This is a genomic window from Kitasatospora sp. NPDC002227 (assembly GCF_040296285.1).
Classification (GTDB): Bacteria; Actinomycetota; Actinomycetes; order Streptomycetales; family Streptomycetaceae; genus Kitasatospora.
On record NZ_JBEOWY010000008.1, the window covers coordinates 54,760 to 102,963 of the forward strand.

At 73.0% G+C, this 48,204-nt stretch carries 41 protein-coding genes, 1 tRNA gene and 1 pseudogene (1 of these 43 only partly in view); 21 read left to right on the top strand and 22 right to left on the bottom strand.

All coding sequences use genetic code 11. From position 1 onward, the window contains the following. On the top strand, positions 1-329 hold the 3' end of the coding sequence (gene kynU, locus ABT095_RS09615) for a kynureninase (protein ID WP_350528773.1). Its footprint begins 901 nt before the window's first position; 329 of the gene's 1,230 nt are visible here — the last part of the coding sequence; the start codon falls outside the window, past its left edge; the stop codon is at positions 327-329. A 30-nt stretch (positions 330-359) separates the two neighbouring features. Here the strand turns inward: kynU and ABT095_RS09620 are convergent, their stop codons facing one another. From ABT095_RS09620 to ABT095_RS09645, 6 genes are all read right to left on the bottom strand, one after another. Beyond that, positions 360-839 (bottom strand): hypothetical protein, encoded by a 480-nt coding sequence (locus ABT095_RS09620; RefSeq protein WP_350528774.1) that lies wholly within the window; start codon positions 837-839, stop codon positions 360-362. 45 nt (positions 840-884) lie between these two features. Next, positions 885-3,686: an SAV_2336 N-terminal domain-related protein gene (locus ABT095_RS09625; RefSeq protein ID WP_350528775.1), complete on the bottom strand. Its 2,802-nt coding sequence runs from the start codon at positions 3,684-3,686 to the stop codon at positions 885-887. Next, on the bottom strand, positions 3,676-4,683 hold the full coding sequence (locus ABT095_RS09630; protein WP_350528776.1) for an AAA family ATPase: 1,008 nt from the start codon (positions 4,681-4,683) through the stop codon (positions 3,676-3,678). The genes ABT095_RS09625 and ABT095_RS09630 overlap by 11 nt, the downstream gene beginning before the upstream one ends. Positions 4,684-4,738: 55 nt before the next feature. Further along, positions 4,739-6,535, bottom strand: a complete 1,797-nt coding sequence (locus ABT095_RS09635; protein WP_350528777.1) for a VMAP-C domain-containing protein — start codon at positions 6,533-6,535, stop codon at positions 4,739-4,741. A 12-nt stretch (positions 6,536-6,547) separates the two neighbouring features. Beyond that, the gene (locus ABT095_RS09640) at positions 6,548-6,901 is read right to left on the bottom strand and encodes a CU044_2847 family protein (RefSeq protein WP_350528778.1); all 354 of its coding nucleotides are present in this window, start codon (positions 6,899-6,901) and stop codon (positions 6,548-6,550) included. A 155-nt stretch (positions 6,902-7,056) separates the two neighbouring features. Continuing rightward, positions 7,057-8,433: a choice-of-anchor A family protein gene (locus ABT095_RS09645; protein WP_350528779.1), complete on the bottom strand. Its 1,377-nt coding sequence runs from the start codon at positions 8,431-8,433 to the stop codon at positions 7,057-7,059. A 251-nt stretch (positions 8,434-8,684) separates the two neighbouring features. Here ABT095_RS09645 and ABT095_RS09650 point away from each other — a divergent pair, with 251 nt between their 5' ends. After that, entirely contained in the window at positions 8,685-9,167 is a 483-nt protein-coding gene (locus ABT095_RS09650; RefSeq protein ID WP_350528780.1) for a DUF2269 family protein, read from the top strand. Positions 9,168-9,193: 26 nt separating this feature from the next. Here the strand turns inward: ABT095_RS09650 and ABT095_RS09655 are convergent, their stop codons facing one another. Beyond that, positions 9,194-10,186 carry an Lrp/AsnC family transcriptional regulator gene (locus ABT095_RS09655; RefSeq protein WP_350528781.1) on the bottom strand — a complete coding sequence of 331 codons (993 nt, stop codon included), beginning with the start codon at positions 10,184-10,186 and terminating at the stop codon, positions 9,194-9,196. A gap of 99 nt (positions 10,187-10,285) precedes the next feature. On the opposite strand from ABT095_RS09655, the gene ABT095_RS09660 reads away from it, so the two are divergent. Next, positions 10,286-11,092 (top strand): inositol monophosphatase family protein, encoded by an 807-nt coding sequence (locus tag ABT095_RS09660; RefSeq protein ID WP_350528782.1) that lies wholly within the window; start codon positions 10,286-10,288, stop codon positions 11,090-11,092. A gap of 203 nt (positions 11,093-11,295) precedes the next feature. Here the strand turns inward: ABT095_RS09660 and ABT095_RS09665 are convergent, their stop codons facing one another. The 6 genes from ABT095_RS09665 to ABT095_RS09690 all read right to left on the bottom strand — a co-directional run bounded on the left by ABT095_RS09665 (position 11,296) and on the right by ABT095_RS09690 (position 17,776). Then, positions 11,296-12,174 carry an amidohydrolase family protein gene (locus ABT095_RS09665; RefSeq protein ID WP_350528783.1) on the bottom strand — a complete coding sequence of 293 codons (879 nt, stop codon included), beginning with the start codon at positions 12,172-12,174 and terminating at the stop codon, positions 11,296-11,298. After that, positions 12,167-13,801 (bottom strand): isovaleryl-CoA dehydrogenase, encoded by a 1,635-nt coding sequence (locus tag ABT095_RS09670; RefSeq protein ID WP_350528784.1) that lies wholly within the window; start codon positions 13,799-13,801, stop codon positions 12,167-12,169. The genes ABT095_RS09665 and ABT095_RS09670 overlap by 8 nt, the downstream gene beginning before the upstream one ends. After that, entirely contained in the window at positions 13,785-14,417 is a 633-nt protein-coding gene (locus ABT095_RS09675; protein WP_350528785.1) for a TetR/AcrR family transcriptional regulator, read from the bottom strand. Before ABT095_RS09675 ends, ABT095_RS09670 begins: the two co-directional genes overlap by 17 nt. Positions 14,418-14,501: 84 nt before the next feature. Beyond that, the gene (locus ABT095_RS09680; protein WP_350528786.1) at positions 14,502-15,350 is read right to left on the bottom strand and encodes a S1 family peptidase; all 849 of its coding nucleotides are present in this window, start codon (positions 15,348-15,350) and stop codon (positions 14,502-14,504) included. A 131-nt stretch (positions 15,351-15,481) separates the two neighbouring features. Next, positions 15,482-16,798 carry an aspartate--tRNA(Asn) ligase gene (gene aspS / locus ABT095_RS09685; RefSeq protein ID WP_350528787.1) on the bottom strand — a complete coding sequence of 439 codons (1,317 nt, stop codon included), beginning with the start codon at positions 16,796-16,798 and terminating at the stop codon, positions 15,482-15,484. A 348-nt stretch (positions 16,799-17,146) separates the two neighbouring features. Further along, entirely contained in the window at positions 17,147-17,776 is a 630-nt protein-coding gene (locus ABT095_RS09690; protein WP_350528788.1) for a TetR family transcriptional regulator, read from the bottom strand. A gap of 115 nt (positions 17,777-17,891) precedes the next feature. Between ABT095_RS09690 and ABT095_RS09695 the strand changes: the two genes are divergently transcribed. Together ABT095_RS09695 and ABT095_RS09700 are read left to right on the top strand one after the other, a co-directional pair. Next, positions 17,892-18,044 (top strand): hypothetical protein, encoded by a 153-nt coding sequence (locus ABT095_RS09695; RefSeq protein ID WP_350528789.1) that lies wholly within the window; start codon positions 17,892-17,894, stop codon positions 18,042-18,044. A gap of 14 nt (positions 18,045-18,058) precedes the next feature. Next, positions 18,059-18,325, top strand: coding sequence for a DUF4190 domain-containing protein (locus tag ABT095_RS09700; RefSeq protein ID WP_350528790.1), 267 nt, complete (start codon positions 18,059-18,061; stop codon positions 18,323-18,325). Positions 18,326-18,385: 60 nt separating this feature from the next. Here the strand turns inward: ABT095_RS09700 and gcl are convergent, their stop codons facing one another. Further along, complete coding sequence (gcl, locus tag ABT095_RS09705; protein ID WP_350528791.1) at positions 18,386-20,167, bottom strand: glyoxylate carboligase; 1,782 nt, start codon at positions 20,165-20,167, stop codon at positions 18,386-18,388. Positions 20,168-20,417: 250 nt separating this feature from the next. Then, positions 20,418-21,338 (bottom strand): undecaprenyl-diphosphate phosphatase, encoded by a 921-nt coding sequence (locus ABT095_RS09710; protein ID WP_350528792.1) that lies wholly within the window; start codon positions 21,336-21,338, stop codon positions 20,418-20,420. 211 nt (positions 21,339-21,549) lie between these two features. Here ABT095_RS09710 and ABT095_RS09715 point away from each other — a divergent pair, with 211 nt between their 5' ends. The 5 genes from ABT095_RS09715 (at position 21,550) to ABT095_RS09735 (ending at position 25,013) form a co-directional block, all read left to right on the top strand. Continuing rightward, positions 21,550-22,968, top strand: coding sequence for an FtsW/RodA/SpoVE family cell cycle protein (locus tag ABT095_RS09715; protein ID WP_350528793.1), 1,419 nt, complete (start codon positions 21,550-21,552; stop codon positions 22,966-22,968). Then, positions 22,965-23,627, top strand: coding sequence for a PhzF family phenazine biosynthesis protein (locus tag ABT095_RS09720; RefSeq protein WP_350528794.1), 663 nt, complete (start codon positions 22,965-22,967; stop codon positions 23,625-23,627). Before ABT095_RS09715 ends, ABT095_RS09720 begins: the two co-directional genes overlap by 4 nt. 125 nt (positions 23,628-23,752) lie before the next feature. Beyond that, on the top strand, positions 23,753-24,148 hold the full coding sequence (locus tag ABT095_RS09725; protein ID WP_350528795.1) for a hypothetical protein: 396 nt from the start codon (positions 23,753-23,755) through the stop codon (positions 24,146-24,148). Then, entirely contained in the window at positions 24,145-24,747 is a 603-nt protein-coding gene (locus ABT095_RS09730; RefSeq protein WP_350528796.1) for a hypothetical protein, read from the top strand. Before ABT095_RS09725 ends, ABT095_RS09730 begins: the two co-directional genes overlap by 4 nt. Further along, the gene (locus ABT095_RS09735) at positions 24,744-25,013 is read left to right on the top strand and encodes a hypothetical protein (RefSeq protein WP_350528797.1); all 270 of its coding nucleotides are present in this window, start codon (positions 24,744-24,746) and stop codon (positions 25,011-25,013) included. The genes ABT095_RS09730 and ABT095_RS09735 overlap by 4 nt, the downstream gene beginning before the upstream one ends. Here the strand turns inward: ABT095_RS09735 and ABT095_RS09740 are convergent. Further along, positions 24,967-25,500, bottom strand: coding sequence for a GNAT family N-acetyltransferase (locus ABT095_RS09740; protein ID WP_350528798.1), 534 nt, complete (start codon positions 25,498-25,500; stop codon positions 24,967-24,969). The genes ABT095_RS09735 and ABT095_RS09740 overlap by 47 nt on opposite strands. Positions 25,501-25,561: 61 nt before the next feature. Between ABT095_RS09740 and ABT095_RS09745 the strand changes: the two genes are divergently transcribed. Continuing rightward, a complete protein-coding gene (locus ABT095_RS09745; RefSeq protein WP_350528799.1) occupies positions 25,562-26,128 on the top strand; it encodes a GNAT family N-acetyltransferase in 567 nt (188 codons plus the stop codon). A gap of 206 nt (positions 26,129-26,334) precedes the next feature. After that, the gene (locus ABT095_RS09750) at positions 26,335-27,087 is read left to right on the top strand and encodes a class I SAM-dependent methyltransferase (RefSeq protein ID WP_350528800.1); all 753 of its coding nucleotides are present in this window, start codon (positions 26,335-26,337) and stop codon (positions 27,085-27,087) included. A gap of 117 nt (positions 27,088-27,204) precedes the next feature. Here ABT095_RS09750 and ABT095_RS09755 read toward each other — a convergent pair whose 3' ends face one another. Beyond that, complete coding sequence (locus ABT095_RS09755) at positions 27,205-31,509, bottom strand: galactose-binding domain-containing protein (RefSeq protein ID WP_350528801.1); 4,305 nt, start codon at positions 31,507-31,509, stop codon at positions 27,205-27,207. A 252-nt stretch (positions 31,510-31,761) separates the two neighbouring features. Then, entirely contained in the window at positions 31,762-32,769 is a 1,008-nt protein-coding gene (locus tag ABT095_RS09760) for a LacI family DNA-binding transcriptional regulator (protein ID WP_350528802.1), read from the bottom strand. Between the two features lie 215 nt (positions 32,770-32,984). On the opposite strand from ABT095_RS09760, the gene ABT095_RS09765 reads away from it, so the two are divergent. The 6 genes from ABT095_RS09765 (at position 32,985) to ABT095_RS09790 (ending at position 40,674) form a co-directional block, all read left to right on the top strand. Further along, positions 32,985-34,409, top strand: coding sequence for an extracellular solute-binding protein (locus ABT095_RS09765; RefSeq protein WP_350528803.1), 1,425 nt, complete (start codon positions 32,985-32,987; stop codon positions 34,407-34,409). Beyond that, complete coding sequence (locus ABT095_RS09770; protein ID WP_502884845.1) at positions 34,406-35,347, top strand: carbohydrate ABC transporter permease; 942 nt, start codon at positions 34,406-34,408, stop codon at positions 35,345-35,347. The genes ABT095_RS09765 and ABT095_RS09770 overlap by 4 nt, the downstream gene beginning before the upstream one ends. Position 35,348: 1 nt before the next feature. Then, positions 35,349-36,233 (top strand): carbohydrate ABC transporter permease, encoded by an 885-nt coding sequence (locus ABT095_RS09775; RefSeq protein WP_350528804.1) that lies wholly within the window; start codon positions 35,349-35,351, stop codon positions 36,231-36,233. 131 nt (positions 36,234-36,364) lie between these two features. Continuing rightward, positions 36,365-38,005 carry a glycoside hydrolase family 13 protein gene (locus ABT095_RS09780; RefSeq protein WP_350528805.1) on the top strand — a complete coding sequence of 547 codons (1,641 nt, stop codon included), beginning with the start codon at positions 36,365-36,367 and terminating at the stop codon, positions 38,003-38,005. A 26-nt stretch (positions 38,006-38,031) separates the two neighbouring features. Next, positions 38,032-40,029 carry a glycosyl hydrolase family 28-related protein gene (locus ABT095_RS09785; protein ID WP_350528806.1) on the top strand — a complete coding sequence of 666 codons (1,998 nt, stop codon included), beginning with the start codon at positions 38,032-38,034 and terminating at the stop codon, positions 40,027-40,029. Between the two features lie 93 nt (positions 40,030-40,122). Beyond that, positions 40,123-40,674: a hypothetical protein gene (locus ABT095_RS09790; RefSeq protein ID WP_350528807.1), complete on the top strand. Its 552-nt coding sequence runs from the start codon at positions 40,123-40,125 to the stop codon at positions 40,672-40,674. Between the two features lie 118 nt (positions 40,675-40,792). Here ABT095_RS09790 and ABT095_RS09795 read toward each other — a convergent pair. After that, positions 40,793-40,864, bottom strand: a tRNA-Val gene (locus tag ABT095_RS09795). 180 nt (positions 40,865-41,044) lie between these two features. Between ABT095_RS09795 and ABT095_RS09800 the strand changes: the two genes are divergently transcribed. Further along, complete coding sequence (locus tag ABT095_RS09800; protein WP_350528808.1) at positions 41,045-42,295, top strand: coiled-coil domain-containing protein; 1,251 nt, start codon at positions 41,045-41,047, stop codon at positions 42,293-42,295. A gap of 315 nt (positions 42,296-42,610) precedes the next feature. Then, a complete protein-coding gene (locus tag ABT095_RS09805) occupies positions 42,611-42,832 on the top strand; it encodes an FmdB family zinc ribbon protein (RefSeq protein ID WP_350528809.1) in 222 nt (73 codons plus the stop codon). A gap of 139 nt (positions 42,833-42,971) precedes the next feature. Here ABT095_RS09805 and ABT095_RS09810 read toward each other — a convergent pair whose 3' ends face one another. From ABT095_RS09810 to ABT095_RS09820, 3 genes and pseudogenes are all read right to left on the bottom strand, one after another. Beyond that, positions 42,972-43,853: an HAD family hydrolase gene (locus ABT095_RS09810; protein ID WP_350528810.1), complete on the bottom strand. Its 882-nt coding sequence runs from the start codon at positions 43,851-43,853 to the stop codon at positions 42,972-42,974. A 2-nt stretch (positions 43,854-43,855) separates the two neighbouring features. Then, a pseudogene (locus tag ABT095_RS09815) lies at positions 43,856-46,269 on the bottom strand (phosphoribosyltransferase). A gap of 149 nt (positions 46,270-46,418) precedes the next feature. Next, positions 46,419-47,606: an HpcH/HpaI aldolase/citrate lyase family protein gene (locus ABT095_RS09820; RefSeq protein ID WP_350528811.1), complete on the bottom strand. Its 1,188-nt coding sequence runs from the start codon at positions 47,604-47,606 to the stop codon at positions 46,419-46,421. A 279-nt stretch (positions 47,607-47,885) separates the two neighbouring features. On the opposite strand from ABT095_RS09820, the gene ABT095_RS09825 reads away from it, so the two are divergent. Beyond that, positions 47,886-48,204: TerD family protein (locus ABT095_RS09825; protein WP_350528812.1), on the top strand; the 319-nt coding region annotated here is incomplete at its 3' end.

Below are 48,204 nucleotides of genomic sequence, written 5' to 3' on the forward strand. Positions count from 1 at the left end.
CCGTGCGGGCGAAGAGCCTGGCCCTGACCGACCTGTTCGTCTCCCTGGTCGAGAAGCTGGACGGCGTCGAGGTGGTCACCCCGCGCGAGCACGGGCAGCGCGGCAGCCAGATCGCGCTGCGCCACGCGGACGGCTACCCCGTCGTCCAGGCCCTGATCGCCCGCGGCGTGATCGGCGACTTCCGCGCGCCGGACTTGATGCGCTTCGGCTTCACCCCGCTCTACCTCTCGTACACCGAGGTCTGGGACGCCGCCCACCACCTCGCCGAGGTGCTGGAGTCCGGTGAGTGGCGCGAGGAGCGCTTCAACCGGCGCGGCGAGGTGACCTAGCAGGCCGGAGGCCGCCACCCACGCGGGAGTTCAGTCCCCGGAGTACCCGAAGATTCCCACGTGGGTGGGCAGGCCGTCGGTGTGGAGCAGCACGTACAGGCCCGTCCAGCGGATGTGCGGCTCGTCGAACAGAGTCGGCTCGGCGGCGCGCCGGTCCGTGAAAGGCAGGCGCAGCTTCTCCTCGTACCGCGCCTCGGCCGCCCGGAACTGCTCGACGGTCGGACGGTCGGTGCCCAGGTGGTGCCGGACCCGCTCGAGCGGCACCGGCCGCAGGGTCGAGAAGTCCGAGCCGAACGCCTCCGGGGGCTCGGTGGTCCGGACCACCCGGGTGATGTCCAGGATCGAGTGCGTCCCCTGCTCGCCCATGAACTCCTCGTCGGCCCACAGCTCCGCCAGGCTGTCGTAGTCCTGGGCGTACTCCCGCTCGAACTCCTCCTCGTGCAGGGCGTTCAGCGTCGCCTCCACACTCCCCTGGTACGGGGTGACGTACGTCCAGCCGGATGCGCCCACGGGCCTGCTCCTTCTCGGTCGGTCGGATCGCCCCGCATGCTAGGGCTACGGACCGACAAAGGCGTTCGGCAGGTCCGTCCAGCTGAGGACCGGGCCGACCGGGATGCGGGCCTGTTCGGCGACGTCCACGATCCGGGCGGCCAGGCGGTGGACGGCGAACTCGTAGTCGCCCCGGCGGGCCGGGTCGGCGGCCAGGGCCAGCAGGCCCTCCCGGGCGTACCGCTCGGCGTTGCTGTCGGCGTACAGCAACTGGCCGGCGACCTCCGGGAGTTCGTGCGGCCGGACCGGCTCCCACAGGACGGGCACGACGCCACTGGACCAGCCCGCGCCGCGCGGGCGGCGGCCGAAGGCGGACCATTCCTTGCCGCAGCACTCCTGCTGGAAGTAGCCGGGCGCGTAGAGCGGGACGAACACCCTGCACCCGGCCAGCGCCGCCGTGGCGGCCGGGGAGCCGGCCGCCGCGCCCAGGTGGCCGGCCGCCTCCGGCGACGGCAGGTAGGTGGCCTCGTACACCGCCTCGCACAGGTCCTCGAACAGGCGCCGCACCAACTCGCCGTCACCCGGCGCACGTTCATGGCTGAGGTAGAAGTACGGCGTGGACACCGGCTGCGGGGGCGGGGAGGCCAGCGCGGCGTTGCGCACCAGGGGGAAGGAGTCCCCCGGGGAGCGGGCCCAGATCAGGTGGTCCGGCTCGGCCTGGGCCTTGACCGCGCGCAGCAGGTGGCGGGCGGTCAGCTCGGTGCGGCCGCCCGGTTCGCCCGCGCGCAGCAGTTCGTGCAGCCGGGAGGCGAGCGAGCGGCCGCCGTGCGTGCGAAGGCCGATCAGCTGGTGCACGGGGGCGCCGAGTCCGGCCGGCTCGGCGGGCACTGGACGGCCGAAGCCGAGCCAACCGTCAAGGACCAGAACCCGGTTGGCGGCCCGGCTGCCGGCCACCAGATCCAGCAGATCGGGCCAGCGCACCGAGCCGCGGGCCAGGTGCAGCACCGGCTCACCCGCCGGATCGGCGGAGACCTCGCCGCCCGCGTAGACCACCAGGGTGTCGCGCACCTCCTCGGCGGCGGCCCGCAGCCCGGCCAGGAACCCCTGCGGGCTGTCCTCGCCGATCCAGACCCGGTGCTGGTCGAGGCCGATCAGCGCCTGGTCGGCGAGGGCGGCGAGCAGCAGGTCGAGGTCGTCGTGGGCGATGTGCTCGTCCCGGTCCAGCGGTCCGTACGGGTCACTGGGGGCGAACAGCACCACGGCCCGGGAGTGTTCGGGGTCGGGCAGCCGGTGCTCGGGGCCCGGGACGGGCTGCCGCAGCGGGGAGCGGGGGCCGTCGAGCAGCCGCAGCGCGGCCGGGCTGATCAGCGCGAAGGCGTGCCGCTCGGTGGCCACGGCCGTGCCGGGCTCCTCGACGGCGGCCAGCGCGGCGATCTCGTTCGGCACCCGGCCGGCCCGGGCGGCGATCTGCGCGCCGACCCGGGCCAGCAGGGCGACGGTGCGGTGGGTGGTGGACCGGGGCAGCGTGTGCAGCAGCAACTCCCGTACGCCGGGCCGGAACTCGAAGTGGTCGCGGTGCCCCGTGCGCTCCTTGAGCAGCCCGCTGACCACCACCTCGGCGAGGTGCTGCGGCTGCGGGCGGGCGAAGCTGGCGGCCTGCAGCAGCCGCATCACCGGCAGCGCGGGCGTGGTGAGCGCGGTCAGCCCGGCGAGTGTGAAGGCCTCCCGGGAGGCGACCGACCGGAAGCGCAGCAGCAGCTCCTCGGCGGCCAGTTCGTCCGGCTCCGGGCCCTGCGCCACCCCGGGCCCGGCCTGCGCCGGACCGAGCAGCAGCGCCGCACCGACCACCTGCCCGCCGCCCGGACTGCCCACCAGGCGCGCCCAGTTGGCCAGCCACCCGGCCCCCGGCTCGAGCACCGGCACGGCCAGCTCGCCGGGCCCCGGCTCCTCCTCGGCGAACGGGCTGAACCCGTACGCGGCGCTCGGCGCCCCCGCCTCCGGGGCGGAGAACAGGCCCGGCAGGACGGGCCGGGCGGCGAGGCGCCAGAGCCGCTCGGGCAGCGGCTGGACCACCGCGACCGGCGCCCGGCGGGCCAGCGCGCGCAGGCCCCGCCGCCAGCGCTCCCCCGCCGGACCGGGGCGCCACTGCGGGCCCATGCAGTCGCTCAGCACCAGCACGGCGGTGCGCGGCCCGACCGGCCGCCGGTCGGTCAGGCCGCCCTGCGCCGTCAGGCCGGAGAGCGTCACCTGGCGAAACGCGCCGGTCTGCTGCAGCAGGCTGCGCAGCTCCAGGGCGAGCGGGCGCCACAGCCGCATGGTCGGGCCGCCGTCGAGCACCAGGTGCAGGTCGAGCCAGCGCTCCTGGCCCGGGCGCAGCACCGGCAGCCAGGGCACCTGGGCCGGCTCCCGGGCCGCGCCGCGCAGCGCCTCGGCGAGCCGGTGCGCGGTGGCGGTCTCGTCGAGGAGCGCACGGCGCGGGTCGGGCACCTGGCGCTTGAGCGGGCGCAGCGCGCGCTGCAGGGCCAGCGGGCGGGCGAGCATCGGGGTGCTGGGGGTGGGCACGGGCGCGGCGGCGCCCAGCGCGTCGGCCGGGTCGTCGGAGGGCAGGTGGAGTGCGGTACGGCCGGGCCGCCCGTCCACCCCGGCCCCCTCCGCGGTCTCCTCGGCGCTGTCGGGGGCGCCGAAGCCGCGGCGGCGCCGCCGCCACCGGCGCACCAGATCGACGCCGTCCGGCTCGCCCTCCTCACCGGGCGTGCCGCGCGCGGCGAGCCAGAGCAGCTCGGCCAGCTCGACCGGCTCGGGCGCGGGGCGGCCGAGGGCGGCGAGCAGCGCGGCGAGCCGGTCCAGGCCCGGCGGCTCAGAAGGCATCGTCGTCCTGCCCCCGGGTGAGGTAGGGCATCACCTGGGCGGCCAGGGTGGCGCGGTCGGTGGCCTCGGTGAGTTCGGGCCGGGAGGTGAGGTAGATGGCGTTGAGCAGCTGGTCGGTGGCGAGCTCGCCCTCCTCCCGCCGGGCCAGGAAGACCCGCAGGATCTCGTCCACCAACTCGGCGTCACTGCCCGGCAGATGGGCTTTGACGATGGACTCCAGCTCGGCCCCTTCGGGCCGCCGCAGCTCCAGCACCACGCAGCGCCGCAGGAAGGCGGCGGGGAACTCCCGCTCGGCGTTGCTGGTCAGCACGGTGAACGGGAAGGCCCGGCAGCGCACCCGCCCGCCGCGCACCGGCGCCCGGCCGCGCCCGTCGGCCGTGAGCACCTGCGCCTCCGGCTGCTGCGGGGCGGCCCGCACCAGCTCGTCGATCTCGTACTGCCCGTCCTCGAGGACGTGCAGCAGGTCGTTGGGCAGGTCGAGGTCGCCCTTGTCGATCTCGTCGATCAGGAGCACCCGGGGCCGGCCGTACGGGAGCAGCGCGGTGCCCAGCGGCCCGAGCCGCAGGTGCTCGTCCAGGCCGGCCCCGGCGGCGGACTGGTGGGCGGACTGGTTGGCGGCGTACAGGCGCGAGAGCGGGTCGTACTGGTAGAGGCCGTCGCGCAGGGTGGAGCGGCTGGTGATGTTCCAGCGCAGTACCGGGCCGAGGCCGAGCTCGCGGGCGACGGCGTACGGGAGGCTGGACTTGCCGCTGCCGGGCGGGCCGGTGACCAGCAGCGGGCGGCGCAGGTAGAGGGCGGCGTTGACGAGTTCGACCGTCTCGGCGGTGGGGCGGAAGGTGCCGGCCCGGTGCGCGGAAGGGGCGGTGCAGCCCTCCTCGGCGGCCGGGGTGGGCAGCGCCGGGCCGCCGTCGAAGGTCCGCCAGGGCGGGGGCGCCGGGAGCGCGTCGAGGCCGTCGTGGGGCTCGTCGGTGCCCCGGTAGATCCGGGTCAGGGGCATGGTGCGGCCTCTCCTGCTGCTGGGTGCTCAACTGTTCGGTCGTCGGCGCGGCTGGTCACGGGGGCGGCTGGTCACTCGGCGGGTGGTCACTGTGGCGGGCGGTCGGGACGACCCGGTACGGGCGGTGCGGGCTGGGCAGGACCTCCGGGTCCTCCCAGAGCAGGACGAGGCCGTCGGCCCAGTGCTCGGACGGGCGTTCGCTCTCCTGCGCCTCGTGCCGCAACTCCCGGACCAGTCGCGGCAGATCGTCCGGGGGGACGTCGGACAGCTCCTCCGCCAGTCTGGCAAGGAATCCCGCGCTCCGGCAGGTCTCGGCACGGGTGTGATCGGCGGCGCACGGGCGTTCGGGCCAGAGCACGGCCGGGGCACCGGCCTTGAGCGCGGCGGCCAGCAGCTCTTCGTAGGGCAGACCCTTGGGCGGGCCACCGAGAGCGGGCAGGGCGCGGCGCTCGGGCGGGCGGAGCTGGTGGTAGAAGCGGCGGCTGTCCGGCGGGTCGGTGCAGGGCACCGGATGCAGCTCGGTGCCCGGACTGCCGCGCAGGGCGGACCACTTGAGCTCCAGCTGGCGGCGCTCGGCGGGGGCGGCACGGCGCTGCTGGTCGACCACCACCACGGCGTGGTCGGCGCCCAGCGGGCCGAAGTCGCCCCGGCGGCGGGCCCAGCTGTGCACGGGCTGGGTGAGCCACTTGCGGGGCAGCGCGAAGATGATCAACTCGGTTCCGTCGGAATCCAGTTGCCCGATCTCCCGGTCGATCCGGTCCCGGACGAAGCCGGGCAGCCGGGGCCGGGGCACGGTGCCGGCGTGCGGCTCGCCGAGCACGCCGTCCCGGATGGTCGCCACGGTGACGTGGAACATCCCCGGGCCGGCGCCGCTCGGGGCGATCTCCACCAGCACCGGCCGCCAGCGCGCCACCGGCACCGACGCGCCGCGGTGCACCTGGCCGGCCAGCCAGGAGTGCAGGCCCTGGCGCAGCGCGCCGGGCCCGGCCGCCTCGGCCACCCGGGCGGCGAACTCCAGGACGGGGTGCGGGCCTTCGGGCGGCGCCGGGACTTCGGCGAGCAGGTACCAGGCGGCCGCCCAGAGCGAATCGGGCCGCTGCGGCGGGTCCGGGCAGCCGAGTGCGCCGACCGCGGCCCGGTAGAGCTCCAGCGGATCGGCCGGCAGCCGCGCCCCGGCCAGCAGCCGCCGCAGCTCCCCCACCGCCTCGGGCAGGACGGCCGCGCCGGGCAGCAGCTCGGCCAGCTCCGGCACGTACCGGGCCAGCGCCTCGGCGGGCAGCATGTGGCCGAGCCGCACCGCCGGGCGGCCGCGCTCGCCGGGGCCCCGCCAGAGGGTGTCCTGCGCGGCGGTGACCAGGCCGACCACCTCGCCCGTCGCGGCGATCACCACCGGGCCGCCGCTGAAGCCCGGGGAGAGCGGCATGCCGGTGCCCTCGTGCTCCAGTTGCAGCAGCTCGCCGGCGATCCGGAAGCCGCCCCGGGTGAGCCGGATCTCGCTGCTGAGGCCGCCGTCATGCCCGGCCGGGAAGCCGTAGGCGGCCAGCTGCGGGGCACGCAGGCCGGACCAGCCGTGCAGCGGCGCGAAGCGCGCGGGCTCGACGGACACCGGCTCGTCCAGCGCGAGCACCGCGACGTCCCCGGTGCCCTCGCCCTGCCACGGGCCGCGCCGCAGCACGGTGGCCCCGAGCTCGGGCAGCGCGGGCCGGTTGACCAGGCGGACGGCGGCCCGCTCGGCCCCGGCCACCACATGGGCGCAGGTGAGCACCCAGCGGTCGGTGACGAGCACACCGGCACCGGTGGTCGCGCCGGGCCCGTCGGTGGTGATCCGGGCCAGCCAGGGCACGTCCCGCATCGGCCGCCGCCGTCAGGGCCGGTCGGGGGGTTCGCGGTGCGGGGCCCAGGTGAGTCTGACGGTCAGGTGCGCGTCGGCGGCGGTGCGGGCGATCAACGCGCCCGCCTCGGCGGTGAGTTTGACGCCGAACTCGATCTCCACCTCGTCCGGCGCGAGCGCCCCGCCGCGGAACACCGCCAGCGCCGACTCGGCCGCGGCCCGCGCCCCTTCGAGGGCGCCCTCGAAGCTCTCCGCCGCCCGCTCGACCCCGGCGCCACGGCGGCCGACCGGCTGCATCCCGCCGTACTCCACGGCGCCGGCCCCTTCGACCCGCACCACGGCGCCCTCGGCGGTCAGGAACTCGGCGTACTCCGGCTGCTCCGGCATGACTCCCCCAGCCCTTGCGGTGGACCTGACGAAAGCTCAGCCGATCGTCGCACGCCGATCCGCCCGGCGCACCGGTTCCGGCCAAGTCTGTGTCCGGATTGTCTCCTCGCCGACTTGTCGCTTCTGCTGGTCCGGGCCCGGGCCCCGCCGATCCGTCAGCCGTGCCGGCCCTTGCGGCGGGAGACCCAGAAGATCACGCCGCCCGCAGAGAGCAGCGAGACGGCCACCACGGCGACCGGGAGGGCGAGGTCGCCGCCGGTCGCGGGGAGTTCGGAGCCGGTCTCGGAGGCGGTGGGCGCCGGGGTGGTCCCGGAGCCGGTCGGGGCGGGCGTGGTCCCCGAGCCGGTTGGCGTGGGGGTCGGTGTGGGCGTGGGCGTGGGTGTAGGAGTGGGCGTGGGGGTCGGCGTGGGGGTGGGGGTCGCGCACTCGGGCCAGTCGCCGGTGAATTCGTAGGCGTGCGCCTCGTAGCCGCCCGAGCCCTCCTGGACGAAGTTGCCCGCCAGGTAGATCCGGCCGTTGATTCCGGGCTGGGAGACGGTGATGGTGCCCGCCGGGTTGCCGCTCATCACCATGCCCTGGAACTGGGCCGAGCCCCGGATGGCGCCCGTGCTGGAGGTCGGGAAGTTCCAGGCCAGCTTGGGCCGCATCTCGGTGGTCTGGTCACCCGCCAGGCCGGTGCCGGTGTAGGTGTTGATCAGGGCGTCGTCGGCCAGCATGTTGACGATGACGGTCGCCCCGGCCGGGATGTTGCTGAAGGACAGCCCGATCTGGCCACCGGTGGGGCCGGCCAGGTTGCCCGGGACGTTGAAGATCTGCCGCATGCTGGTGCCGTCACCGACGAAGGTGACATCACTCGCCGTGGCGAGCAGGGTGCCCGTCGCGGTCTGCTTGGCCGCGCAGGCCGAGAGCTCCTCGATCTGCGTCCGCAGCGGCTTGTACTGGTCGGCGGCGGCGGCGTCGTGGATCGCCTGCCCGGTCGGCGCGATGGTCACCGTACCGGTCAGGGTGCCGCCGTAGCGGACGTTGCCCCAGGCCGTGGTCTTGGAGTCGGAGCCGCCGACGTACGCGGTGTTGCCCGGCTGCACGGCGATGTTTCCGCCGACGGTCACGAAGTCGGTGCCGTCCGGCGGGGGCACCCGGGAGCCGACGCCGACCACGCCCATGTTGTAGGAGCCGCCGCCGTTCTTGTCGATGGTGAGGTTGCCGAGCGTGACGATCTTGCCTTCGGCCTCGGCCGCCCGCTGCTGAGCCGTGAAGTCGCCGCCGACGAAGACGTTGATGGTGGCGTCCCGGCCCGGGAAGTCCCCGTTGTTCGGCGGGTTCCAGCCGCTCGGGCAGTCCGGGCCGGAGCAGGCGCCGAGCGGCGGCGGCAGCGGCGCGGCACTCCCGGGCAGGCCGAGCGCGACCGGGGCGAGGGCCAGCGCGGCCACCACCCCCGCGCGGACCAGCCGCCTAGCGGCCGGACGGGCCGGGCGGACCGGGCGGACCGGGCGACAGACGGGGACGGACGGCTGCGGTACGGCGCGTGGCAAGGCAAACCCTCCGAGGCGGAGCGGGATCCGGACAGAACGCCGACGCGAGCCGACCCTGCCATTACCAGCCCCGCTCCCCCGCGCCCGGGAGCCGCCACACCGGATGCCCGGCGGCTTCCACCCGAACAGGCCCAGGAGCACCCGCCGTCCGGCGGATCCGCCGGCGGTGTTAGCGTGCCGGGGGCGCGGGCCACCCGTTCAGCCCTTCCTGCCGTCCCGGTTCCACCCCGTCCGCGAAGGATTCCCTCACCATGGCCAAGCTCCTGTTGAGCCTGCACGTCCTGGCCGCCATCCTGTTCATCGGCCCCGTCGCCGTGGCGGTCAGCATGTTCCCCGCCCGCGCCAAGGCCGCGCTGGCCGGCGGTCCCGAGCAGGCCTCGGCCGCCGCCTCCGTCAAGCTGCTGCACCGGATCACCCAGGTCTACGCGATGCTGGGCATCGCCGTGCCGGTGATGGGCGTGGGCACCGCGCAGGTGATGGGCATCATGAACCAGACCTGGCTGATCGTCGCCACCGTGCTGACGGTGCTCGCGGCGCTGGTGCTGCTCGTCCTGGTCAACCCGGCGCAGCAGAACGTGGTGGACGCGCTGGCCGGCTCCCCCGACCAGGACTTGCTGACCCGCGCCACCGGCGGCCTCAAGCGGCTGCCGATGACGGCCGGGATCTTCAACCTGCTCTGGGCCGTGGTGACGGTCATGATGGTGATCCGCCCGGGCTCCACCACCGGCGCCTGACCCCCCCTCGCAAGCCCCGTCACGGCTCAGCCGCGGCGGGGCTTTCGCGTCCCCAGCTCGGGCAGGATCACCCCGGCCCGCTTGACCGCCCGGGCCACGATGGTGGTCTCCACCCGGGTGACGCCCAGCGGGCCGAGCGTCTCGGTCAGGAAGCGGTACAGCCCCGGCGGGTCGGGGCAGAACACCATCGCCATCAGGTTGGCCGGGCCGCTGGTCGCCAGCACCCCGTGCACCTGCGGGTGCCGGGCCAGCTCGGCGCCCACCTCGGCCAGCCGGCCCGGCGGCACCTCCAGCCAGAGGTTGGCGTCCACCGTCATCCCGAGCAGCCGGGGGTCGACCGTCGCGTGGGTGCGCAGCAGCCCGCCCGCCGCCAGCCGGGCCACCCGGCGGCGTACGGTCGACTCGGGCGCGCCGCAGGCGGTGGCCAGCGCGGCGTTCGACTGCCGGGCGTCGACGGCCAGTTCGGCCAGCAGTGCCTCGTCCAGCGCGTCCAGGGTGGGCGGCTCCTCGTCGCCCGGTGGCAGCGGGGTGAGCGCGGCCGCCTCGTCGGCGGTCAGCCAACCCGCCTGCCACTGGCCCGCGTCGGCGAACAGGTGCAGCGCGGCATGGGCGGTGGTCTCCACCACTGCCTGGGTGGCGGCGAGTTGGCCCTGCAGCAGGCTGCCCCGGGTGTGGTCGTCGGTCAGCACCACGGCGCCGACCTCCTGCCCGCCGAGCATCACGTCCACGAACGGCACCTCCGGCCGGGCCGCGAGCGCCTGCGCGATCGCCTCCACCTTGCCGCGCAGCACCCGGACCCGGAGCAGCAGCGCGCCGTCCCCCGGCTGGCGCGGCCCCGGCATCCGCACCACCCGGAGCACCCCGCTGCCCTGCAGCCGGGCCAGCCGCCTGGTCACCGTCCGCACCGAGACCCCGAGCACCTCCGCCAGCCGGCCCGGTTCGGCCCGGCCGTCGATCTGCAGGGCGCAGACCAGCCGCCGGTCCACCTCGTCCAGATCCGCCGCTGACAGCTCCGCCATGTCCGATCCCCGCCATTCCGCCACTCCGGAGTCCCCTCCCCGGTCGGCCCCACGGTACTTCTTCTCTCGAACACACCGACTCCGAGGGGGCCACCCACCATGCTGACCAGCACCGATCTCGCCACCCTGCTGCCCGCCGTCACCGCCGCCGTCCGCGAGGTGGGCGAGCTGCTCGCCGCCCGGCAGAGCCCCCGGCCCATGCCGGGCGTCACGCTCGAGGACGCCTTCGCCGTCTTCGCCGAGCTGGACGAACCGGCCTCGGCGCTGCTGCGCGAGCGGCTCACCGCGCTGCGCCCGCAAGCGGGTTGGCTGGACGACGAGCTGACCGGGGCGGCGCCCGCCGATGGCGAGTGGTGGAGCTGCGACGCCACCGACGGCGCGGTGCAGTACCTGAGCGGACTGGCGCACTGGGCCGTCACCGCGACCCTGCTGCAGGACGGCGAGCCGGTGCTCGCCGTGATCCACGCCCCGCTGGAGGGCCACACCTACACCGCCGTCCGCGGCGGCGGCGCCCGCCTCAACGGCGAGCCGGTCACCCCGCCGCGCCGCGACCTGCGGGCCGCCGTGGCGGGCACCTCGCACTCCCCGCAGGCCGGCACCGACCCGGTGGCCCGCCGCCGCGCCGGCCAGTCGCTCTCCGCCGTGCTCGCCGACGTCCTTGCCGTCCGCAACCTCGGCCCGACCGCCCTGCAGGTCGCACACGTCGCCTCCGGCGCGCTCAGCCTGTTCTGGCTCTACGGCACCGACCCGGCCAACCTCCTCCCCGGCGCCCTGATCGCCCGCGAGGCCGGCGCCACGGTCACCTGCGCCGACGGCACCCCCTGGGAACCGACGGCGACCAGCTTCGTCGCCGCCGCCCCCAGCCTGCACGCAGACCTGGTCACCACCCTGGCCACCGTCAGCTGATCACCGCCTTGGCACCCGTCACCCCAGCCCCCAACCCCCGCCCGCCGGGCCCCCTGCTCTCACCCCAACCCGAACAGCCGCGCCGCATTGTCGTGACAGACCGCCCGCAACCACCCCTCCCCCAACCCCAACCGCTCCAGCGACCGCACCACCACCGACCCCACTCCCCAGCCCCCAACCCCCGCCCGCCGGGCCCCCTGCTCTCACCCCAACCCGAACAGCCGCGCCCCATTGTCATGACAGACCGCCCGCAACCACCCCTCCCCCAACCCCAACCGCTCCAGCGACCGCAGCGCCTCGACGTACGGGTAGGGGATGTTGGGAAAGTCCGAGCCGAACAGGATCCGCTGCTCCAGCGCGGCCAGCCGGGGCAGTTCGGTCTTCGGGAAGGGGGCGGTCTCCTCGGTGAAGGGGGTGAAGACCATCGTGGTGTCGAGCCGGACTTCCTGGTACCGCTCGGCGAGGTCGAGGAAGTCGGTGTACTCGGGCAGGCCCAGGTGCGCCACCACCAGGCGCAGGCGGGGGTGGCGGGCCAGCACCTCGGCGATCGGGCCGGGGCCGGTGTGCTTGCCGGGGGCGGGGCCGGAGCCGCAGTGGGTGACCACCGGAAGGCCGGCCTCGGCGAGCAGACCCCAGACCCCGTCGAGCAGTCGGTCCGCCGGGTCGTACGCGCCGACCTGGACGTGTGCCTTGAAGACCCGCGCCCCGCGGGTGATCGCCTCGGCCACGTACGCCTCGACGCCGGGCTCGGGGTAGAAGGTCGCGGTGTGCAGGCAGTCGGGGGTGCGGGCGGCGAAGTCCACCGCCCAGGAGTTGAGCCAGGCGGCCATGCCCGGCTTGTGCGGGTAGAGCATCGCGGTGAACGCCCGGACGCCGAACTCCCGCAGCCGGGCGAGCCGTTGGCCCTCCTCCTCGCGGTAGGCGATCGGCCAGGGCCGCCCGGTGAGGGGGCCTGCCGAATCGAAGTACGCCCAGACCTTGTCGAGCACCCGCTCCGGCATGAAGTGGGTGTGCACGTCCACCACGCCGGGCAAGCCCAGCTCCTGCCAGAACGACCGTACTTCGGCGGATTCCTCAGGCATGCCGGGCCCGGGCCAGGATCGGCTCCACGTCGAGCCCGGCCGGCAGGGTGCCGAAGGCGCCGCCGTGGTCGCCGCCCAGGCGGGAGGCGCAGAAGGCGTCGGCCACCGCCTGGTCGCCGTGGCGCACCAGCAGCGAGCCCTGGAAGCAGAGCGCCAGCTGCTCGACCACCCGGCGGGCGCGGTACTCGAGTTCGGTGAGGTCGCCGAGCTGCTTGCGCACCTCGGCCACGGCGGCGTCCAGCCGTCGGTCGGCCCCGGCCGCCGTCTCGATCTCGCCGAGCAGCGCCTCGACGGTGGCGGGCTGCTTGGCCATCGCCCGCAGCGCGTCCAGCGCGGCGACGTTGCCCGAGCCCTCCCAGATCGACACCAGCGGGGCCTCCCGGTAGAGCCGGGGCATTCCGGACTCCTCCGCGTAGCCGTTGCCGCCGAAGCACTCCAGCGCCTCGGCGGCGTGCGCCGGGCCCCGCTTGCACACCCAGTACTTGGCCACCGCGAGGCCGAGCCGCCGGACCAGCGTCTCCTGCTCGTCCCCGGCCTGGGAGAGGTCGGTGGCGACGGCGAGCCGCATCGCGACGGCGGTGGCGGCCTCGGACTCGACCACCAGGTCGGCCAGCACGTTGCGCATCAGCGGCTGGTCGACCAGCGCCTTGCCGAACGCCCGCCGGTGGGTGGTGTGGTGGAGCGCGAGCACCGCACCCGTACGCATCCCGGAGGCGGCGCCGAGCGTGCAGTCCAGGCGGGTCATGTTGACCATCTCGATGATGGTCGGCACCCCGCGGCCCTCCTCGCCGACCAGCCAGCCCACCGCGCCGTCGTACTCCAGCTCGGAGGAGGCGTTGGAGCGGTTGCCCAGCTTCTCCTTGAGCCGCTGGATGTGCAGCCGGTTCCGGCCGCCGTCCGGCAGCACCCGGGGCAGCACGAAACAGCTCAGACCGCCGGGCGCCTGGGCCAGGGTGAGGAACAGGTCGGACATCGGCGCCGAGGTGAACCACTTGTGCCCGACCAGCCGGTAGGTGCCGTCCGGCTGCGGGGTGGCGGTGGTGGTGTTGGTACGGACGTCGGAGCCGCCCTGCTTCTCGGTCATCGACATGCCGGCAATCAGTCCGCGCTTGCCGCTCGGCTCGCGCAGGCCGAAGTCGTACTCCGTCGAGGCGAGCAACGGCTCGAAGCGTTCGGCGAGTTCGGGGGTGGCGCGCAGTGCGGGCACGGCGGCGTAGGTCATCGAGATCGGACAGCTGTGCCCGGCCTCGACCTGGCCCCAGAGGTAGAACTTGGCGGCCCGGGCGGTGTGCGCGCCGGGGCGGGCGTCCCGCCAGGGGGCGGCGTGCAGGCCGTGCGAGACGGCGGTGCGCATCAACTCGTGCCAGGCGGGGTGGAATTCGACCTCGTCGATCCGGTGACCGTAGCGGTCGTGGGTGCGCAGCACCGGCGGGTACTCGTTGGCCAGGCGCCCCCAGTCGGCGGCCTCGGCCGTGCCGGCCCGCCGGCCCAGCTCGTGCAGCTCGGGCTCGACCCACTCGGCGCCGGCCCGGCGCAGCGCGGCGAGCAGCGTCGGATCCTCGGCGAGGTCGTGGCCCTGGCCGTGGAACTCGGGGACCTGGTTGGTGACTTCATGCGTGGGCGGCATCGCGGTCTCCTTCAGTGACGGGGGCGGCTCCGAGGGCGCGCAGCGCGAAGGAGACCATGGCGGGGACGAGATCGCCGGGCGGCGAGCCGGCGGCGAGCGGGCCGACCAGCGCCTCGGCGGTCGCGCCGACCAGCGCGGCGGCGGTCAACTCGGCGCTCTGCTGCGGGAGTCGGCCGGTGCGGATGGCGTCGGTGATCTGGGCGGCGATGAGTTCGTGGAAGGCCCGGCGGAAGACCAGCCGCTCGGCGTCCACCACGGCGTCGGCGGGCTCGGCGAGCAGCGCGTACGCCAGCCGGGGGGCCTTGAGCGCCCGGACGGCGAAGGTCTCGATCACGGCCGCGACCTTGCCCTGCGGGGTGCTCTCCCGCGCGGCGGCCTCGGTGACGGCGGCCACCTCGCGGCCCACCACCAGCCGGAACAGCTCGACGGAGAGCTCGGCCTTGTTGGCGAAGTGCTGGTAGACGGTGCCGGTGGCGACCCCGGCCCGGTGCGCGACGGCCGCCATCGAGCAGCCGCCGTAGCCGCGCTCGCCGAGCAGCGCCACGGCGGCGCGCAGCACGGCCTCGCGCTGGGCGTCCAGCCGGGCTTGGACGGCGGGGGTGCGTCGGTAGGCCACGGAAGAATTGAAGCACTGATTCATCACTTCGGACAGAGGGCACGCGAAAGGCCGCCGGCCCAGGGCCGGCGGCCTCGTCGGGCGTTACGGCTTGGGCAGGGCGCACCCGGCCGCAGTCAGGTCGAGCTTGTTGCCCGCGCCGAAGCAGGCGGGGATGCCGTAGGTCTCCTCGGCGTAGTTGATGCCCTGGTGGATGGTCACGTTGCCGCTCGCGTCCACCTCGCACGGGTTGTCGACGGTGCAGTACTCGCCGTTCTCGTTCCCGGTGTTGTTGACCGCCACCAGCAGCCCGGTGGCAGTGTCGACCACGGGCGAGCCGGAGGTGCCGCCGATGGTGTTGCAGGCGGAGGTGTAGCGGACGGAGTCCTTGAACCACCAGTCGCCCTCGTGCAGCTTGTACACGAAGGCGTCGATGTTGCAGGAGTAGATCTTCTTCCAGTAGCCGGAGACCACCTTGATCGAAGCACCGGCCGCCGGGTGCGTGGTCGAGATGGTCAGCGGGCTGATCCCGTACTTCGACTGGATCGAGGCGTAGGTGGTGCTCAGCTGGTAGATGGTCACATCGGTGTCGGTCATCGTGCTGTACGCGACCTTGGTGGCCCGCAGCGTGCCGAGTCGCCCACCGCTCGCGCTGAGCAGCGTGAAGCTGCGGTTGGACGACTGGTCGACGATCACCTGGCCGGGGTCGGGCATGCCCGTCTCCAGGCAGTGGCCGTTGGTCAGCACCAGGGCCGGGTCGGTGGCGAGCGAGTTCGGCATCCGGACGACGGAGCCGGAGCAGTCGCTGAGCGCCACCGTGCCCGCGAAGTTGACGGTGACGGCGGGCGCGGCCTTGGCGGCCGCGGTGGCGGCCGAGGCGGGGGCGGCGCCGGCCAGGGCGGTGGCCCCGGCGAGCAGCAGCGCGGTGAGCGCGCCGATGAGCGGCTTCTGCATGTGAGTGCCTCTCGGAGTTGTGGGGGTTCCGTGGGGTTCCACCAAAACTGGCGTGGGCATGCCGACCTGTCAAGAGGCCTGCCGCAAATGCCAGTTGGGTACGTCAGACTCCGAGAGGCGATCCGTGCAGATCAGGGCGTCAGCCGGTGCGGCCCCCGGAAGAGGAAGACCGCGTCCCGGATCGAGTCCAGGCCGAGCAACACCATCAGCAGCCGCGCCAGCCCCGCGCCGAAGCCGCCGTGCGGCGGGCAGCCGAAGCGGAAGACGTCCAGGTACTCGCGCATCGGCTCGGCGCTCATGCCCTTCTCCGCCGCCTGCGCGAGCAGCACCTGGGAGCGGTGCTCCCGCTGGGCGCCGGTGGTGACCTCCAGTCCCTGCCAGAGCAGGTCGAAGCTGAGCGTGAGGTCGGGCCGCCCCTCGGGGCGCTTGTGGTAGAACGGCCGGATCGCGGCCGGGTAGTGGGTGACGAAGACGAACTCGTGCCCGAAGCGCTCCCGCACATGGGCGGCCAACCGCCGCTCGCCCTCCGGGTCGAGGTCCTGCTTGCCCCCCTCAGGGTCCCACCCCTCGGCACGGAGCACCGACTGCGCCTCGGCCATCGTCAGCCGCGGGAACGGGAGTTGAGGCACCACGGGCTCGACCCCGAACACCTCCCAGATCCGCTCGCCGTGCACCTCGACCACCTTGCCGATCGCATGGGCGAGCATCCGCTCCTCGAAGGCCATCACCTCCTCGACGTCGTCGATCCAAGACAACTCCACGTCCAGACCGGTGAATTCGGTCATGTGCCGGGAGGTGAACGAGGGCTCGGCCCGGAAGACCGGCCCGATCTCGAAGACCCGGTCGACCCCCGCCGCCACCGCCATCTGCTTGTAGAACTGCGGGGACTGCGCCAGGTAGGCGCTGCGGTCGAAGTACTTGAGCTCGAACACCTCGGCGCCGGACTCCGAGGCGGTGCCCATCAGTTTGGGCGTGTGCATCTCGGTGCAGCCCTGGCCCATCGCGTACTCGCGCAGGGCCTGCTCGAAGGTGGTCTGTACCGCGAAGACCAGCCCGGCGGCCGCCCGGCGGCGGACGTCCAGGAAGCGCCAGTCGGCCCGGCGCTCGGGGCCCGTCCGGTCGTCGATCGGCAGCGGCGTCTCGGCGAGGCTCAGCACCTCGACCGACTCCGGGACGAGCTCCAGGCCGCCCAGCTTCACCTGCGGCGCGGCCACCACCCGGCCGGTGATCCGCACGGCGGACTCGGGGGTGAGGGAGTCGAGCAGCGCTTCGAGCGGGCCGCCGTCACGCCGGTGGGTGATCTGCACCTGGCCGGTGTGGTCGCGCAGGACCACGAACTGCATCGCGCTCATCAGGCGCAGCGCGTGCACCCAACCGGAGACGGACACCGGCCGGTCGAGGTGGGCGGGCAGGTCGGTCGCCAGTACACGGGGAGCGGGGTGGATCATCACAGCCTCCTGGGCCGTCATCATGATCCCTTGGGGGTGCGGGCGAGAAGGGGACTCGCGGTACCACCGCACCTTCGCCGTCACCTGGGCAACGGCCTCGGTCCGCCGCCGCGACGGGCTCGCACCCGGCCGCGATGGCGTCGGCCCGTGACGTGGGCCAACCGGCGGGGCATGGGGCCCGGGGCTCGGGCCGTTCCTCCCCGCACTCGGGAGGGTCTTCGCCTCGGACGCGACTCCGCCTTCCCAGCTACCGGCGGCTCTCTCTGCTCGCGTGAATCCTCGGCTACTCGTCTCCGTCGACGTGTTGCCGACGACCCTAGACAGCCGCCCCACCGCACGCAATCGGGTTTACCCCGCCTCCGCCCGCCAGTGGCGGCGGCCGACGCCGATCAGGCGCAGCTGGGTCTGCGCCGTCCGGGCGATCCGGCGGCGCTCGGCCTCGGTCGGGGCGTCGAGGAGGGCGGCGGCGGTGGAGACCATGTGGTCGACGTACAGTCCGGCCAGCATCGCGATCTCCTCCGGGCTCCAGCCCGCCGAGACCGGCTGGAGGGCCAGGGCCTCGGCCACCTCACCGGCGAAGCGCCGCAGTTCGCCGCCGATCGCCTCCCGGACGGCCCGTACCCCGCCGTGCCGCTCACGGGTCAGGAAGCGTACGTGCGGCTGGTGCTCGCGCACGTGCGCGGCGATCACGGCCACCGTGCGGTCGATCCGCTCCTCGGCCGCGCCCCGCTGGGCCAGCGCCGAGCGGATCATCCCGTGCAGGCTGGCCAGCGACTCCTCCACCAGCTCGACGCCCAGCTCGGCGAGGCCCGGGAAGTGCCGGTAGAACCCGGCCGGCGACATGCCGGCCTCCCTGGTCACCTCGCGGACCCCGAGGCCGCTGAGGTTCTGGTGCTCGAGCAGGCGCAGGCCCGCGTCCAGGAGCGCGCGGCGGCTCTGCTGCTTCTGGGCCTGTCTGACCCCGGCGGTGTGACTCACATCATTCAGTAAACAACTGTTTGCCGACTTTGGCGAGCGTAGAGTGTTCCCCGAGAGTCAGCGAACACTTGTTAGCCGACTCGATCCTGCCGTAGACACCGACAAGGACCGGACCATGCTGCTCCTCGTCATCGCCGCCATGGGCCTGCTCATGGGCGCCGCCGTCCACCTCACCCTCCCCGCCTTCCTCGCCGCCACCGCCGCGATCACCCTCTGGCTGCTCGCCTTCGGCACCCGCGAGGGCCTCGCCCGCGCCCGCCGGCGCTGAAGGAGCCTCCTGCCATGAAGAGCTACCTGACCGCCCGCCAGGCCGTCGAGGACGCCGACCAGATGGCCGTCGCCTCCTTCATCCTCGGCCTGCTCGGCCTGCTCGTCTTCAACCTGGTGCTCGGCCCCTGCGCGCTCGCCCTCGGCGCCTTCGCGCTGGCCCGCCGCACCACCCGCCGCGGCCGTGCCCTGCTCGGCCTGGCCCTCGGCACCGCCGACCTCGCCATCCTCGCCGCCTCCGTGCTGGCCAGCCACCACACCATCTGGCAGCTCGGCGCGTGACCCGGAATGCCTCGGGGCCCGGTACTCGACACTGAGTACCGGGCCCCGAGCGCCTGCAGGTCAGACCGCCAGCGGGCGGATCGCGGTCGGGGCGTCGGCGGCCGAAGTCGCCAGCTCCTCCCACTCGTTGACCTTGTCGATGTCGCCACCGGACATCGAGATGTTGGTGACCCGCTCCAGGATCGCCTCGACCACGACCGGCACCCGGAACTCGGCGGCCAGCTTCTTGGCCTCCTCCAGGGCGGGCAGCAGCGCGTCCGGCTCGGTGACCCGGATCGCCTTGCAGCCCAGGCCCTCGGCGACCTTCACGTGGTCGACGCCGTAGACGCCCAGCTCGGGCGAGTTGACGTTCTCGAACTCCAGCTTGACCTGGAAGTCGATGTCGAAGTTGCGCTGCGCCTGGCGGATCAGGCCCAGGTAGGCGTTGTTCACCAGCACGTGGACGTAGGGGATCTTGTGCTGGGCGCCGACGGCCAGCTCCTCGATCATGAACTGGAAGTCGTAGTCACCGGAGAGCGCGACCACCGGGGTCTCCGGGTCGGCGGTGGCGACACCCAGCGCGGCCGGGATGGTCCAGCCCAGCGGGCCGGCCTGGCCGCAGTTGATCCAGTGGCGCGGCTTGTAGACGTGCAGCATCTGCGCACCGGCGATCTGCGAGAGACCGATGGTGGTGACGTAGCGGGTCTCCGGGCCGAAGGCCTTGTTCATCTCCTCGTACACGCGCTGCGGCTTCATCGGCACGTTGTCGAAGTGCGTCTTGCGCTGCAGCTGCGCCCGGCGCTCCTGGGTCTCGGCGGCCCAGGCGGAGCGGTCCTTCAGGAGACCCGCGGCCTTGAGCTCGCGGGCGACCTCGACGAAGAGGGTCAGCGCGGCCTTGGCGTCGGAGGCGATGCCGAAGTCCGGGGCGAAGATCTTGCCGATCTGGGTCGGCTCGACGTCGACGTGGACGAACTTCCGGCCCTCGGTGTAGACCTCGATGCTGCCGGTGTGGCGGTTGGCCCAGCGGTTGCCGATGCCGAGCACGAAGTCCGAGGCGAGGAAGTTCGCGTTGCCGTAGCGGTGCGAGGTCTGCAGGCCGACCATGCCGGCGTTCAGCTCGTGGTCGTCGGGCAGGATGCCCCAGCCCATCAGGGTCGGGATCACCGGCACGCCGGTCAGCTCGGCGAACTCGACCAGCAGCTCGGGCGCGTCGGCGTTGATGATGCCGCCACCGGCCACGATCAGCGGGCGCTCCGACTCCTGGAGCATCGCGATCGCCTTCTCGATCTGGGCCCGGCTCGCGGCGGGCTTGTAGACCGGCAGCGGCTGGTAGGTCTCCGGGTCGAACTCGATCTCGGTCATCTGCACGTCGATCGGCAGATCGATCAGGACCGGGCCCGGGCGGCCCGAGCGCATCAGGTGGAAGGCCTGCTGGAAAACGCCGGGCACCTGCGCGGCCTCGAGCACGGTGGTGGCCGCCTTGGTGACCGGCTTGGCGATCGAGGCGATGTCGACGGCCTGGAAGTCCTCCTTGTGCAGCTTGGCCACCGGCGCCTGGCCGGTGATGCACAGGATCGGGATCGAGTCGGCGATCGCCGAGTACAGGCCGGTGATCATGTCGGTGCCGGCCGGGCCGGAGGTGCCGATGCAGACACCGATGTTGCCGGCCTTGGCCCGGGTGTAGCCCTCGGCCATGTGGGAGGCGCCCTCGACGTGGCGGGCCAGCGTGTGGCGGATCTCCCCGGAGGCCTTGAGCGCCGCATAGAAGGGGTTGATCGCAGCGCCGGGCACGCCGAACGCGACCTCCACGCCTTCGAGCTTGAGGATCTCAACTGCCGCGCGGGCGGCTGTCATACGAGGCATCGGGTCACTCCTGCGGTCGGCCCGTGGCGTCGCCCCTTCCGGAGCACTTCCACCATGCGGAAAACAAGTTTTGGATTGCGGAAGCAAAGTAAGCCGCTGCCGACACGGCCGTCAAGGGGCGTCCGGCTTACGGGCGAGCGTAGGAACGATGGTTCGTCCACGACGACGGAGGAACCTCCGAACGCGGGCATGCGGAAGCGGCGGTGGAGATGTAGCTCTCCACCGCCGCTTCGTCAGGACCTGCGTACGGTTACGTCAGCGTCAGGTACGCCAGGCTGCCGAGACCGGCCAGGGTGCAGTAGATCGCGAACGGGGTCAGCGTCTTGGTCTCGAAGTACTTGGTCAGGAACTTCACCGCCACGTACCCGGCTACGAAGGCCGCCACGCTGCCGGCCAGCACCTGGCCGCGGATGCCGTCCCCGGCCGGGCCGAGCAGGGCGGGCACCTTGAGCAGGGCCGCCGCGGCGATCACGGGGGTGGCGAGCATGAAGGAGAAGCGGGCCGCGTCCTCGTGCGAGAGGCCGCGGAAGATACCGGCGGAGATGGTCACGCCGGAGCGGCTGATGCCGGGCAGCAGGGCCAGGATCTCGGCCGTGCCGATCTTGAGGGCCTCGCCGAAGGTCAGCTTGGCGATCCGGCGGTCCGAGAGCTCCTCGTGGCTCAGGTGCTCCTCGCCGGGCGCGGGCGCCGCGCCCGCCCGGCGGCGGCCGGTGCCGCCCCGGCGCAGCCGCTCGGTGACGTACAGCACCAGTCCGTTCAGGGTCAGGAAGATCGCGGCGGGCACCGGCTTGCCGAGCGCCGTCCGGAACAGGTGGTCCAGCGCCAGACCGGCCACTCCGACCGGCACCGTGCCGACCACGAGCAGCCAGGCGAGCTTCTGCTCCACCGTCTCTATTCGCCGCTCGCGCGCCGAGCTGACGAAGCCCCGTACCACCCGGACCCAGTCCCGGCGGAAGTAGACGATCAGCGCGAACGCGGTGGCCAGGTGCAGACCGATCAGCACGTTCAGGTACGGCGAGTTCTCGCCCGCCACGTCCAGGTCCTGCTTCCAGTGGCCGCCGAGCAGGGCGGGCACCAGGATGCTGTGCCCGAGGCTGGAGACCGGGAAGAGCTCGGTGACTCCCTGGAGCAGGCCGACGCCGATCGCTTCGGTGTAGGTCAGGACGGACATCGGGGCGCTTCTCCAGACTGGGCGCGGTCAGGGCCCCAGCGAACCTACTACGGCCCTGTAGACAAGGGACCTGCCCGGCCGCACTGTTCACCTGCTGGACCACGACGGTTCACCACCGCCTCACGCAGGTGGGAACCACCGCCACTTCAGGCAGCTCTTACGTGCGAAGATTCTCCGTCCGCCGTAGCCACCCTCGGGAGGGAAAGAGCACATGCGCGAGAGCCAGCGCGCCGAGGGGCGCCGCCGCTCCGGCAACCACCGCAACCTGGAGCTCGGCCTGGTGCTGTTCGCCGTGGCGATCTCGATCGGCGGCTGGGTCGTCACCGAGCTGACCATGAACGGCCACGCCCCCGGCAGCCTGCTCAAGTACGGCGGCTCGCTCACTGCGCTCGCGGTGCTGGCGCACCTGGCCGTCCGCCGGTTCGCCCGGTACGCGGACCCGCTGATCCTGCCGATCGCCGTGCTGCTCAGCGGCTTCGGCCTGGTGCTGCTGCACCGGCTCGACATCAGCTACGCCCTGGTGCACGCGGCCAAGGGCGACTACCAGAAGCTGCCCACGGCGCCCTCCCAGATCATGTGGATCTTCATCGCCGGGGCGGTGGCCATCGGCCTGATCGTCGCCGTCAAGCACCACCGCTTCTTCCAGCGGTACGTCTACGTGCTCATGGTCGGCGCCCTCACCCTGCTCGCCGCCCCCGCCTTCTTCCCCAGCGACAGCTTCGGCGCCAAGCGCTGGATCAAGCTCGGCGGCCTCTCCTTCGAGCCGGACGAGTTCGTCAAGCTCGCCATCACCGTCTTCTTCGCCGGCTACCTGATGGCCAGCCGGGACGCGCTCGCCCTGGTCGGCCGCAAGGTCTGGGGCCTGAGCCTGCCGCGCGGGCGCAACGCCGGGCCGGTCCTGGCGATCTGGGTGATCAGCCTGCTCGTGCTCATCTTCGAGCGCGACCTCGGCACCTCGCTGATCTTCTTCGGTGTCTTCATCGTGATGCTGTACGTGGCCACCGAGCGCACCAGCTGGGTGGTGTTCGGCCTGCTGATGGCCGTCGGCGGCGCCGCGGTGGTCGGCTCGCTCGAGCCGCACGTGCACGGCCGGGTCGAGGCCTGGCTGCACCCGCTGGACATCTACAAGCCCATCCACGACAAGGCCCTGATCTCCGACCAGCCCGCCCAGGCCCTGTTCAGCCTCGGCACCGGCCACCTGCTCGGCACCGGCCTCGGCCTCGGCCGCCCCTGGCTGATCGGCTTCGCCGGGCGCAGCGACTTCATCTTCACCACCATCGGCGAGGAGCTCGGCCTCGGCGGGGTCACCGCGGTACTGCTCCTCTACACCCTGCTCGTCCAGCGCGGCCTGCGCACCGCCGTCGCCCTGACCGACCCGTTCGGCAAGCTGCTCGCCACCGGGCTGGCCGCCGCCGTCGCGCTGCAGGTCTTCGTCGTGGTCGGCGGCGTGACCGGCCTGATCCCGCTCACCGGCAAGGCGCTGCCCTTCCTCGCCGCCGGCGGCTCCTCACTGGTCGCCAACTGGCTGCTGGTCGCACTGCTCATCAAGCTCAGCGACGCCGCGGGCCGCACCGCGCTCGAACCGGCCCCCGCCGAGGCTCCGGTGCAGGTTGGTTCAATCACGGTATGACCGATCATGAGATCCTGCGCGTCTTCACCGGCCCGGACGGCGAGGGCGGCAACCTGCTCGGCGTGGTGCTCGACGGGCCGAGCGTGCCCGGCGAGGCGGCCCGCCAGCGGCTGGCGAACGAACTCGGCTACAGCGAGACGGTGTTCGTCGACGACCCCGGCCGGGGCGTGGTGGACATCTACACCCCCGGCACCCGGCTGCCGTTCGCCGGCCACCCGCTGATCGGCACCGCCTGGCTGCTGCGCGAGCACGGCCACCAGCTCGACACGCTGCGCCCGCCCGCCGGGCCCGTCCCCAGCTGGACGGCCGACGGCCTCACCTGGCTGCGCGCCGACCCGGCCTGGGCCACCGGCCGCCGGACCGAACGCTTCCCCTCCCCCGCCGAGGTCGAGGCGCTGCCCTCCCCGCCGCCCGGCGAGGGATGGCTGTACGCCTGGGCCTGGGCCGACCAGGCGGCCGCCAAGGTCCGTGCCCGGGGCTTCCCGCGCCGCCCGGACGGCGTCATCGCCGAGGACGAAGCCACCGGCGCCGCCGCCATCGCGCTGACCGCCGAACTGCGCCGCGGGCTGGACATCCGCCAGGGCGCGGCCTCCCGGCTCCTCACCCGCTACGAGGACTCCGGCCTGGTCTGCCTCGCCGGCCGGGTGACGCGCGCATGACGCTTCTCGTCTGATCCCACGCTGCTCCCGGTTACCTTCGACTACCATGGGTAAGTCTGAGTGACAGTCAGACCGCCCGGGGGTTAGCCTCGGGTGCGGAGAGGGGAGCGGGAGGAGCGGGCGGCATGGCCCACTGGCGGATGCTTCTGTACGGAGCGATCGGCGGCGGGTTGATCTCCCTGCTCACTCTCTACCGGTTCATCCAGGGCAAGCGCCGCTGGCCCTGGCGGGTGAAGAACGGCCCGACCCTGGGCCTCTACCTCACCGGCGAGGTGATCAGGGTGGTGCTCGGTTCGCTGGTCGCCTGGGGGCTCGCCGCCTCCGGCCAGCTCGGCGCCCTGGGCGCCATGATCGTCGGTGCGGGCGCCCCGGCGATCCTCGACAAGTGGCAGGCCATGGCCCCGCAGCTCCACCAGCCGGACCAGGCCCTGCCCGCTCCTCGCCCCACCGCGGTGCCCCGCGGCCGGGACACGCACGAAGACCTGACGACTGCGAAGATCGAAGGCGGTGCCCCACTATGACCGGTCGATTTGTCGACGTACTCACCCGGAGCGGTCCGGGCTACCAGCTCTGCCCGCCCGGGGCCGCGCCGGTGCCACTTCCGCCGCGTGAGACGGTCTGGGGCCGCATCCTGGACGCCGCCACCCACCGGGGCCCCGGCTACGACCCGGCCACCGCCGAGGAGGTGGCCGACAGCGAGCTGGCCGTGCGCCGGGCCAAGGCCAGACTCGTGGAGTTCCTACACGCCTCCTTCGGCCGCATCCTGGCGGCGCAGGAGGCGCTGGACGCCATGGAGTCCGCCAGCGGCCCCCGCGCCCAGGACTACCGGGTCTCCGCCGAGTACGAACTCCGGGGCTTCCTCGACTACTTCCACGCCGAGTGGCCCCCGGCGCTGACCGCCCTGCGCGAGGCGATCGGCCCGCTGGACTTCCGCGCCCGCCACCTGATCACCCGGCTGAACCGCCTGCAGAACAACTCCGTCAAGCAGATGGAACGCCTCGCCGACGAACTCGCCCACGCCCACACCCCGATCCCGGAGCCCCCGCTCAGCCACGCCGCCCACGTCACGGCCGGCGAGGTCCGCTCCCTCGCCAGCCTGCTGCACGCGGCGGTCCGGTGAGCCTGCTGCCTCCCGGCGGCCTGCTCACGGACGCCGGGATCGCGGTCCACCCGGCGGCCGAGCGTCCCGAGCGCAACGAGACCTACGAAGTCGCCCGGTACGCACCGGGGTTCGTGCTCATCGGGGACGACAGCGGCGGCCGGGGCTTCCTGCTGCGCACCGACGACCCGTACTCGCCGGTCTTCTCCACCGACCTCGGCGACCTCGACCCGGCCGACTTCACCCTCGAAGCCCCTGATCTGCCGGGGTGGCTGGCCTCGCTCTGACGTACGTGTGCACGTGCGCCCGGCTGCCGTCTATCCGCCGCCACCGGGCCAGCCGAGTGCTCACCCGCTGCCAGCCGGTCCGCTCGTACAGCGCGATGGCCTTCGCCGCCCTGGTCTCGACTTCCAACACCGGCTGCAGGCCCCGCAGCTGCGCCTCCTCGGTGACGCGCGCGAGCAACTCCCCTGCCGCCCCGCGCTTCCGGGCCACTGCTCCCACGAACAGCCTTGCGACCGCCGCCAGTTCCTCCTCGGGCATCCCCACCTCCCCGGCCAGCTCCGCCCCGGCCCGGCAGAGCAGCGCCTGCCCCGCCACCACCCCGTCGACCTCGGCCACCCAGGCTCCGATCGTCCCGCCCGGCGTCAGCCACCGCTCCGGCTCGGCCGGCCACACCACGGGGTACCCGTCCGTCTCGTGCACCGACCGCATCGCCGCCACACACCCGGGCAGGTCGGCGTCCCGCCGCTCCCGCACCACCACATCGCCCATGGCCCCATTGTCACCGGAATACGGTTGCCGCCCCCGTGGACACCCTGGTCGAATCGGTCCCGTGGGCAGCTACCTGACGACCGAACGCATGACCCTCCGCCGCTTCACCGAGGGTGACCTCGACGACCTGGCCTCCCTCCACCGCCATCCCGAGGTCATGCGGTACATCGACGACGGCCGCCCGGTGGCACGGGCCGAGGTCGAGCGGCAGCTCGAGCGCCTGCTGGGCGAGTACACCGCCCTCCCCGCCGGGCAGGGCGCCTTCGCCGCCTCCGCACTCTCCTCCGGTGCCTTCCTGGGCTGGTTCGCACTGCGCCCCGCCACCACCCCCGGCCTCACCGGCGGCACCGAACTCGGCTACCGCCTCCTCCCCGCCGCCTGGGGCCGCGGCTACGCCACCGAGGGCGCCCGCGCCCTGGTCGGGTACGCCTTCGCGGAGTTGGGTGTCGACCGCGTCGTGGCCACCACCATGACCGTCAACACCGGCTCCCGCCGCGTCCTGGAGAAGGCCGGCCTGACCCACGTCCGTACCTTCTTCGAGGACTGGCCCGACCCCATCCCGGGCGCCGAACACGGCGACGTCGAGTACGCCCTCACCCGCGAAGCCTGGGCCTCACAGTTCGCGTAGCGCAGCCACCACCGCCCCGGCCGAGAACGGCCCCTTCCCGGCCTTCTTGGGGCCCAGGACGGCTCCGGAACGCCACTCGGGCCCCCTCTTGCCCTCCGGCTCGCCCCGAGCCCGCAGCAGGCCGTCCAGGACATCGCCACATAGCCTCTGACCTGGCCTTTTGTCCTGGAACTCCCTAGAATCGAGGCCTGTCTACAGGGGGGCCGATGGACCGGAACATCCGCACCGTCGAGGACGTACTCACGTTCCTGGACGGCTTCTTCACATCCGACACCGACACCGGCCGCCTCGCCACCGGCGACGGCACCGCGTTCTGGGACCGCTTCTACACCGACCGGTCGAGGCCGGTGCCGTTCTTCTCCCCGAAGCCCGACGCGAGCCTGGCCGGCTACCTCGACCGGGGGTTGATCGCGCCCGGGCGCGCCCTCGACCTCGGCTGCGGCGCCGGCCGCAACACGCTCCACCTCGCCGCGCGCGGCTTCGAGGTGGACGCGGTCGACCTCTCCCCCGTCGCCATCGAGTGGGCGAAGGAACGCGCCGCCGAAGCCTCGGTCGAAGCACGGCTCATCTGCGGCGACGCCTTCACCCTCGACGGCGAGCTGACCGGACCGTACCACCTGATCGTGGACTCCGGCTGCTTCCACCACCTGCCACCGCACCGCCGGATCAGCTATCTCGCCCTCCTCGACCGCGTCCTGGCCCCCGGCGGCCACCTCGCCCTCACCTGCTTCGCCGCCGGGCCGGACGGCATGGGCTCGGAGCTCGACGACGCCGACTTCTACCGGGAGGGCAGCCTGCAGGGCGGCCTCGCCTACACGCCCGAGGCGCTCCGCCGGGCGTTCGCCGGCCTGACCGAGGTGGAGCTGACCCGCATGCGGCAGGAACCGCCCGAGTCAGAGCTCTTCGGCGTCCCCTTCCTCTGGACCGCCCTCTTCCGCCGGGGCGGCGGCCCGAGCTGAGCGCAGCCGTCGCACCTTGGCCCGTCCCCACCGGGTCGGCGGGCGACAGCACGCGGGTCATCCGCGCCGAAGGCCCTCTGCCCGGACGGGCAGAGGGCCTCAAGCTCACACCGGGTACTACGGGTTGACGGTGATGGTGAAGGTCGAGGTGGTGTTCTGCAGGTTGACGTCGTTGTTGTTCTCGACCAGGTGGTTGAACGTCACCGAGCCGACCGCCGGGCCCTGGCCGGCTTCGGGGAGGGGGTTGGCCCAGATGCCGTAGCCGGACTTCCCGGTGCCGTACGGGTCGTTGTAGGCGTGGGCGCCGGTGATGGTGGTGTTGGTGAAGACGGTGTCGGTGACGGGGTTGAGGGCGGTGGAGCCGGAGTAGTCGGTCTGGAACATGATGCCGCTGTAGGTGGGGTCGGTGATAGTGGCGTCGCTGACCCGGATGCCCTGGAAGGGCTGGGTGGCGGAGAAGGCCCAGATCGCGGGGAAGACCTGGCTGCCCCAGAAGTGGCCGCCGTCGCGGGCCAGCGAGAAGTTTCGGATGACGGTCTGCGGGGTGGCTTCGAAACCCTCGAAGGCGAAGCCGAAGTTGAGCGAGGAGATGGTCAGGCCGGAGTAGCAGAGGGTGTCGGAGACCGAGAAGTTCTGGATCGTGTTGCCGCCACCGCCGTAGACCGCCACCCCCGCCGCCCGCCAGGGCGCGATCGCGGTGACGTTCTGGATGGTGTTGTTGGCGAGCTTGCCGCCCGGGTTCTGGTCCTGGGCCGCGAAGAGCGCGAAGCTGTCGTCACCGGTCGAGCGGGCCTCGTCGTTGGAGATCAGGTTGCCCTGGCTGCCGTTGGTGAGGTTGATGCCGTCGGCCATGGTGTCGCGGATCCGCATGTTGGTGAAGGTCGAGTTCTGCACGTTGGAGGAGCCCCACACCCCGACCACGTTGTGCTCGATCCAGACGTTGTCGATGGTGATGTCGGACTGGTTGCGCAAGTCCCAGGTGTGGCCGGGGCCGTCCTGGCGGGTGTTGTAGTTGCCGAACCAGGCGAAGCCGGTGAAGGAGGAGCCGCTCGCACCGGACTGCAGGTCCCACCCGGTGTCGGTGTCGGTCATCGTCTGCGGGGCGGAGAACTGGGTGTACCAGACGCCCGCGCCGACCACCTTCACGGCCTTGCCGTAGACGGTGAGGCGGCTGGAGATCGCGTACTGCCCGGCCGGGAGGTAGACGCCGGTCCACGTACCGGTGGAGTCCATCCGCACCTTGTCCAGGGCGTTCTGCACGTCCTGCTGCCCGAAGCCGGCCGGCACGAGCAGGTGGGCCGGGTCCGGGTTGGCGGACGGCGCGGTCTGCTCCAGGTTCATGAAGTCGATCGCGTACTGGGACGTGTTGGCGGCGTCCTTCTTCAGCGTGAAGACGGTGCCGGTCGGGTACGACTGGCCGAGCAGGAAGCTGGACTCGTCGTAGATGTGCCGCGGCGCGCCCGCGCCCGGACTCTTGCCGGGGCTGGTCTCGGAGCCGTACAGCCAGGCGTAGTGGGAGCTGAGGCCGAGCGGCTGCACCAACTGGCCGTTGGCGTAGAGGTTCAGGGTGGCGTTGGTGCCGCCACCGCCCGGCGCGTCCGGGATGGAGTACCGCAGGACGAAGGTGTTGGTGGCCTCGCGTGAGGTCCAACTCACCGAGTCGCCGGTGTTGTTGAGCGTGACGGCCCGGCGCTGGGTGGCCTCGCCCGCGAGGTCGCCGATGGTCCGGTTCGGACCGACGACCGCGGCCGAGCCGCCGAGTACGCCGTCGGTGGACTTGTACGAGTCGTAGGGCATGTTGGCGCCCTGGCCGACGAAGAGCGCGGTGTCGCTGGTCAGGTGCGGCTGCTTGATGGGCAGTTCATTTGCATCGGCCGCCAGCACCAGGTGCGCGGTGTACTTGCCGTTGACGGCCGTCCAACTGCCGAGCGTCACCGGGGCCGCCGTGGCACCGGCCGCCACGGTGCCGTTGACGGCGCCGGTCAGCGTGGTCACGGTGGCGCCGGTGGAGTCGAGCAGCCCCAGCGTGATGCCGTGGCTGCCGGCGGTGGTGGCGATGGTGCCCTGGTTCTTGACGCTCACGGTGAAGGCGACGGCGTTGCCGGCGGCCGGTGTGCTCGGGGTCCAGCTGACCGTGCCCACGAGGTCGGCGGACTGGACGGGCGCGACCACCAGTGCGGTCGGGTTGGTCACCGACTGGTCGGCGGTGAGGTTGAAGTTCTTCTTCGACTCGTCGACCTTCGTGGTGAGCTGGTACGACGCGGCGCTCTGGGTGCCGATCGCGGCCGAGACGGCCTGGGTGGCGCCGGGAGCGAGCGCGCCCACCGTGGTGGAGCCGACCTTGGTGGTGCCGAGGTAGAAGTTGACGTCGGTGGCGACGGAGGCGGCGCTGCCGCCGTTCTTCACCACGGCGGAGGCGGTGATGCTGTCGGTCTCGACCGGGGCGGTGGGCGTCCAGGAGCTGCTCGCCACGGTGAGGTCGGGGTTGGGCGCCGGGGTGCCGTAGACCTCGAACTCGGCGACCTGCCCGCCGGGGGCGCCGCTGTTGCTGGTGATCGAGAGCTCGACGTCGGCCGCCCGGCCGCTCACCGGGATGGTGACGGTGTTACCGGTCGCCGGGTCGAAGCCGTACGAGGCGGCGCCCACCAGGGTGGTGAAGGAGCCGGAGCTCTGCTCGCGGCCGAGCACGGTGATGGTCTGGGTGCGGGCGGACCAAGCGGCGGCCGGGTTCAACTTGACCTTGACGGAGTTGAGATCGGCGTTCGCGCCGAGGCGCACGGTCAGCTGCGAGGGGTAGGAAGCGCCCTCGAAGTACGTGGTCGCGTCACCGTCGACCGCGTTGGCCGGGGTGTAGACGTAGGTGTTGGCGGTGCCGTCAACGGGCTTGTGCACCGCCAGGTTGGTGGCGGTGCCACCGGAGCCGGTGCGGGTGACGGTGTTGGAGGCAGCGGATTCGAGGCCGGCCGCGTCGGAGGCCGTCACGTAGTAGGAGACGGTGAGCGAGTCAGCCACCGAGTCGGTGTAGGTGAGGGTCGAGCCGCCGACGGTGGCGAGCTTGGCGCCGTTCCGGTAGACGGTGTACCCGGTGACACCCACCTGGTCCGAGGCCGCCGACCAGGTCAGCGTGAGCTTGCCCGAACTCGGCTGCGTGTAAGCCAGGTTGCTCGGCGCGGTGGGCGGGGTGGCACTCGAGCCCTTGCGCGTGACGGTGTTGCTGTTCGCCGACTGGTCGCCCGCCGCGTCCCGGGCCCGGACGAAGTAGCTGACCGTCTCGGTGGCGGCGGGGTGGTCGGTCCAACTGGTCGCCGTCGCGGGCACCGAGGTCAGCAGCGCGTTGTCGGCGTACACGTCGTACCCGGCCACGCCGGAGCTGGTGGAGGCGGTCCAGGTCAGGTTGACCGCGCCGCCCGCGCTCTGGGTGTACGCGAGGTTGGTCGGCGCGGCCGGGGGCTGGCCGGCGCCGGTGGGGCCGTAGACCTCGAACTCGGAGACCTGGGCGGCCGGCCAGCCGGTGTTGGCGGTCACGTACAGGCGGACGTACCGGGTGGTGGCCTGGCCGAAGGTGATGGTCACGGCGTTGCCGGTGGCCGGGTCGAAGACGCGCCCGGCCGCCGGGGAGAGGTCGGTGAAGGAGCTGCCGTCGGTGCTGCCTTGGACGGCCAGCGTCTGGGTCCGCGCTCCCCACCCGGCCGGGAGCCGCAGCACCACCTGGCTGACCGCGACGGATGCGCCGAGGTCGACCTGGAGCCACTGCGGGAGGGCGTTGTCGGTGCTCTCCCAGTAGGAGTCGGCGTCACCGTCCACGGCGTTGCCGGACACGTAGGTCTGACTGTGGCCGCTCTCCGACGTCGCCTTCCCGGCCGCCAGGTCGGTGGTCGGGGCGGTGGGGCCGTAGGCCTCCAGCTCGGCGAGCTGGGCGGCGGACCAGCCCGAGTTGGCCGTGATGTTGATCCGCAGGTAACGCGTGCTGACGGCACCGAAGTTGACGGAGACCGTGTTGGCCGAGGCCGGGTCGAAGGTGTAGGCGGCCGAGGCGGTAACGGTGGCGAAGGTGCTGCCGTCGGTGCTGCCCTGGACGGCGAGGGTCTCGGTCCGCGCTCCCCAGCCGGCCGGGAGCTTGAGTACCACCCGGGCGACGGACACCGCCGAGCCGAGGTCCACCTGGGCCCACTGGGGGAAGGTACCGTTGGCGCTCTCCCAGTAGCTCGACTGCGAGCCGTCGTCGAGATTCCCGGCCGTGTACTGGCCGTTGGCGCTGGAGACGGTGACGGGCCGCCCGAGTGCGAGGTCGGCGGCAGCGGCGGCCGCCGGCTGGGCGAGCACCGCGCCGAGCCCCGGGAGACAGAGCGCCAGTGCGGTGGTGAGCGCGGTGAGGGCGGATCGGATCCGCCCGGTTCGTCTTGCGGACAGCAGTGACTTCATCGTCCCTCGGTTCCTGTGACACGGATTGACACGGATGCCGAGGCGAGCCGCCCCTGACCCGGGCTCCCTCGCTGGTGGCCGATGGTGGTCCACGCGCGCCGGCTGACAGTCGACTAGCGGGGATTTCCACATCTTTGCCAGGAAGTTACAAGCGAGATTTCACGGAGTCAATGCTTCCGACGGCGAGAGTGACCGGAACACGTCGGCTCCCCGCCGCCGCGCGGCAGGGAGCCGGAGGAGGAGGACGGCCCGTCAGCCGCGGGCCGGCCCGGTGGAGCCGCGGACCACCAGCTCGGGCTCGAAGAGCAACTCCTCGGCGGCGACGCTGGCCCCCTCGACCTGGCTCATCAGCAGCGCGACGGCCGCCCGGCCGAGCGCCTCGATCGGCTGGCGCACCGTGGTGAGCGGCGGCTCGGTGCAGTTCATGAACGCGGAGTCGTCGAAGCCGACCACCGAGACGTCACCCGGCACGGACAGCCCGGCCCGGCGGGCGGCCCGGATCGCGCCGAGGGCCAGCGGGTCGCTGCCGCAGATGATGCCGGTGACCCCGTTCTTGATCATCCGGCTGGCCGCGGCGTGGCCGCCCTCCAGGGCGAACAGCGCGTGGGCGATCCAGTCCGGCTCGGGGGTGCGGCCGGCCCGCTCGTACTGCCGGGCGAAGGAGGCGAGCTTGCGCCGTGAGGGGATGTGGTCGGCCGGGCCGACGATCATGCCGATCCGCTCGTGGCCCAGCGCCGCCAGGTGGTTGAAGGCCTGCTCGACGGCGACGGTGTCGTCGGTGGAGACCTGCGGGAAGCCCAGGTGGTCGACGGCCGCGTTGAACACCACCACCGGGATGCCGCGCTCGCGCAGCCGGTCGTAGTGCTCGTGCGGCGCGTCCGCCTCGGCGAAGTGCCCGCCCGCGAACACCACGCCGGAGACCTGCTGTTCGAGCAGCATGCTGACGTAGTCCGCCTCCGAGAGGCCGCCCGCCGTGCGGGTGCAGAGCACCGGGGTGAAACCGCGCTGGGCGAGCGCGCCGCCGACCACCTCGGCGAGCGCGGGGAAGATCGGGTTCTGCAGTTCGGGCAGCACCAGGCCGATCAGCCGGGCCCGCTCCCCGCGCAGCTGGGTGGGCCGCTCGTAGCCGAGCACGTCCAGCGCCGCGAGCACCGCGTTCCGGGTGCTCTCCGAGACTCCGGGCCGGCCGTTGAGCACCCGGCTCACGGTGGCCTCGCTGACGCCGACCTTCTGTGCCACCAAGGCGAGTCTGCTCTTCATGGCGCAAGAGTAGAGCAGCGGACTGCAAGCGGTTGCAAAGATCCGGCACCTGGTTGTCGCCGCCCAGGTCAGAGGCATCGGAGCCTGGGTCGACTTGAGCCACCCTTACAGTCCATGTTTTGCGAATCCCTGTCGCTCTCTTGCAATCACCCGTCCGGCGCCCTACGTTCTCCCCACCTCCTCCAACTGGCTCCACCGACCATGGGGTTGCTCGAATGAAGATCGACAGATCGCGCAAGATCGCCGCCATCGCGCTCGCGGCCGGGATGTGTCTCACCACGGCCGCCTGCTCCAGCACCACTGCCAGCAACACCGGCGCCTCCGGCGGGGCGTCGGACGGCAAGCCGCTCGACCCGGCCACCGCCGTGACCGTCTCGATCGACTGCGCCCCCGGCGCCGACCAGGCCGCCGGCAAGGCCGACTACGCCGACGACCTGGCGCTGTTCAAGGTCAAGTACCCGAACGTCACGGTCAACGCCAAGCCCTACGTCGGCCAGTGCGAGGCGCCCGCCCAGCAGACCGCCCAGTACAAGGCGCACGACGAGACCGGCGCATTCCACGCCTACTTCACCGACCGCGAGCAGACGCTCAACTCCGGTGACGCCGTGGACATCAGCGCCTACGTCAACGACTCGACCGTGCCCGGCTTCTCGACCATGCTGCCCAGCGTCAAGCAGAACATCACCGTGGACAACAAGATCTACGCGCTGCCGGTCAACTACTACAGCACCGGCCTGATCTACAACCGCGACCTGTTCAAGCAGGCCGGTCTCGACCCCGACAAGCCGCCCACCACCTGGGACGAAGTCCAGGCCGACGCCAAGAGGATCGCGGCCCTCGGCAACGGCATCAGCGGCTACGAGGACTACAGCGGCGGCAACACCGGCGGCTGGCACTTCACCTCCGAGCTGTACAGCCTCGGCGGGAGGATGGTCACCGGGGACGGCGGCAAGGCCGCCTTCAACTCCGCCCAGGGCAAGCAGGTGCTCCAGCGGCTGCACGACATGCGCTGGACGGACCACAGCATCGGCTCCACCCAACTCACCCAGTGGGCCGACGCGTTCCCGCCGCTGGCCACCGGCAAGGTCGGCATGTTCATCGGCGCCCCCGACGTCGTCAAGCACCTGATCGAGGTGCTCGGCGCCGACCGGAAGGCCTTCGGACTCGGCCCGATGCCCGGTGCCACCGGCCCCGGCTCCAGCCTCGGCGGCGGCGACCTCTACTACTTCAAGAAGGGCCAGACCCCGGACCAGATCAAGGCCGAGATCGCCTGGATCGACTTCCAGTACCTGACCCCCGACGCCGGCCAGTTCAACTTCGCCCGCGCCGCCACCCTGGCGGGATCGAGCAAGGACCCGGTGGCGATCTCCGTCCCGCAGCCGTACTTCTGGGCCGCCGCCTCCCCGCAGATGTCGGCCATCACCGACTCGCTGAAGAAGAACGGCAACCTGCCGCTCGACAACTACGCGCCGTACGTGGCCAGTCCGACCACCACGCTGAACGAGCCCCCGGCCGCCCAGCAGCTCTACAAGGTGCTGGACACGGCGATGTCCGCCGTCCTGACCGACCAGAACGCCAACGTCGACAGCCTGCTCGCCACCGCCGAGGCCCAGGCGAACAAGATCCTGGCGAACCAGTGACCTTCCCCTCGGCCCGCGCGGCGGCCGGCCCCGGCGCGGCCTGGCGGCTCGCCGCCCGGCGCAGCGCCTGGCAGCTCGCCGTCCGGCGCAACCTGCGGGCGCACGCCTTCCTGGCCGGGGCGCTGCTCTGCTTCGCGCTCTTCACCTGGTACCCCATGGTCCGCGAGGTGGTGATGAGCTTCCAGCGGGTACGCCACGGCAGCACCAGCTGGGTCGGCCTGGCCAACTACCGTCAGATCACGGCCGATCCGGAGTTCTGGACGGCCTGGCGCAACACCCTGGAGTTCACCGGCCTCGCGCTGGTGGCCGGCTTCGTCGTCCCGTTCGTCGCCGCGATCGTCATCAACGAGCTGCGGCACGCCCAGAGTTACCTCCGGGTGCTGGTCTACCTGCCCGTGATGCTGCCGCCGGTGGCCGGGATCCTGCTCTTCAAGTACTTCATGGATCCCGGCTTCGGCCTCTTCAACCAAGTCCTGCACGCCCTCCACCTGCCCGGCTCGGCCTGGCTGGCCGCCAGGGGGACCGCCCTGCCCTCGCTCGTCCTGGTCTCCACCTGGGGCAACATGGGCAGCGCGACCCTGGTCTACCTCGCCGCTCTGCAGGGCATCCCCGGCGAACTGTACGAGGCCGCCGAACTCGACGGCGCGGGCCTGCTCCGGCGGATCTGGCACGTCACCGTGCCGCAGACCAGGCTGATCCTCTCCCTGATGCTGATGCTCCAAGTGGTCGCCACCATGCAGATGTTCACCGAGTCCTTCGTGCTGACCGGCGGCGGCCCGCAGGGCTCGACCACCACCGTGGTCTACCTGCTCTACGACTACGCCTTCAGCTACGACAAGTTCAACACCGCCGCCGCGCTCGGGGTCGTCATGCTGCTGGTGCTCGGCTGCTTCTCGGCCCTGTACCTGCGGATCGAACGCCGCGGCCAGGAGGACTGAGATGGCCCACTCCGACCGCGGCCCCCGCACGCTGATCTCCCCGGTCGCCCTGGCCCGCCCGCGCGGCCGCCGGACCTACCGCGCCGTGCTGGCCGCCGTCCTCCTCGCCGCGACCGTGGTCTTCCTCGGCCCGCTCTACTGGATGGCCACCGGCGGCTTCAAATCCGCCCAGGAGCTGGTGCGCACCCCGCCCACCCTGGTGCCCGAGCACCCCGGCACCCACGCCTTCGCCGAGGCGTGGACCAGGCTCGGCATGGGCCGACTGCTGCTCAACACCGTGGTGTACGCGGGCGGCGCGCTGCTGCTGCAGCTGGTGTTCTGCGTCGCGGCCGCGTACTCGCTCTCCAAACTCCGGCCCGTCCTCGGCCGGTTGATCCTCGGCCTGATGCTGGCCTCGATGATGGTCCCGGCCGCCGCGCTGGTCATCCCGCAGTACCTCACCGTGCTCGACCTGCCGCTGGTGCACTGGAACCTGCAGGACACCCCGTGGGTGATCTGGCTGCCCACGGTGGCCAACGCCTTCAACGTCTTCCTGCTCAAGCGGTTCTTCGACTCCATCCCGGACGAGCTGCTCGACGCGGCGGCGATCGACGGCGCCGGCCCGCTGCGGACCCTGTGGTCCGTGGTGCTGCCGGTCTCCCGGCCGATCCTCGGTGTGGTGGCCATCTTCGGGCTGGTCGCGGTCTGGAAGGACTTCCTCTGGCCGCTGATCACCGTGCCGAGCCACGAGACGCTCAACGTCGGCGTCAACACCGCCGCCACCTCGATGCCGCAGAACACCCTGATCGCGGGCCTGTTCCTGGCCTCGCTGCCCAGCATCGCGCTGTTCCTGGTCTTCCAGCGCAACATCATGGCCGGCCTGACCGCAGGCAGCCTCAAGGGCTGACCGCGCGGCGCCCCACAGCCGCCGTCGCCTCGGCCCAGCCGCCCTGACCGGTGCGGGCCGGGGCGGCGGCCCCTCCCACCCAGCCACGTGCCCACGTGCCCACGTGCCCACGTGCAGAAAGCAGGTCCGCCGTGCCCGACTCCGGAGCGCGCGAACTCCCCTGGTGGCGCTCCGCCGCCATCTACCAGATCTACCCCCGCAGCTTCGCGGACGCCGACGGCGACGGGGTCGGCGACCTGGCCGGTGTGCTCGCCCGGCTGCCCTACCTGGCCGAACTCGGCGTCGACGCCATCTGGTTCAACCCCTGGTACGCCTCCCCGCAGGCCGACGCCGGGTACGACGTCGCCGACTACCGCGGGATCGACCCGCTGTTCGGCACCCTGACCGAGGCGGAGGAGCTCATCCGGCAGGCCCACACCCTCGGCATCCGGGTCGTGATCGACGTCGTCCCCAACCACACCTCCGACCAGCACCCCTGGTTCCAGGCCGCGTTGGCCGCCGCTCCCGGCTCCCCCGAACGGGCCAGGTTCTGGTTCCGCCCCGGCCGGGGGCCCGCCGGCACACTGCCGCCCACCGACTGGCAGGGCTTCTTCGGCGGCCCGGCCTGGACCAGGATCACCGAACCCGACGGCACCCCGGGCGAGTGGTACCTGCACCTGTTCGCCCCCGAGCAGCCCGACTTCCACTGGGAACACCCCGGTGTCCGCGCCGAGTTCGAGTCCGTGCTGCGGTTCTGGTTCGACCGGGGCGCCGACGGCTTCCGGATCGACTCGGCCGCCCTGCTGGTCAAGGACCCCGCCCTCCCGGTCAGCGACCCGGACGAGCGCGCCTACACCGACCGCGAGGAGGTGCACGAGGTCTACCGCAGCTGGCGGAGCCTCGCCGACTCCTACCCCGGCGGCCGGGTGCTGATCGGCGAGGTCTGGCTCCCCGACCCCGAACGCCTCGCCCGCTACCTGCGCCCGGGCGAGATGCACACCGTCTTCAACTTCCCCTACCTGGAGTGCCCTTGGGAGGCCGGGCCACTGCGCACCGTCATCGACGACACCCTGCGCCTGCACGAGGCGGCCGGCGCCCCGGCCACCTGGGTGCTCTCCAACCACGACGTGGACCGGGTGGTCACCCGCTACGGCCGCGCCGACACCTCCTTCGCCATCTACGCCCGCCACCACGGCCGCCCGGTCGACCTCGCCCTCGGCACCCGCCGGGCCCGCGCCGCCGCCCTGCTCACCCAGGCCCTGCCCGGCTCCGTCTACATCTACCAGGGCGAGGAGCTCGGCCTCTGGGAGGTCGAGGCCATCCCCGACGAACTCCGGCAGGACCCGATGTGGGAGCGCAGCGGCCGCAACCCCGCCAACCCCGGCCGGGACGGCTGCCGCGTCCCACTGCCCTGGCACGGCGACACCACCCCGTTCGGCTTCAGCCCCGAACAGGCCACCGCCGCACCCTGGCTGCCCCAGCCCGAGAGTTGGAAGGAGTGCACCGTCGCCGCCCAGGCCGCCGACCCCGACTCCATGCTCACCCTCTACCGCACCGCCCTCCGGCTACGCCGCACCCTCCCCGACCTGCGCACCGAGCAGCTCGACTGGCTCGAAGCCGCCCCCACCGGAGTCCTGGCCTTCCGCCGCGGCGCCGCCTTCACCTGCGTGGTCAACCTCTCCGGCCACGCCGTCCCGCTCCCCGTGGCCGGCACCCCCCTGCTCGCCAGCGGCCCATTGGCCCCCGACGCCGCTGGGCTCCCGCCCGACACCGCCGTCTGGCTGCGGTCCTGACCCCCTGCACACGGACGGAGAGCACCATGCACCGACTCGCCCTCGCCCTCACTCTCTTGCTCGCCACCGCTCCGCTCGCCACGGGCAGCGCCCAGGCCGCGGCCCCGCCGCCCGCCGTCACCCGGGCCGGGCTCGACCCCGGCCTGCTCGGCGGGCGCGGCGCCGCCGTCCCCTTCCAGGAGCAGAACGCTTTCGCCGCCCGGACCGACGGCACCGTAACCGGGCCCGACACCACCCCGTACACACTCGCCTCCGAGGCCACCGGCCGCCGGGCGGTGACGCTCGCGCCGGGCCAGTACCTGGAGTTCACCCTCCCGGCCGCCGCGAACGCGATCACCGTCCGGTACAGCATCCCGGACGCCCCGGGCGGCGGCGGCCGCACCGAGCCGCTGGAGGTGAGCATCGGCGGCCACCGGCAGACCATGACGCTGAGCTCGCAGTACGCCTGGCTCTACAACGAGTACCCGTTCAGCAACGACCCCACCGCCGGGCCGCTGCACCCCGACTGGTGGACCACCGAGTGCTCCTGCGTCCCGGCGCAGACCACCCCGGCGCCGGTCTTCCCGGAGCCCTTCCGGCCCAGCCACTTCTACGACGAGCAGCGCCTCCGGCTGGGCCGCAGCTACCCGGCCGGGTCCGTGCTCCGCCTCCAAGTCCCGCGCAGAGCGGGAGCGGTGGCGACCACGGTGGACGTGCTGGACTCCGAGCAGGTGCCCGAACCGGTCCGCCCCTCCCCCGGCTCGCTCGACCTGCTCGCCTTCGGCGCCGACCCGACCGGGCACCGGGACGCCGCACCCGCCTTCGACGCGGCGCTCGCCGTCGCGCAGCGCACGGGCCGCCCGCTGTACGTCCCGCCGGGCACCTTCCGGGTCGACCGCCACCTCCTGGTCGACCACGTCACCGTCCAGGGCGCGGGCAGCTGGTACACCGTGCTCAAGGGCCGCCAAGTCAGCCTGCCCTCCCCCGCACCCGACGGTTCGGTGCACACCGGAGTCGGCCTCTACGGCAGGCCGGCCACGGAGGGCGGCAGCCACGACGTGCACCTCGCCGGGCTCGCGATCGAGGGGGACGTCCGGGAGCGGATCGACACCGACCAGGTCAACGGGATCGGCGGCGCCTTCAGCCACTCCAGCTTCGACGGCCTCTACCTGCACCACACCAAGGCCGGCATCTGGCTGGACGGGCCGATGACCGGCCTGCGGATCACCGGCAACCGGATCGCCGACCAGATCGCGGACGGCATCAACTTCCACGGCGGGTTGACGGATTCGGTGATCAGCGGCAACTTCGTCCGCAACACCGGTGACGACGGCATCGCCCTGTGGTCCCAACCATCGGCCGACGAACGCGACTTGATCTCCCACAACACCGTCCAGACGCCGGTGCTGGCCAACGGCATCGCCCTGTACGGAGGTTCGGACCTCACCGTCGCGGACAACCTGGTTGCCGACCCCGTCCGCGAGGGCAGCGCCCTGCACCTCGGCACCCGCTTCGGCGCGGTCCCGTTCACCGGGCGGATCGCCGTCACCGACAACACCACCGTGCGGGCCGGCACCTTCGAGCTCAACTGGAAGATCGGCCTGGGCGCCCTGTGGTTCTACGCCCTCGAGCACAGCCTCGACGCCGACGTCGAAGTCACCGGCGACGACTTCCTCGACAACACCTACGCGGCGCTGATGACCGTCGCCGACTGGCCGGTGAAGGACCTCTACTCCATCACCAACCTGCACTTCAAGGACCTGCGCATCGACGGCACCGGCACCGACGTACTGAGCGCCCGCTCGGCCGGCAACGCCACCTTCGAGCACGTCACCGCCCGCAACGTCGGCGCCGTCGGCATCAACAACTGCGGCTCCTTCCACTTCACCCCCGCCGGCTCCGAGTTCACCGTCACCGACCTCGGCCACAACACCGGCAGCGGCACCACCGGCCCCTGGCTAGCCCCCTGGGAACTCCCCAACACCCTCACCTGCGACGACCACCCACCCGTCCTCCCTCCACCGGCCCCCACCCCCTGGCCATGACGGCACCTGACACCAAGGCGCTCAAGGGCCCGGTGGTAGCTTCGCCTTGGCCGACAGCAACCCTGGAAGCCCGCCGGGCAGTACGGAGGCAGCGTGAGAAACCGATGTGTCCTGATTCCGCCTGTCGCCGCCGCGCTCACGCTCGCCGGGTGCGGGTGGCACGTCGGCGCCCCAGGAGACGAACCCCTCCCGGCACGCTGTCAGCACGCTCCCGTCCGCGTCGACCTGACGCATCGGCCGTCCCGGGGTGACCTGTGCTTCAGCCGGGGCGAGACTCTGGCCAACGTCACCTATCCGGACGGCAGCTACGAGGTGCTGAAGGTCGTCCTGGTGACGCCCGGCGGCATCCTCGATCACGAGTTCTCCAACGTCTGGTCGTCAGGGACCCCCTTCGCGGCACCTTCCACCACCTGGGCGAGTTACCACGTGAACACCCGCCCCGCCGCGCGGGCAGCCCTGGCGGCAGACGCTCAGGTCCTGGGGCTCGACCCTGGCGCCGTCAGCCGGGCTCTCGCCGACACCCGCTCCGAGTCGGTGCACCGCATACCCGGCCGAGGTACGCCGCACTGGGTCGTCGCCGTCAGCGTCGGGATTCCGTTCACCGGCGGGGGCTTCGACATCTCCTACGACTTCGCCTACCGGTAGCCCCGCCGACCGGCGGACGTTTCATGACCGCCTGGAGTGGGCGGAGAAAACAGCCGGCCCAGGTCGGACGCAGTGCGTCCAACCTGGGCCGGTGCAGCGTTTCCGCTGATCACTTCGGTGGGCGCAGACGGTTTCGAACCGCCGACATCTGCTTTGTAAGAGCAGCGCTCTACCGCTGAGCTATGCACCCCTGCCGTGGTGCGACGGCGGGCCGGCGCGTACGGCGAAAGGTAAGAGTACCTGGTCCGGCGGGCGATGTGGTGCAGGTTTCGCGGTGGAGGGCGGTGCGGGGGTGCCGGGGGAGGGTGGTGATCGGTGAGAATGGGCGTGGCCCGGTGGGTCGGGAGTGGAGCTGAGCAGGGAGCGTGGCGTGAGAGTGGCCGGCGGCGGTGGCGGGCGGGGCAGCTGGTGGCGGCGGGGTGAGGCGCAGCGGGCGGACGCGAAGGCGGCCCGGGACGCCGCCCAGGAGGCCTTCTACCAGCTGGACTCGACCCAGCGGGACGTGCAGCTCGCGGTGGAGACGGTCCGCTCCGGCGGGGACAGTCCGGCCTTGCGGCAGGCGCTGAACGACTTCCAGGACATCTCCGGCCGGATCGACCAGGTCACCGTGGCCTACCTGGCGGCGCTGGACGGCACCGATCTGGACGCCCCCGAGCTCGACCCCGGGCTGGTGGCCCGGGCCCAGCAGCAGTTGGAGCAGGCCACCCGCGAGCTGGGCGCGAAGCAGATCGAGCTGGAGCGCTTCCTGGAGCGGCTGCAGCCGCTGCTGCAGCAGGCGGAGGCGCAGCTGGTGCGGGTGGTGCCCGCCGTGGAGCGGGCCAAGCGGGCACTGCTCGGGGCGACCACGGCGCTGGAGGGCGTGCGCTCGGCGGGGCTGAAGGCGGACGACCTGGCGGGCCGGCTGGCCCAGCTGGCGCCGGAGCTCGGCAAGCTGAACGAGGGCGTGGCGCGGCACGGGGTGGCCGAGACGCTGCGGCGGGCCGACGACGTGGCGCAGCGGGCCGAGACGATCCGGGTGGCCGCCGAGCAACTGCCCGAGCGCGCCCAGGAGATCGACCGGCGGCTGGCCAGCCTGCGGACCAGGGTGCAGGCGCTGGAGACCAGGGCGAGCAGTGTCGAGCCGGCGCTCAGCGAGCTGCGGCGGCGGTTCAGTTCGGAGTGCTGGCAGGACCTCCAGCGGGTGCCCACGCAGACCGTGGAGGCGGGGCGGACGGCCCAGCAGCAGCTCACCCTGGCCGCCCGTGCCCGGGACGAGCAGCGCTGGGCGGACGCCACGGCCGCGATCGGCACCGTCCGGGCCCTGCTCGAGACGGCGGACGGTTCGGTGGCCGCCGTGAGCGACCGGCTGCGGCTGCTCAACGAGGTCGAGCACGACCCGCACGGCGAGATCGAGCGCACCCGCTTCGCCCTGCGCGACGCCCAGCGCCTCGCGATGGCCGGCCGCCAGGCGCCCGACCCCCGGCACGCCGGACCGCTGGACGCCGCCGTGGGCCGCCTGGACCGCGCCGTCGCCTCGCTGGAGTCGGCCGGCCGCCACCCCGACTACTGGCACTTCCTGACCGAGCTGGCCGCCGTGCGGGACACCGCCGCCCAGGTCATCACGATGATCCGCGGCCACTGAGGCGGCGCGGCACGGCAGCCGGCCCCACGGAGCAGCCACGCATCCGTGCAGCGCGGCACGACAGCCGCCACGCGGAAAAGCCGCGAGCCCGGGCACCGCAGCAGCGGCGGGCTCGTCGGCCCCGGCGACGGACCGGCCCCAAGGGTTGCCGTCTCCCCCGCCACGTCGGGCGGTCCGGTCGGGGTCGGCTTTCTTCCCGACCACGCCGGGGAGGCCCAGGGCCTGCCCCCTCCCGGGCCGCACCGGGCCGCCTGCCCAGGCGCAGTCCTGGGCCGGCAGCACCGGTGCGGGCCAGGGAGTGGGTACGCTGCGGACATGCCTCGCTACGACTTCCGCTGCCGCTCCTGCGGTGCGACCTTCGAACTGCGCCGCACCATGGCGCAGGCCAACGACCCGGCCGTCTGCCCCCAGGGGCACCCGGACACCGTCAAGCTGCTCTCCACCGTCGCCGTGACCGGCGCGGCATCAGGCAGTGCCGCCCCGCAGCCCCCGTCCGGCGGTGGCGGCGGCTGCTGCGGTGGCGGCTGCTGCGGCTGACCGACCGGGCCGGGGCGGGCCCTGCGACGCCCGCCCCGCCCCGCCCATTTACCGCCTCACCCGGTACCGCTCCCCGAGCCACCGCCCCGACAAGCCGTGCGGCGCCCCGCCCCGCCCCGCCCCGCCCCGCCCCGAGCGGCTACCCCCGCTCCGACAGCCGCACCTGCCGCTCCGCCGCGGCACCCGCACGGACGTGGGTGAGCATCTGCCGCAGGATCTCCTCCCCCGCCGTCACCCCGGCCTGGGCGAGGGCGGTGACGGCCGGGGCGGTCCAGCCGCCGTCGGCGAGTTCGCCGTGGCCCGGTCGCCAGGCGTGGTCGGCGGCGAGGAGGAGGTCGGTGTCGAGCAGGGAGTCGCCGGCCGCGAGGATCGTGGCGGCACCGACCCGGCGCTCGACCTCCGCCAGCGCGGCGCTCTTGCTGAGCGGCGCGGGCACGGCGTAGACCTTGCGGCCCTGCAGCGAGACGGACCAGCCGCGTTCGCCGCACCACCCGGTCAGCTCCGCCACCCACCCCTCGGGCAGGGCGTCCCGCTCCACCACCAGGTAGGCGAAGAGCTGGTCGGCCACCCGCCGCTTGTGGGTCCACTCGGGGTCGGCGGTGAGCGCCAGGTGCTCGACCACCTCGGCCAGCGGCGCGCTGCCCGAGTCGAGCCGGGCGGCGACCTCGGCCCGCCAGTCCCCGTCCGGCACGCCGTCGACCAGCAGGTGGCCGCCGTTGGCGCAGATCGCGTACCTGGGCAGCCAACCGGGCGTCGGCCCAGGCAGGTTGACCCGCTCGTACTGGGCCTTGGTCCGGGTGGTGGCCGGGACGAACAGAGCCTCCCCGGCCAGTTCGGCGAGCAGCCCGGCGGCCCGCTCGGTCATGAAGGAGAGCGCCTTGCCGTCGTGCACCTCCACCGAGAGCAGCCGGGGCGCGAGCCGGTCGGGCATGTCCAGGGCCAGCGCCCGGTTGGAGTAGATCATCGTCCGGTCCAGGTCGCTGGCGACCAGGTACTGCTGCTTCACCACGTTGTCCCCCATCTTCACGTCAACAGGCCCGAAACGGCCGTACCGTCGGCCCCGGTCGCTCCCCGGCTGTACCGGGGGTGGATCAACCCCACGCAGGAGTAGGGCAGTTCGTCGACCTCCTCGACCGGTACGCCGCGCTGCTCGGCGAGCAGCCGGACGTGGTCCAGGTCGGCCCCCGTGCCCCGCCGGGCCAGCACCCGCCAGGGCACCCGCCGCAGCATCACCCGGGTGGTCTCGCCGACCCCGGGCTTGACCAGGTTGACGTTGTCGATGCCGTACTCGGCACTGATCCGCTCCACCGCGGCCCAGCCGGCCCAGTCGGGCGTCCGGTCGGCCGCCACGAGCCGGGCGGCCTCGGCCTCCGCCTCCGGCCGCACCGAGGCGAACTCGGCCTGCACCGCCCGCAGGAACTCCACCGAGACGTCCGCCCCGGCCAGCTCCCGGTAGTACTTGGCGCCGTGGAAGTCGCCCGGACCGATCAGGTCGGCGCGCAGCACGGTGCGCGAAACCAGGCCGGAGACGGTGGAGTTGAGGCAGGCGGACGGAATCAGGAAGTCGTCCCGGGTGCCGTAGGTGCTGACGCAGCGGCCCGGGTCGGCGAGTACGGCGAGCGCCGGGTCGAAGGCGGTGCCCGCCAGCGCGGCGGCCAGTTCGCGGGTGATCGCGCCCTTGCCCGTCCAGCCGTCCACGAAGACCACCCGGGCCGGGTCGTGGTGGGCGGCCAGGTAGGCCGTGGCGACCTGGTCGATACCCCGGCCCCGGACGATCGAGAGGGCGTAGTGCGGAGTGTCGACACCGTGGGCGAAGGCGTACCAGTGGCGCAGCAGCACGCCGACCGGGGTGCCGGCCCGGGCCAGCGAGGCGAAGACCGGCTCCGGGCCGCGCTCGAGGCGCAGCAGCTCGGCCACCGTGCCGACGGCGAGCGCGATCCGGCGGGCCGAGGCGGTCAGCGCGGTGCGGTACAACTCCTGGTACTCGGCGCTCGGTTGGTACTCGATCGGCAGTGACTCGGCGTAGTGGGCGCCGCCCTGCTGGACGGCCTCCTCCCGCTCCTCGGTCGGGGCCTCCAGCTGGACGCCGGAGAGATCGGTGAGCAGCCAGCGGACGTCCTCGGCCGGGTAGGAGGAGAACTCCGGGCCGGTCAGCGGCCGGGGGTTGAGGACGGTCACGGTGCGAGCTCCAGGGGGCGGTGGGCGGGCAGTACGGCGAGGACCACCCGGTCCGCGCAGCGGCGGAGTTGGGCGAGCAGGGAGTCGGGGCCCTGGTGCAGGGCGGGGGTGTCGGCGGGCGCGTCTACCACCAGCAGGACGGTGCCGAAGCGGCGCCGCGCGTCCTCGCCGGGGGCGACGTTGTAGGCGTAGCGCTCGCCGGGGCCGTCGGCCGGGTCGTCGTGGGCCGGGAAGGCCAGCCGGGTACGGATCGCGTACCCGGGGTGGTCCACGGCCAGCACCGGCGAGCGGGTGGTGGTGGAGAAGTACACCCGCTCCTCACCGATCTGCGCGGCCAGTGCCCCGGCGATCCGCAGCGGCGCGTACATCAGCTCCTCGAAGCCGAGCACCAGCACCCGGCCCGAGCCGTCCACCAGGTCTGCCAGCGCAGCGCCCACCGACGGCAGCAGCGCCTCCAGCCTGGCCCGGTCCACCGCCGTGAAGCCGTGCCGCCCGCCCTCGGGCAGCCCGGCCGGCCAGTCGAGGTCCACCCGGACCACCGGACCCGAGGGCCCGTCCAGCGGCACCGGCTCCGGCTGGGCCGCGATCAGCTCCTCGGCCCGGGCCAGGACGTCGGCGGGCAGCTCGACGGCCCCCTCCGCCGCGGCGACCAGGTCGATCCTGGCCCCGAGCGCTGCGGCGGCCTCGGCCAGCCGGGCCCGGTCCTCGGCCGTGCGCAGATCGACCAGCGCGACCACCACGTAGTGCTCGCGGGGGTACGCGGCGTGCAGCGCGCGGACGGTGTTGAGCACCGTCCGCCCGGTGGAGAACTCGTCGTCCACCAGCACCAGCGGCCCGCCCCCGGCCAGGAACCCCGGGTCGGCAGGCAGCAGCAGGTGCGAGGTCGCGTGCGAGTGCTCCTCCTCGAAACCGCCGACCGGCGCGACCCCCGCCACCGGCCGCCGGGTGGAGTGCAGGTACGGCGCGCCGAGCCCGTCGGCCACGCTGTGCCCGAGCGCGGTGGCCGTCTCGGCGTACCCGAGCACCACCGCCCGGTCGGCCTCGGCGCCGAGCAACTTGCCTACCCGCAGGCCGAGTTCGAGCCCGGCTCCGTGCACCACGGCCGGGCGCTGCGGCACGTGCTTGCCGAGCACCCGGGAGACCAGCAGATGGGCCCGCCGCGGGTTGCGCCGCACCGCCAGTCCGATCAGCCCGGGCAGCTCGGGCGAGCCGCTCAGCCGCACCCCCAGCCTGTCCCGCACCCACTCACCGCTCCACACCTCACCACCGAGCACCTCACCACCGAGCACCTCACCACCGAGCACCTCACCACCGAGCACCTCACCACCGAGCACCTCACCACCGAGCACCTCACCGCTCCACGCCGAAGCACCGACGCCAACGCCAACACCGACACCAACACCGCTGCTCACCGCGCGCCTCCGAACTCCGCGCCCAGGCAGGCCCCGAGCAGCTCCACGAAACTGACCCCCTCGCGGGCCACCCCGAACACCTCGGCCCGCCGCCGCACCCGCTCGGCCCAGGCCCGGTGCGGCTTGGCCTCGTTCATCTTGTTGGTGTACGCCGAGCGCAGCACCCCGCCGCCGTCCTGCTGCAGGATGTCCCGCGCGTCGGACCACTCCTCGTGCGTGACCACCGAGAGCGCGTGCACGGCCGGCACATGGCTCGGGTGGATGCAGGTCTTGCCCAACAGGCCGTTGGCGCGGTCGAGTTCGATCTCGCGGATCAGGCCGTCCAGGTCGTGCTCGATGATCCGCTGGCGCACCCCGTCGGCCGGCGGCCCGGCCTCCACGAAGGGGGTGCGGCGCAGCTGCGGCTTGAACATCCGCTCCTGTACCGGGAAGTACTCCCAGACCGGCCCGGTCACGGTGTACCCGGTGCCGTCGGCCCGGCCGAGCACGTTGACCACATCCCCGATCACCCCGGCCACCAGCGCCACGTCGTAGGCCGTCAAGTCCGGCGAGCGGCGCATTCCGTATGCGGAGCACAGGTCGGTGACGCCCAGCCGGACGGCCAGCACCCTGTCCCGATACTTCTCCAACAGCCTGGCTATGCCGAAGAGTTGGTCCCGCCTGGTCTCCAGGTGGGCCAACTCGGGGGATTCGAGCACCGGCATCACGTACAGCCGCTGCCCGGCGCCGAGTTCGGCCTCGGCCAGCGCCTCCAGGAAGGCGGCGCCGCTCTCCTCGGTGAACTTGGGCACCACGAAGCCGGTCAGCAGCCCGGCGGCCGGGCCGAGCCGGCGGACGAGATCGGTGATCTGCCACGGGTGGCGGACCCGGACGAAGAGCAGCGGCAGCTCCGCCTGGCCCGGGCCGGTGACGGCCAGCCGCAGCTGGGTGACCAGATTGGCCTCCGCCTCGGCCACCTCGTGGTCGGCGATCGCGTCCTCCAGGCAGAGCACCATCGAGACCACCCCGCGCGCGGCCTGCTTGCGGATGTCCGAGCGCAGGGTGAGCCGGGTGGCGGGGCTGTAGAGGGTGGCCCCCAGCGCGGTGGAGAGGACAGCGGCCTCGCTGTGCCGGTCGAACGGGGTCGGCTGCTCCAGGAAGAGGCGGGCGCGGACGTCGTCGGCGAGGTGGCCGAAATGGCGCAAGATGCTCTCCCCAGAGGGTCGGTCGGAAGGGCGGAATTCCCGCTGACTGGCTGCTCATCGTACGGATCGATCAGCCCGCGTCGAGCCGTGCAACAGCGAATTCCCGGAAGATTACCGCCCGCTTCACAACTCATCACGCCCCGACCGGCGAAACCGTTCCCAGCGGGCTCGCAGAAACCGTTCCGACCCCCGCGCCGAAGCGCTTCCGACCCGCGCCCCCGAGATCGTTCCGGACCGCCGCATTGAAGGCGGAACAACGAACAGGCAGGATGGTGAGTCATGACGCACGTGATGGCCAAAGGCGCCAATATCTCGCTGACGGCCGCCGCAGTGCGCGCCGTGCTCTGCTGGCAGACCGGCCCCGGCTCCCCGGAGGTCGACGCCTCCGCCCTGCTGCTCGGCCCGGACGGCCGGGTCCGTTCGGACGCGGACTTCGTCTTCTACAACCAGCCGAGCCACCCCTCCGGCCTGGTCCGGCACCAGCCCGGCGGCCAACTGCCCGACGGCTGCGCGGCGGACGTGGGGGGGGGGGGGGGCCCCCCCCGGCCCCCCCCGCGGGACCAGCGGGGGGGGGCGCGGGGCGGGGCCGGGGGCGCCG

Excerpts from the sequence above, each read along its gene's own strand:
- ABT095_RS09715 (WP_350528793.1), top strand. The coding sequence starts at position 21,550 with ATGCGCGAGAGCCAGCGCGCCGAGGGGCGCCGCCGCTCCGGCAACCAC.
- ABT095_RS09665 (WP_350528783.1), bottom strand. The coding sequence starts at position 12,174 with ATGCCTGAGGAATCCGCCGAAGTACGGTCGTTCTGGCAGGAGCTGGGC.
- ABT095_RS09660 (WP_350528782.1), top strand. The coding sequence starts at position 10,286 with ATGCTGACCAGCACCGATCTCGCCACCCTGCTGCCCGCCGTCACCGCC.
- ABT095_RS09755 (WP_350528801.1), bottom strand. The coding sequence starts at position 31,509 with ATGAAGTCACTGCTGTCCGCAAGACGAACCGGGCGGATCCGATCCGCC.
- ABT095_RS09730 (WP_350528796.1), top strand. The coding sequence starts at position 24,145 with ATGACCGGTCGATTTGTCGACGTACTCACCCGGAGCGGTCCGGGCTAC.
- ABT095_RS09775 (WP_350528804.1), top strand. The coding sequence starts at position 35,349 with ATGGCCCACTCCGACCGCGGCCCCCGCACGCTGATCTCCCCGGTCGCC.
- ABT095_RS09625 (WP_350528775.1), bottom strand. The coding sequence starts at position 3,686 with ATGCCTTCTGAGCCGCCGGGCCTGGACCGGCTCGCCGCGCTGCTCGCC.
- ABT095_RS09805 (WP_350528809.1), top strand. The coding sequence starts at position 42,611 with ATGCCTCGCTACGACTTCCGCTGCCGCTCCTGCGGTGCGACCTTCGAA.
- aspS (WP_350528787.1), bottom strand. The coding sequence starts at position 16,798 with ATGATCCACCCCGCTCCCCGTGTACTGGCGACCGACCTGCCCGCCCAC.
- ABT095_RS09630 (WP_350528776.1), bottom strand. The coding sequence starts at position 4,683 with ATGCCCCTGACCCGGATCTACCGGGGCACCGACGAGCCCCACGACGGC.
- ABT095_RS09640 (WP_350528778.1), bottom strand. The coding sequence starts at position 6,901 with ATGCCGGAGCAGCCGGAGTACGCCGAGTTCCTGACCGCCGAGGGCGCC.
- ABT095_RS09650 (WP_350528780.1), top strand. The coding sequence starts at position 8,685 with ATGGCCAAGCTCCTGTTGAGCCTGCACGTCCTGGCCGCCATCCTGTTC.
- ABT095_RS09700 (WP_350528790.1), top strand. The coding sequence starts at position 18,059 with ATGAAGAGCTACCTGACCGCCCGCCAGGCCGTCGAGGACGCCGACCAG.
- ABT095_RS09710 (WP_350528792.1), bottom strand. The coding sequence starts at position 21,338 with ATGTCCGTCCTGACCTACACCGAAGCGATCGGCGTCGGCCTGCTCCAG.
- ABT095_RS09810 (WP_350528810.1), bottom strand. The coding sequence starts at position 43,853 with ATGGGGGACAACGTGGTGAAGCAGCAGTACCTGGTCGCCAGCGACCTG.
- ABT095_RS09765 (WP_350528803.1), top strand. The coding sequence starts at position 32,985 with ATGAAGATCGACAGATCGCGCAAGATCGCCGCCATCGCGCTCGCGGCC.
- ABT095_RS09740 (WP_350528798.1), bottom strand. The coding sequence starts at position 25,500 with ATGGGCGATGTGGTGGTGCGGGAGCGGCGGGACGCCGACCTGCCCGGG.
- ABT095_RS09635 (WP_350528777.1), bottom strand. The coding sequence starts at position 6,535 with ATGCGGGACGTGCCCTGGCTGGCCCGGATCACCACCGACGGGCCCGGC.
- ABT095_RS09760 (WP_350528802.1), bottom strand. The coding sequence starts at position 32,769 with ATGAAGAGCAGACTCGCCTTGGTGGCACAGAAGGTCGGCGTCAGCGAG.
- ABT095_RS09680 (WP_350528786.1), bottom strand. The coding sequence starts at position 15,350 with ATGCAGAAGCCGCTCATCGGCGCGCTCACCGCGCTGCTGCTCGCCGGG.
- ABT095_RS09670 (WP_350528784.1), bottom strand. The coding sequence starts at position 13,801 with ATGCCGCCCACGCATGAAGTCACCAACCAGGTCCCCGAGTTCCACGGC.
- ABT095_RS09720 (WP_350528794.1), top strand. The coding sequence starts at position 22,965 with ATGACCGATCATGAGATCCTGCGCGTCTTCACCGGCCCGGACGGCGAG.
- ABT095_RS09655 (WP_350528781.1), bottom strand. The coding sequence starts at position 10,186 with ATGGCGGAGCTGTCAGCGGCGGATCTGGACGAGGTGGACCGGCGGCTG.
- ABT095_RS09750 (WP_350528800.1), top strand. The coding sequence starts at position 26,335 with ATGGACCGGAACATCCGCACCGTCGAGGACGTACTCACGTTCCTGGAC.
- ABT095_RS09695 (WP_350528789.1), top strand. The coding sequence starts at position 17,892 with ATGCTGCTCCTCGTCATCGCCGCCATGGGCCTGCTCATGGGCGCCGCC.
- ABT095_RS09725 (WP_350528795.1), top strand. The coding sequence starts at position 23,753 with ATGGCCCACTGGCGGATGCTTCTGTACGGAGCGATCGGCGGCGGGTTG.
- ABT095_RS09785 (WP_350528806.1), top strand. The coding sequence starts at position 38,032 with ATGCACCGACTCGCCCTCGCCCTCACTCTCTTGCTCGCCACCGCTCCG.
- gcl (WP_350528791.1), bottom strand. The coding sequence starts at position 20,167 with ATGCCTCGTATGACAGCCGCCCGCGCGGCAGTTGAGATCCTCAAGCTC.